Source organism: Nostoc sp., from assembly GCF_036916975.1.
Taxonomy (GTDB): Bacteria; Cyanobacteriota; Cyanobacteriia; order Cyanobacteriales; family Nostocaceae; genus Nostoc.
On record NZ_JBALFF010000080.1, the window covers coordinates 57,672 to 115,342 of the forward strand.

A 57,671-nucleotide genomic window follows, 5' to 3' on the forward strand; every position below is an offset into this window, starting at 1 on the left:
AAATGGCACTAGAAACTTTAGATTTTGATTTATCTACCTGTGTGGAAGAGGTGTTGGAATTATTGGCTCCCCCTGCCCATAATAAGAAATTAGAAATTGCCGCGTTAATTTATCCCAATGTCCCCACTTATCTACAAGGCGATGCTGGGCGATTGCGGCAAATTCTCATGAATCTGTTCAGCAATGCGATCAAGTTCACTAGTAATGGAGAGGTAGTATTAAGAGCAGAATTGCGATCGCAAAACTCGACTACAGCCAGCATTTATTTTGCCATCACAGATACTGGTCTTGGTATTAGCTCTGAAGATCAATGCAAATTGTTTACCCCATTTACCCAAGTAGATGCTTCCACCACCCGTAAATATGGCGGCACAGGTTTGGGATTAGCCATCTGCAAGCAACTGGTAAGCTTAATGGGAGGAGAAATTGGTGTGGAAAGCCAGTTGGGCAAAGGATCTAAGTTTTGGTTTGAAGTAACTTTTGCCAAACAACTTCACCCTATTTCCTCACAAAGCGAAGGCGGGCTTCCGACTAATCGGCGCTTGTTAGTAGTAGATGATAATACTACTAATCGCAAAATTATCTACCATCAAGCGACTCGTTGGGGAATGCAGGTAGATGAGGCTGCTTCGGCTGCTACTGCCCTCGAAGCTATTCAGGAGGCTGCCAAAGAGAAAAATTTATATGACGTTGCTGTAATTGATATGCAGATGCCAGAAATAGATGGCATGAGTTTGGGAGAACAAATTAAGGCAAATTCAGCGATCGCTAGTCTACCTTTGATTATGCTTACCTCTACTAATCAAAGGGATGAAATCCAACGAGCGCTAGAAATAGGATTTGCGGCTTATTTGGTTAAACCGATTAAAGCTTCCCGACTCCTCGATACCATCATGACTATTTTAGGAAGGCAGATGGAACAAGAGGAGTCAGAATTCAGCAGTCAGGAGTTAAAAGTCAAAAATTACGAAAATAACAGGAACTATCATTCTCGTGTCCCTGACTTTCCTAAACTTAGAATTCTCTTAGCTGAAGATAATTTGGTAAATCAGAAAGTTGCCCTCAAGCAACTCCAAAGCCTGGGTTATAGCGCTGATGTCGCTGGTAATGGCAAAGAAGCCTTGCAGCTATTAGAAAGAATTCCTTACGATTTAATTCTGATGGATTGCCAAATGCCAGTTCTCGACGGTTTAGAAGCCACAAAAGAAATTCATCGTTGGCAAGAAAGTAGCTTTGTCAGTGGTCGTCGTCCTGTAGTAATTGCGATGACCGCTAATGCCATGAAAGAAGATCAACAAATGTGCCTAGATGCCGGAATGGACGATTATCTCAGCAAGCCGGTAATCAAAGAAAAATTGGCTGCGGCGCTAGAGCGTTGGGGAGTTGTGATAGTCAAGGCAAAAGAAACAGATGTTTTGGAGCAGACGGGTTCTACAACAGATGTAGGTTTAGTTGACCTCCCAATTGATTGGAAACGTTTGCATCAACTCTCAGAAAACAATTCAGAATTTGAATTGGAACTATTACAAATATTTGTTGACGATATTCAACCTCGTTTAGAGGTAATTAAAATAGCGATCGCAACCTATGACTTTGAGCAACTAGCCCTCGAAGCCCATCAAATTAAAGGTACTAGTGCTAATATTGGAGCTACAACCATGCATCTAGCAGCAGAAAAACTAGAACAACTAGCAATCAATCAAGAGCGCCGAGGTAGTACTAACTTCATCTCAGAGTTAGAAGAGTTTGTTAAACTTATCCAAGAATTTTTAATCAAGACTCTTAATTCCTAACTCTTGGCTGCTGACTCTTGTTGTAACTTTAATAATATTTACTAATAAATAAACAGTAACGATGATCTACTGTCCGCTCATAACTCAACTTGTCGGCAATGGCGGACATGATTTTTAAACCACGACCGCGCTCTTGCTCATTCTTCTCAAATTCAGATGCATGTTGCAGTTGCTGCTCTAAGTTAAAGGGTTCACCTTGACACCAAATGCGAATTTCTATGTATTCATTTAATCGCACAGCTTCTATTTCAATAGGAGTTTCAATAGGTAAGTTTCTGTGAGCATGTTCTACAATATTAGTAAAGCCTTCCATCATCAAAGTTTGACATTCCCACCAAATTTTTTTATCGAGGATAGGTGGTTGATTAATCTGCTCGAACCAAGAAAAGACTTGAGGTGACGCTGTAAGGTCTGTGTTGACTTTTAGAGAAATTTTATTTTTCACTTGTTAACCAATAGAATATTTTGAGATGATCATATTCGGTAATTAATTTATTTAATTTGAGTAATTTCACTATACATTCTAAACTAAATTGCATATAACTTTAATTAAAGCAATTTCTGACTTTTCATCTTACTTAGCAAAATTTAATTTATGTTTAAAATTCTGGTGATTGATGATGACCCGATAGTGCGAACAGTACTCAAAAAAACACTCCAAAATCAGGGTTATGATATCAGTGTCGCCAAAAATGGCCAGGAAGGAATTACACAAGCACAATTACTATGTCCTGCTCTGATTATCTGTGACTGGATGATGTCTCAGCTAGATGGGTTAGAAGTGTGTCGTCGAATTAGGACAGATCCAGAATTAGCAACTACTTTTTTTATTCTATTGACTGCTAGAGGAGCCGCTCAAGGAGAGGTGGAAGATAGAGTTAAGGGACTTGACGCTGGAGCAGATGAGTTTATTTCTAAACCAATAGAGATGAATGAATTGAAAGCACGGGTAAGAGCAGGGTTAAGATTACACCAGCTAAATCAGGATTTACAAAGTCAAAAAAAAGCTTTGGAGACACTAAATCAAGATTTGCAAACCCAAAAGCAAATTTTAGAAGCAGAATTAGCTGAGGCCGCTGATTATGTGCGATCGCTTCTACCCTCACCACTTGTTGGAGCAGTAACTACAGAAAATCTGTTTATTCCCTCAGCACAGCTAGGGGGTGATTGCTTTGACCATCATTGGATCGACGAGGATAATTTGGCAATTTATTTGTTAGATGTATCAGGTCATGGGGTGGGTTCAGCCCTCCTATCTGTATCTGTGCTGAATGTTTTGCGATCGCAATCTCTTCCGAATACTAATTTTTGTCAACCCAGTGAAGTCTTAAAAGCCCTCAATCACGCCTTCCAAATGACGAAGCACGGTGATAAATACTTCACAATCTGGTATGGAGTTTATCACCGCCTTAAACGCCAACTCATTTATGCTAACGCCGGACATCCACCAGCTTTATTGTTATCTAATACCTCTACAACAAGTATCCAAGTTAAACAGCTAAGTTCTTTAGATTTACCAATTGGCTTTTTACCTGATGTCAAATTTGAGGATGCTGTTTTTGATATCGAAGAAAATAACACTTTATACATCTTTAGTGATGGTGTTTATGAAATTAATCAGTCAGACGGTAAAATTTGGGGTATTGATGCTTTTATTGACTTACTAACGAAATATAGCCAAAAAGATACCTGTAACCTAAATCAACTATTAGCAAATATTCTCACCTTAAACGATCACGATAATCTTGATGATGATTTATCTGTGGTAAAAGTTAACTTTGGCTAGGATAGTCAAATCTGCATCTTCAAATTTTGTCTTGTCTAGCTGATTACTGTGTTGCCAATACTTGACGATTGAATTCATCTTGGTCAGCAAAGGTTTGAAAAATTCTATCCATTTTAGTCAGTTCAAATAACATCCTGACTTGATCGCTTATAGAACAGACAAAAAGTTTTTTATTAGCAGTTCGCACCATTTGCATCGCTGATACTAAAGCACCTAAACCAGAACTATCGATAAACTTTACTTCTTTCATATCAATTAACAAAATATCGGCTCCATTTCCTAGAATACCGCTAATTTCCCGACGCAGTTCATTACCTCTAATCCCATCTAAAATTCCAGATAATTCTAGCACGCTTACACTCAAATTCATGGTTTTTTCCGATTATTTTGCTTGCGATTATGTATTTATATTTTGGCATCGACCTAAGCAAACTGCAATAGAGAAAGCAATACTTTTGTGCTTTATGTGCAATTAACCGTGTTTGATTGCTTGGTAGCTATTATTTGCTATTGCAGTAAAAAAGCTACCATCTACACATTGCCGCGAAACTTCAAAAGCTTCAAAATAACCATCTTTCTGTCCTAACTCTCTTGCCCAAAAACGAGATAAAACTAGTATGGCATCAAGTTGCATAAATGCCTTATTTAGCTCTGATTCATAACAATCGATAGCTGCAACTTTTTCTTCAATTACAGAGGTAATATCCACAAAAAAGTTAGGTTCAAAACCACGCAAAAAAACAGGTGGCGCTGAATACCATAGAGATATATTTTTTCGCGTAGCAACATTAGAAACTGCGATCGCACACACTTCATGATCTCTATGTCCATATTTTTCAGGTTGTGGTGCATGAGTAATAATCAGATCCGGTTGCCAACGCCTAATAGCTTCTTCAGTAACTTTAATTACTGCTTGTGTTGAGAAATTGCACTCCTCAAGTGCATAAAACTCGTAAGTTGCACCGATGATTTTACCAGCTGCATCTGCTTCTTGATGACGTGTACCCTTAATAGGTGAACTAGAATGATCGCCATCAGTCAAAATTAAGCAACGAACATTCCATCCTGCCTTGGACATCAGACTGAGAGTGCCAGCAGCAGGTAGAACTTCATCATCAGCATGAGCATAAATTGTTAAGACAGTCCGTTGAGCAAAATTATTTGAATCTAAATAAGTGTTCATCGCTGTTTTGTTTTTAAATTGAATTTACAACTCAGAAGTTATGGATTATTTATTATTTACCTCCTCTTATCCTGTTTTGTTTAGTAGTACAGATCGGCAGAAATAAACTTACCATTTCATTACAGCCAGAAAGCCCCAAATTAAAGTTTTTTACTTTTGACTTTTGCCCAGCGGCGCTAGCCTCTTAAACTTCTTTTGATGGTTGCCAAACAGATGCGCGGATGATAGCCCATAAAAGTAACAAGTTATAAATAGCCCATGCACCATTGAGTAGGTGAACCAAAGGATTATTTAAATGACCAATTGCAAAACGGTAAAGACTCCACAAGATTCCTAAAATAGTCAGGGCGAAGACAACCAACTGTGGCCAAACGAGCCGAAGATAAATCCCGGATTGACGTTGCTTAGGTGTCACTTGGAAATTGAGTTTTTGTCCTGTGAACACACTCCATACGGCTTGGATTAATAACGGGAATAAAGCGATCGCATATTGTTCTGAACGCCAAACTTCTCTAGCCTGAATGCCCCAAGTAGCTGCTATAAAAGTTAGACGGTTGATAATAAAAGCTGGAAAAAAGTGTATAGCAAAGTCTGCTCCGTAGGTTTTAACTGGAACTATGTCTGTAAAAAAATAGATAATTGGACAAGAAATAAAAACCAGAGTTGCAAAACCAGAGAAATAACTATACATCGTCTGAAAATATTGCAACCTCTGCCAAAACATTAGCCCTGATTTTGTCAGTGGATTTTCCCTGACTAGCACTTGAATAGTTCCTTGCGCCCAGCGTAGCCGTTGTTTAAGAGTAGAACTCAAGTCATCTGGTGCTAAACCTTCTGCCAAAAGTTCATTGTGATAAATTGATTTCCAGCCAGCACTATGCAGACGCATGGCTGTATTCATATCTTCGGTAATGCTATTACTCGATACCCCACCAACTAAATCAAATTCATCTAAACGTTTTTCATTTTTGGCAAATTCATCAGCAAAGTTTTGCAGTCCTACACTAACTAATACTTCACGCCTCAGTATCGCATTTGTACCTGTATAAAACGCAGCATTCATGCCATCTTTACCTTGTTGAAGTGGCCCATAAAATAAATTTGATCGATGTCCAAAAGGATCGCCTGGAGGAATATTGTAAAAATCCTGGCGAGTCTGTACAAAAGCAATTTGATTCTGGTCGTATTTTCCTGTTGAAAGATTATAGGTGTAGAAATAAGGCAGAACTCGCTTAAGAAAATTTGGCTTGGGAATGTGATCCGCATCTAGAGTAACAATAAAATCTCCTGCCGTTTCCCCAGAAAAAATTGCATAATTGATGTTGCCTGCTTTAGCATGATGCGCTACACCAGGCGTCTTGGGACGAGCAATGTAGCGAAACCGGGAGAGTTCCACCAGTTCTAGTTCTTTTTTGCGAATAGCTTCTTCTAAGGCTTTACGTTCGGTAGTTAAGCGATGGCTAATACTTTGATGCTCTGGAGGTAACCAAAGAATAAACTGTCGTAGACTTTGGACAAATTCGCTAGTAAACTGGTTCACCACCGATTCTGATGATTGCAACCATTGTTCAGCAGCTTGAGTATTAGGTGTCAGATTTTCTAGTTGCTTTAGGCGCTCCAACAAACTAGAGTGTTCTGCATCAATTTGATTCGCTTCTCGCTGTAGTTGCGCTGACTGCAAATCCTCGATACACAATCTTTCTGTCATCGCTCGCATATCAGCCGAGTTACCATCATCAAGGACATAAACCCGTAACTTTGTTGGCGGATAATCTATTGCTAGAGCAGCTTTGGCAGTTTCTTCTACAATTGTCGGCGGCTCGTTGTAGCAAGTGACAAACACATCCACTGTTGGCCAGTCGGATCTGGGTATAGGTGGGATCATCTGGTCGAGAGACTTAATCTGTCGCACCAAAGGACGCCACAACCCAATTACAAACATTACGCCACCAAAATAGCTATAAATCTCTGCTATCAGCAAAGGAATCGAGATCCACAGCGCATCAAAATTGATCGAATGGGTGATGCGCCATTGTAAATACCAGATGCCAAAAATTAAATTTATTTCTGCCAGGTAGCGAAACAACAGCGTTCTTTTTTTGAGTGATGAGCGACTGTTACCAGAAAAATTTGAGGAATTATCACTAATAGAAACTGAAGCCATGTTAGTACCAGTAATTAAATTAATTCGTAATTCGTAATTCGTAATTCTTAAATTTTGTTTTGTAATGAAGAGTGCTGTTGTGGGGACGGTTTCCGACTCGCATTACAACGTGCGGTTTAGCGCAAAGTGCGGTCTTGGGGTTTCCCCCGCCGCAGGATGCGCGGAGCGCACTACAGGAGCAACTTTGCATTCGCAGTCCCCAATCGCATTACTTGCTTTTTTATTGAATCGGGGGACTTAAACCCAGGTAACTCGTTAAAAAATTAAAAATTGATAATTAGAAATTAAAAATTATTTAAATTCTAATTTTTAATTTCCGAATGGTCAAGCACTAGTGGATATTTGCCTCTAGCTTGGTAAAGCAAACTTTCTAAAACGATCGCATTCGTATTAATGTCAACTGAAGCATTAACACCTAGTTTGGAATTTTCATATCGTCCTGAAAGATAGCCACGATTTTTATCGGCTAAATTTTGAGCAAAATCTCGCAGCTTTTTCGTGTAAGGCTGATCTGGCATGAGCGCAAACCAAGAGAATGCTGCTTTCGTACTGATAAACCGCAATTGGGGATAGGTTTTTCCCCCGGTGTTTACGGCTTGCCAAGGTTGACCATCGGCGTAGACACTGTAATACAGAAAGTAAGGAGGACGATCTAAGGAATCTTCATTTACAGCTGTTAAAATGCCAGTGCGTTTAAACCGTTGTTGTTGCACTTTAAAAAGATTTTGCACTTGAGTTTTAACAGCATCATTCCAACCCATTTCTAAACCCCAGAGTAAATAAGGGTCATTCGTCAGGTAGTTAGTAGCTCCAGAGTTTTTGAAATTACGCTCGTCGATTTGCAGTTTAATTCCATCTATTTCAACCGTTTTTACTGGTGGATTGGCAAGAGCATTTGAAGCTTGTATATTCCACAGCTTTAAACTCTGGGCAGCGTATTGCTCGTAGCCTAATCGCCCTTCCTGCACTTCGAGAAGTTTTCCTGCTCTGGGAATGGCACCATTTAACCAATCATCTTTGACAAGTTTTGATATATGCCAACGAGCGACAATGCGATTAATGCGGGAAGCGAAGGTGTCGGCTTTGGGCGAATCCCTATACTCTGGATAATGCGATCGCATAACATGCAATGCTAATAAAAATCGCGCCATATCCAAAGCTGACCAACCACTTGTACCCTTGGGATCGGGGGTATCATTGAGTTGGCGCATTTGGGCAGTACGCGTGCTATAAGCTTTGTTGGGTAAACCAGTTGCAGGTAGCGGTAGTTTTTCTAACGTCTGTAGCAATGTGTTCATCCGCTTTTGAAAAACATCTTGCGGCAATAACCCTAACTGGTAAGCCGCATGAATTGCTAGTAAGGCGCTACCTTGATCCCACCAAGTTGTCCACGGCAAGTTATCTGCCGAATTTACTAAACCTGTTTGAAGATTCCAGTTACGCTCAAAATACTTCCAAGCCCGCCCAGCAGCAATTTTATCCGCTTCTTGAGTCAAACGTGGAAAAGAAGTTGTTGGCGTTGGAGTAGCAGGTTTTGGTGGTAGTGGCGTGACTATAGGAGCAACCGGTTCTAAAACGGTTTGTGGCGTTGGTGTTTGGACATCAACATTAAAGTTATCAGGGGCAGCAATGAGCGTAGATGGAGTAGGAGAACATTGCCACATCACCGGACTCGGACAAATCAGAGGTTGTTGATTTGCCGTTGCGTACAAAACTGATTGCAAAATCATGATTTTGATGCCGCTTGTTGCCATTTATATCTTCTTTGCCAATTCAGCAGGTGATAAATATCCGAAAGCTGGATTATTTGTCGCGTCTTTATAACCAGCAGATTTACCGTTATTACTGTTAATTGCCCAATCACATTCCTTATTAATATTGAAATAAAGAATGGCTCTTACACCCATACCAGCTAACTGAGTGTAAGAGTCTCGTAACCATTGGTCTTTGCTACTCTTGGGCAAACCATTTTGCGTATTACTCGTACTAGCTGTTTGAGCAATAAAAATCGGCTTACTGCCAGCCATAACCTTCATCCGCTTGATATATGGTTCAAAAACTTCTTTTGGGCTACTCCAGTGTTTCCAAGAAGAATTACTACAATATCCCCAGTTGTATGAACTAAAGGCAACAACATCTACCGACTTGTCCCCAGGATAGTAGTTTTCAAAGCGATGTTCATTGTTTTCACTCCAACCATTAGGCGCAAATACCCAACGAATTGCCTGTGAAGATACACCAGCTTCTTTAAATATCTTTTGGATGCGTTGATAAGCTAACTTGAAGTTCTGTGGGTCTTGGCTGTATGCTTCTCCGGGAATGTTCATCTCTTGCAACGGAGCGATAAACGCAAAACGACCCTCGCCTTGTTTTGCCCAGTCAGAGTATGCTTTTGCGACTTTTTGCAGAGAACTATCTACGTCTCCCCTAGCAATCTGTGCGGCTGAACGAGTCGATTTGAGATTAAGAAAGCCTGTGTATCCGTTGTGCTTGAGTTGTTCTAAGGAAAATGGGATGTTGTAAGCAGGATTCGAGTCTTCGATATCAAAGAAAAATCCAGCAATAGAATGATGCTTACCAACCCATTGATCGATTTGACGCAATTGGCTGTCAATTGTACTTTGACTTCCGATGTAATCTGGGGTGTATAGTCCCAGTAGTACGGGAGGATTGGAAGTTGTTTGGTTTAATTTCTGGTTTTCGACTTGTTTTGAGGCATCAGCGATCGCCATTAAATTTTTACTCGCAAAGATGCTTCCTAGTAAAATTAGCATCATCAGCGCCAGTCGTACCTTGTTCATAGATTTGAAGGAATAACCAGGGATTTGGAATCGAGATGCAGTTACTAGTGCAAGCTAGTAACTGCATCATGTATAAGTATTCCCAAATACAACTGAATTAATAACAAACACAGCTTTGTAATTATGGAGGATAAACCCCTGCCCCCTGCATTCCAACTTATTCTGTGGTTTTCGTACCAGTTAATAACGGAGTATTTTTGCTACCTGAAACCCAGTAACTTCCAGAAGGATCAGAAATTAACCTGGTTTGTTGTGTGGCAGCAGTAGGTAAACCTCGCCCAGAATCTCCCTTCGTAACTTCTTGCCACCAAGGAGATTTCATGTTAATAGCCGGACGAATTAGGGGTTGGCGATTCATCAGGTCATACAGCAAGGATTGCAAAATCATACTGTTAGTGCTGCTGGTGAAACCGACTGCCGTTTTACCTGTGGCTTCATAGAAACCCTCATAAAATCCGGCTAATGGATTATATAAGTCAGTCGTTTTTTGCAGTAAGTCTTGACTGTACTTGTTTTGTGGAACCAGGGCATGATAGGCAAAAGCGACTGCTGTACTTACCACTCGTCCCTTTGGTACAATTTGCCCGTCATCTGCTAAAGCCACCCAAGATTCACCGCGCCCAGTAATTGTGCTGTGGACAGTGTAAGGTTTACGATCAATTAGAGTGGTGGCTGAGGCTGTGAGAGTTCCAGTCCGACGGTAACGTTCAGCTTGCGCCTGAAAAATTGGAACGAATAGCGATCGCATTTGTGGATCTAGTCCAAACTCCAGTGCATAGAGTAAGAATGGATTGCTAACTGTGTATTGGTTTTTAGAGTTAGTATCTCTTCGATGGCGTTGGATTGGGACTTTCACACCCTCTACTGAAGCTGTTTGATATTCACCCCCAACAGCAGAACCATCAACATTAAATCCCCATAATTGGAAAGCCCGAGCCGCATATTCTTCATAACCCAAGCGCGTTTCAGGGTTGACGCGGATAAGCGATCGCCCAACTTGTTCTTTAGCGGTTGTAGCACTGGAGAGAATACCCTCACGCACCACACGCAAGTATGACCAATCCAGCACAATTTTATCTACCGCAGCCGTGTATTGTGGATGACAAGTTTTTAAGTTGTAAAGCCCTGCCAGTATCCTGCCTAAATCTAAAGCTGACCAGCCGTTGCCTTCTGGAACTGGATTTCCACCATAATCTACTAATTGCAGCGATCGCGTATCATAACCCCGACCAGGCAATTCTTGCTCAAATAATGGTAACTTTGTGAAGGCTCCTAAAAGATGTCGGGTGCGCTGGTCAAATTTTTGAAGGGTAATTATATCGAGCGATCGCGCTGCATGGAGTGCTGCCAGATAATCTCCCAATCCCCAGAGGGTTGCACCTTTTAAATCACTGCGATCGTCTATTAGCCCACTGTTAGAGTGATAATTCAGTTGAAAGTATCGCCAGGCCGCTTCTGCATAATGCCGTTCAATTACTGACAGTGGTCGATCTAGTTTGAGATTAGATGATGAGTGGGGACTATCAACTGGTGGAATGGGTGCAACAGCCACTTCTGTAGGTTTAGTATCCCCAGGGGTTGCGGTAGGAGTCGTAACAGTAGAATTCGGTTGATTTGAAGGTGTTGCAGAAGAAGCATTTTCACTGGGCTTGCCAGTAGATACAGTTACAGAATCAGAAGTAATTAAAGGGTGATTTCCCTTAGCTTTGTAGTATAAAATCTCCAAAATCAGCCCATTAGTATTACCTGTCAAAGCTTTATTGGGTTGTTTTGATTCTTCATAGATACCAGCATAGTAACCATTATCATCAGGACTGCGGAGATCCTTGACAGCATCAAAAACTTTTTTAGCATAAGCATTATCTGGAAAAAGATAGCGCCAACCAAAAGCAGCTTTGGTGCTAATGCTACGAAACTGTGGATAAGGTTGATTAGTATCCGTGATTGTTGCCCAGTTTGCACCGTTGGCATAGACGGTGTTGTAGAGAAAATAAGGCGCTTGATCGATATTATCTTCTGTGACAGCAGTCAACTGACCTGTGGTATCATAACGCCGTTTTTGCACATCTAAAACTCTGGCAGCAAAATCAGCTAACTCACCTTGCAAGCCAAACTCAATCCCATCAAGAATATAAGACTCACTAACAACGTAATTATTAGCGTTGGTGCTTTTAAAGTCACGGGTATCAACGGGAATTTGCACACCATTAATTTCGACTAACTTAAATGGTTCTAAAGAAATAGCCTTGGGTGCAGAAAAACCCCAAAGTTGATAACCCCTAGCCCCGTATTCTTCATAGCCAAGTCGGCCTTCTTGCACCAGTAATGTTTTGTTGTCTGGAAGAACAGCAGCTCCATAAAGTTGTCCATCTTTGAGCGATCGCGCTACCTGCCACTTTGCTACAATTCCTTTGAGCCAATCATTATATTGTGGATGACAGGTACGGATAACATCAAACGCCGCAAGTATTCGCCCGACATCCAAAGCAGACCAACCAATACCCCGCTCTAATGGATTATTGCCATAATCAACAATTTGTGCATTGGCTGCGTTATAGACTTTATTGGGCAAGGTATCTTCAAATAACTTTAGGCTACTGAGAGTCGTTAAAAATTTGTTGAGGCGTGTATCAAAATCTGCTTGGTCAGTAAGATTCAACCAGCGTGCAGCATTCAACGCCATCAGATAATTCCCCATATCCCAGAGTGTACCAGAAGGATAACCCCCAGTAGAATTGGTAAATCCTGTTGCTGGCTGATAGTTTTTGACAAAATACTGCCAAGCAGCATGAGCATAAGTTTGTTCTTCAGGGGTGAGCGGGGCTGTAATATTGCTACAGCTACTGGAATTTTGGGATAACACAGGTGTCGGGATGTAAAACAACAATTGCAGAAATGTCCCAATTAGGAACAATGCAATCCATCTCAACAGCTTTTGTTGACGGGGTTTGTATATCATAATGCTAAGAAGGAGCTAGGAGCGTCATATTTAAACTAAAAGTGATGGGAACACAAAATTTTCCGGATCTAAAAAAATTGCAAATTCAGTCTAACCAAAGAAATGAAAAATTGACAAAAATACTTAGGTGTTATCTCTTTGCGATATTCAGATTCCAAAACCAAATGGCACGCTTGTAGGACTTACGCAAAAAAACTCTCTTTCCTCTTATTCCTCCGTGGCCTCTGCGTCCTCTGTGGTTCGATTTTCCGTTCCTTGTGCGTAAGTCCTGGCTTGTTAAGCCAGCAATTTTCATTATGAGAATAGACAAAAATTTACCGTGTAATACATGGAATTTCTACCTAATTCCATGTATTACACGGTATTGTGAATATTCTCAAAAAAATTTTGACCTCTGAAACGGGAGATAAAGCCTGTCGCCCAGATGTAACTAGCAGTAATAGAGGACGCAAGAAATCTACTACTGCGCTTTCTGTTGGACTGTTGCCTACACTGTACCGCAATGTCAGTGTAGGTAGTTCACTTTATTATCCGAGCCATTGCGGATTCTTAGCTGTACTATCAAAATGGCTACTCGTTTTAAACAATTCATACTGTCCTTGAGCAGCAGCTTGGGCAGTTCGTGCTAGGAGTGCCGCCATCTGTTGTTGACTCATCGGTTGAAAGGTCCGTACAGCTTCTAATGCTTGGTCGAGAATTGGTAGACTATCAATACCTGTAATTACCACTGAAGTGGGTAAGTTCATAGCATAGTGAAGACACTCGATTGGATTAACAGTGTTACTCTTAAGAATAAATTTCCCGCCCATTGGCTTCATGCTTAAAACACCAATTTTCTCCTTTAACGCTACAGGTAGAACTAAGTGTTGAAAACTCCGAAAATGCGCGTCCATAACGTTTAGTGGCATTAGCAGTGCATCGAAATGAAAGTTGTTTTGGGCTGCAATTTCCAACATCCGAAGATGAACTAAAGGATCTTTGTGTCCGGTAAAACCGATGTAACGAACTTTACCAGCTTTTTGTGCCGCTAGCATTGCTGACAATGCCCCACCAGGAGCAAAGATTCGATCTGGGTCTTCCATACGAATAACTTCATGGAATTGCATTAAATCTACATGATCTGTCTGTAAACGCTTCAGAGACTCGTCAATTTGTTTAGCCGCAGCTTCCTTAGTGCGACCATCAACTTTAGTCATCATAAACACCTTTTGACGATAACCGTTGCGGAGTGCCTTCCCCATACGGATTTCACTGACTCCGTTGTTATAATCCCAACTATTATCCATAAAAGTGATGCCGCGATCTATGGCACTGCGGATAATTTTGATACTCTCTTGCTCTTCTTTTTGTTGCCCAATGTGAGAACCACCTATCCCGATGATTGAGACTTTTTCTCCTGTGTGTCCTAGTGTTCGGTAAAGCATTTCACCGCTTTTAGTTGTCTCTGGGGTTGGTAAAGAAGTAGTTGTTGCTGGTGACTGCGCTTGAATGGATTCGTTTCCAGCTACAACAGGTTTGAGTAAAAGTTCGCTAGCCGCTAAACCTGCGCCTAAACCCGAAGCCGCTTTCAGAAAATTTCGTCTTTTGATATCCATCTATTTTTTTCCTTACTACCTAGTTCCAGCCACTTGTAAGTGTGCTAAATAATTCTTTCATTGACTCCACGCCCTACACAAAGCGTTCAATCGCTAACTGAGCGTCATATTTCCCTGGATTGGATTAATTGTTAGCCGATCCTGGCTCAGTCAGTTGGCGGTGCTGTTCTGCATTAACGGTATCCGGCAAAACCTTGCTGATATTGCCCTGAACTTTGGTTTTTAATGAGCCTGCAACGAGGTCATCTTTACCTGCCATCAGAGCCTCAAACGCTTGTTTGGCAACAATAGCTGGGTCATCCTTCTTATCCGCACCCACCTTAGTATCATCCATTCCAGCTCGGTGAAAGAAGTTTGTATCCGTTGGCCCAGGCATGAGGGCTGTGACTGTTACACCCGTGTCTTTTAATTCGTTGCGAAGTCCTTCTGAAAATGAGTGGATAAAGGCTTTCGAGGCTGAATACACCACCTCAAATGGGCCAGGCATGAGGGCAGCAATTGAGGATGTAAAAAGAATTTTGCCCTTACCGCGATCAACCATATCTTTGACTACTCGTTTGGCGAGATGAACCGATGACACCACATTCAGGTTGATCAGATTCAGTTCCTCCTGCAAGTCAGTCTCAGTGAACTTGCCACCAACGCCAACTCCGGCATTAATGGCGATCGCTTCCACCGGTCTTCCAATGGCTTGAATTTGGCTAATTAGGGTTTCGACTCCATTGTATGTGCTTAGATCCGCCTGCACGGTTTCAACAACAGCACCTAGTTCTTCAAAAGCACCAGCCGCTTCGTTGATGCTAGATCCGGTGGCTGTAATCAGCAGATCAAAGCCATTTTGAGCAAACTGTTTGGCGAGTTCATAGCCGATACCACTAGAGCCACCCGTTACAACGTCCAGGGGACGGGTTAATGTCTGATTCATAATCTTAACTCCTATACATCTAACTGCTTAATGCTTACTTGCGTAAGCGAAGCTCGTCGTAGACATCGCTGAGTGCAAACGCAAGCAATGCGATTACAAGCTTTCAACTTTTACCATCCTACGGAAGTAGTTGTGCGATCGCGTCTTCCTAGTGAAAGATAACAATTGTGTATTTTATAGTTATGAATATAGGGGTTCCCAGATGGGTAAGGTACAAAAAATAATTAACCACAGATGAGAGCATCCCAATGAGTGCTTAAATTTTTTCCCTCACCCCCAGCCCCTCTCCCGATTCCGGGAGAGGGGAGACATAATTCTAGTTCCCCCTCCCCCCTAACCCCCAACTCGTCGCTCTAAGGGGGAAAATTCAAAGTCTCTCTCCTTAAAGGATGAGAGAAATAGAAGTGAGGTTTTCCAAATGACCTGAATTGTCAGAGGTTTCTAACCTATGGCGGGTGATGGGTTCAAATGTAAGATTCTGTTAGGTATTTGCACCATTGTAGAATGTTGGCATTGCCCACACGTCCGCCTCAGAATAAATTCTGCGGCTCATAGCGAAAGTCATCTAAAGCTGACTGAAATTATAGCGGTTCGTGCTTGATCGCTCACTGTTGTTACTATTAAGACTTACGCAAAACTACATATTGTAGGGGCAATTCATGAATTGCCCCTACCTAAAAATAAGGGTTTCGGCTATTGTTTGCGTAAGTCCATATTGCACCCAACTGAGAACCGCTATAGAACATCAATCTACCTCTCAAGCTCAGAGTTTATCCAAAAAGCTTCAGGTTCAAATATTATTTGTTTAAGAAATTTTTCAATTTCTCAGCTAACACCTGTACGTGAGGTTCATCAAGCAGAGAAAGGTGAGAGCCGGGAATATAATGGATATCTACTCCTCCAGTCACTAAATCGCCCCAGCCAAATTGCGGATCGTATTGTATGCCTACAGCTTCGTCCCGATGCTGATCTTCAGTTCGCAAAAGTACTACTTTACCGGAATACGTTGGGAAGATGTATTGACTCCTAGCTTGGACATTAATACCGATAATTTCTAAATGCTTGTCATTTTCAGGAATAAGTGCTGCATCCAAGTAATGTTTATATCTATTTTGTAGACGAGACTTATTGCACTGGCTCCATTTGCCGAGCTTGTGCCAGAGGTAAGCAGTGCCTTGTTTGATCAGATTATTGAAATGCAAGTAAATTCGCGTTAGCAATGGCTCACGCCAGCTATAACCTTCACGACAAGTATCAAGCATAACTAAAATCCCCACTTGCTCACCTTGCTGGCAAAGTTGTTGCGCCATCTCGAAAGCGACTACACCACCAAAAGAATACCCACCAAGATAATAAGGCCCCTTGGGCTGAAGAGTCTGAATTTCTTGAATGTAGTATGCTGCCATATCTTCAACGCGAGTATGAATTGGCTTAGTTTTATCGAGTCCAAGTGGTTGCAATCCATAAAATGGTTGATCGGAACCTAGATATAATGACAATTGACGGAAACCTAAAACTTCTCCCCCAAGCCCGTGAACACAGAAAAAAGGCGGTTTGGAACCATGAGGTTGAATTTCTACCAAAGATGACCAATTGTGATCTTGTCTAGAGATATCTACTAAAGTTTTGTTTGTTGCTGCTTCTGGGGAGATGATTTTTGCTAGAGCCTCGACATTATTTGATTGAAAAAGAATTGCTAGGGGCAGACTCTTGCCAAACATCTGCTCGATTTGCCAAAACAGTTTAACTGCTAGCAGAGAATGTCCTCCCAGTTGAAAAAAGTTATCTCTGACACCAATAGGGTGAACACCTAAAACTTGTTCCCAAATCTCTGTTAACTGGCGTTCCACTTGATTGCGGGGAGCAACAAAGGTAGCTTCTAACTCTTGGTTCAAGTCTGGTAGAGGCAAAGCGCGGCGGTTGACTTTGCCATTTGGGGTTAGGGGTAGTTTGTCCAGCAACATAAAAGCTGAAGGCATCATATACTGTGGTAGCTTGCTAGAGAGGAAGCGCCGAATCTCACTAATGCTGGGTGCTGTTTGTTGATCGGGGACAATGTAAGCTAGTAAACGGACTTCGCCAAACTCATCTTCACGGGCAATTACTACAGTCTGCTGTATATCTGGGTGTTGGGCTAACACCGTCTCAATTTCTCCTGGCTCAATGCGGATGCCGCGAATCTTGACTTGATGATCGATGCGACCGAGAATTTCTAAAGAGCCATCAAGAAGATAGCGACCGCGATCGCCTGTATAGTAAAGTAAATCCTGTTCGTCATTCCTAAAAGGATTCTTGACAAACCGAGCCGAATTTTCTTGGCGAGTATTAATGTAGCCTAAGCTCCGAAATGGTGTCCTCAGAACAATTTCACCCGGTTCACCAATACCACATAGTTGCTGATTTGGCGTGAAAACAAGTGCTTGAGTTTCAGGAAGCGGTAATCCAATCGGCTGTACCCCTGCTTTAAGTGCAGCAGGCACTTGATAGTAACATTTAGCTAAAGTTGTTTCTGTCGGTCCATAGAGATTCACAATTTCACCAGATGCCGGAAAATTCTGCCGCCATCTCTTGACAAGTGTCTCTTTTAGTGGTTCACCCGCAAAAAATAACCAGCGTAAACTACGCAAAGATACTTCTGTCGGCACATTCACTAACCATGATTGAGCTAAAGACGGAACTGTGTGTAACACAGAAATCTTTTCGCTTTCTAAGTAACGCAAAACTTTTGTTGGCTCTAAATTATCTCCTGTTGGTGGCAAACATAAAGTTGCACCACTTGTTAAAGGTAAGAAAATATCTCTGAGGACAACATCAAAGGAAAGTCCTGTCAATTGAGCAACGCGGTCTTCGACTCCAATAGCAAATGTCTGTCGTTGCCAATTCAGAAAATGCGACAATCCTTTATGACACCCCAAGACACCTTTCGGTATACCAGTCGTACCAGAAGTAAAGAAAATATATGCAGCATCATCTCCAGCTATTTCTGGTAAGTGGATTTTGCTTTGGGCTACGCCGAAGCAGCCATCGTCCTGAGAATTTACAGCATATCCAGTATCTGCATCTACACAGATAATAGTTAAAGATTCCCATACTTCCCGATCTTTTAGGGGCTGATCGTCTATATAAAGTAGATATTTAGCTTTAGCCTCTTTGAGCATAATTTGCTGGCGTTGGCGTAGCCCACCGGAGGTATCGCTGGCCAGAAGTTGCGAATCTAGCGTTAGTAGCACGCCCCCACTCAAAAACACGCCCAACATACTAGCAATTAGCCCAAAACTCCTTGTACCGAACACGGCTACAACATCTCCCCTTTCGACTCCGTGAACCAGTAGCACCTTTGCTAAGGTTTGAGCAATTCTGCCCAATTCTCCATAGTTCCAAGTGCAAGCTTTTTGAGAAATTGCTGAATGTTCGGGAGTTCTGTTTACCCAAGAGGTAAACATTGTTGTCACTAATTCATACTCTGGTTGTGGCAATACTGCCCTAGATTCTGGCAGTAAAGGTAAGGATTCTGGTGTGACAAGAGAATAGAAACTAATCGACTTATCGGGATTTTCTACAATCTGATTAAGCAAATGATGGAACTGTTGCAGCATTTCTAGCATTCGTTCTGCGGCAAACAAATCAGCATTGTAAACTAGTTTTAATTCAATGCCCTGTGGTTGTTCGGCGATGTACAGAGTTAAGTCAAATTTAGAAGCAGCCTCCTCTAAGGCAATTGGTTCTACAACCAGTCCAGGCAATTTGGGCTGTAAGTCTTCCAAGTTGAGCATATTAAACCACACTTGAAACAGTGGATGCCGACTGGTATCTCGTTCTGGTTGTAGTTCTTCTACCAGTTTCTCAAAAGGCATATCTTGATGAGCGTAAGCATCTAATGCCATTTGGCGAACTTGACGAAGCAATGAACGAAAACTGGGCTTACCAGAAAAGTCAGTCCGCAAAACCACAGTATTAATAAAAAATCCAATCAAGCTTTCTATTTCAGAACGATTGCGTCCAGCAATGGGTGAACCGATAAGGATGTCTTCTTGCCCAGTGTAACGATACAGAATTGTGCCAAAAGCTGCCAGCAAAGTCATAAATAAGGTGACACTTTCTTGACGTGAAAGTGCTGTTAGCGATGCACTCAAATTCTGGGGTAGCATCAAAGATTTCGCCGCCCCCCGGTAGGTTTGGACTGGTGGACGCGGATAATCAGTGGGCAATTCCAGTACAGTGGTAGCGCCAGCTAACTGGGTTTTCCAGTAGTTGATTTGATTAGAGAGTACCTCACCAGATAACCATTGACGTTGCCAAATAGCAAAATCGGCATATTGAATGGGCAGTTTTGGTAAGGGGAAGGGGTTATTGTTTAAAAAGCTTTCATAGAGGGCTGCTAATTGCTGCCAGAGAATACCCATCGACCAGCCATCAGAGGCGATGTGATGCATAACTAACAGTAATATATGCTCTTGTTCATTTATCTGGAACAAAGTAGCACGCAGCATCAAGTCTGATTCTAGATTGAAGGCAGTAGAGACGTTATTAATTGCTTCTGTACAAGAAAGGGAAATTTTTGAGTCCTGATTAAAATTATTTTCCCCAGCCTTTAATTTAATTACTGTCAGTTCTACCGGGCGAGATGGGCTAATTATTTGTATGGGGCTACCATCTGATGATGAGATAAAATTAGTCCGCAGTGCTTCATGATGAGCAGCGATCGCATTTAATGATTTTTGCAATACACTAAAGTTCAACTCGCCTGTTAACCGTACTGCTTTGGTGATGATATAAGCGGCATTGCTTGGTTCCAACTGTTCCAGAAACCAGACTCGCTGTTGAGCAAAGGATAAAGGAACTGAGTTTTGGTTGGTTCGTTGGGGAATAATTTGGTTGGGGGAGTGGTCTGTTTGAGTTGGTGCGGAAATTTCTTGAGCTAAACTAGCGATCGTGGGATTTTCAAACAATAAGTGTAAGGGAATTTGTATGCTTAATGCTTGGCGTAGCCGTGATATCACTTGCGTAGCCAGCAGTGAATGACCTCCCAATTCAAAAAAATTGTCGTAGATGCCCACTTGTTTTAAATGCAGAACTTTTACCCAGATATCAGCTAAAATCTCTTCAGTGGAGTTTCGGGGGGCAACAAAGTTTGTTGACTGACAGGAACTAGAAATATCCGGTGCAGGTAGAACATGACGGTTTATTTTGCCGTTGGGGTTTAATGGCAGTGTCTCCAAGAATACAAAAGCCGCAGGAAGCATATATGCTGGTAATTTCTTTTGTAAAAAGCGGCGTAATTCTCTGGGAGTAGGAATTTGCTTGCAGTTTGCAACCAGATATGCTATCAGCCGTTTGTCACCAGGAATATCCTCTCTAGCTATTACTATCACTTCTTTCAATGTCGGATATTCACTTAGTGCCGCTTCAATTTCTCCCAACTCGATGCGAAAGCCGCGAATCTTAACTTGATGGTCAATACGACCCATAAATTCGATGTTGCCATCACTTAAATAACGTGCTAAATCTCCAGTCTTGTACAAGTACAGCCCAGATTCTGCGTTCCTTGGGTGAGGGATGAATTTTTCTCTAGTCAGTTCAGGACGGTTGAGATAGCCTCGCGCCAGCCCAATACCGCCAATATGTAATTCTCCCGATTCACCAACAGGCACTGGTTGCAAATTCTCATCTAGGATATAAATTTCAAAATTGGCAATGGGGCGACCAATGGGAGCCATTGCATAATTACTATGGCGCTGGCAAGTCCAGAAAATCGCATCTACAGATGTTTCTGTTGGCCCATAGCAATTGTGCAAAACATTGTCCAAATTCAATTTTGCAAAGAATCGCTCTATTAGTTCGATTGATAAAGCTTCACCACCACAGGTAACGTGCCTGAGATGTTTGCATTCCTCAATACCGTTTTCTTCTAGAAATACACGCAGCAAAGACGGTACTAAGGCAATGATCGTAATTTGCTGCTCGACAATCATCTTCACCAAGTAGGCAGTGTCCTGATGTCCACCAGGACGAGCCATAACTAACTGTCCGCCATAACATAAAGTCCAGAATATCTGACAGACTGAGGGATCAAAACTAAAGGGAATTGTCTGTAAAACTTTATCTGTTGAGGTTAATCCAAAGGTTTTTTGCTTCCAGTCAACTAGATTGCGGATGCCACGGTGTGGTATCATTACACCCTTGGGTTGACCTGTAGAACCAGATGTATAAATTACGTAGATGAGATTATCATCTATTATTTCATTTCTGGGATTTTCTTGACTTTGCCCTGCGATCGCTCCTTGCCAATCTGAATCCAGACAAATCACTTGCGCCCCATGACTAGGTAAACTAGTTACCAATTCTTTTGTAGTCAAAATCACAGGTGTCTGGGTGTCTGCCAAAATGAAAGCTAGGCGTTCTGAAGGATGCGCCGGATCTAAAGGTACATAAGCACCTCCAGCTTTCAAAATTCCTAGCATTCCTACTATCATTTCTATAGAACGTTCTAGACAAAGACCAACAAGTACGTCACCACCAATGCCCAAGCCTCGTAAGTGATGTGCTAATTGATTCGCCAGATTGTTTAGCTGCCGATAAGTTACTTGTGTATTTTCAAACACTAAAGCCACGGAATCAGGCGATTTCTCTACCTGCTGCTCAAACATTTGATGTATGCAAAGAATCCCAAGGGATTCTGTATTATCATGACACTGTGCTACTATCTGATTTATTTTGGTGTCACCTAAAAGACTTACCGAAATATTTTGCGTTCTGTATAAGCTATTCTTTGCTATCTGCATATTTTACTATTAATATAATTACTTTTTAATCTTCTGCGATCGGCAATCTTTCAATGAGGGTTTAGACTTGCCACTGATAGGTAGGGTAAAGCCATCTCTACGAAACGCTCTTGCTAGCAACATCCCCGAAGGTTACACAAACTCCCTCTAAACGTAGCAAGATGCCAAAACGGGTACGCGAACAGCGTCTCTAACATTTGGTATGCCGCAAGCTTTACGCTACGATATCTACCAGTCGTACAGAATTTATTCTTAATTCTGATGACTGACACCTTTTATCCTGTTTCGATAAACCAGCATAAAATTAATCCTCGCTAAACAAATAAAATCTTTCCAATATAGCCTTTTGTCTAATTGATGTTTAGTCAAAGGAAAAAAATACTTACGATTTTTAGGAGATATAAATATCTTACAGATAATTATTTAATCGCATTAATTCTAGTTCTACCTCAATAAAGGATTTTTCCAATTGCTTGGGAAACATCAGATTGGAAACCGAGCATTCGTTTCACTCTAAATAAGATAACTTTCTTGATTACACCCTTGTTTTGATTGCTGTATTTCCAATCTTTTATTATTTTTAGCAGACTAATTATAAATTTTATGTTTAGATACTTATTTAAATTATGAATTTTTGACATAGATTAAACATCATATCCACGCTTATAAATATAAATAAGTATAATTAAGGACAACATTTTTGGGAATACACTAAGGGTCAAAAAAGATGGGTTTGGATATTCCCTTAACAACTTTTGGGGGTTTCAATTGCATAACAACTGTCAAGCAGTGCGTTTGAGGTCTATTTCTAAACCCCGACACAAAACACGCTGCTTATAGAAACAGGAGACTTAAACCCCCAAAATTTGGTTAAAATATTTTAGCTTAACCCGCCGTTTTTTGTGAGAGCGAGAGCAGAAAATTCTGATATCAATAAAACAGGATAATTTTTCCCTTTGGCTGCAACCCTGACTAGCACTTCATGGGGGCGGGTATAGGTGCATCCACGGTACAAAAAAACAGATGGGTATTTTCTTATTTTTTACTGTTAATCAACTTTTGGTTTTTATCTTCCATTTCTAGGAGTTCAGGGATGGTGACAAAGCGATAGCCCTGCTTGCGAAAGTTGGCAATAATTTGTGGTAAAGCTTGTACAGTCTTAGAACGATTACCACCACCATCATGCATTAATACAATTCCACCAGGCTTTGCCTGTCTGAACACATTACCGATTAATTTGGATACAGGAGGACGCGAATAATCTACAGAGTCAGATGACCACAAAATAATAGTGTATTTGCTATTTCTAGCATAATCAACCACCCCATTATGCATAATTCCTCCAGGTGGTCGAAATAAATTTGTTTTTAACCCTGTAGTTTGATAAATAATATCTTCGGTATGGTCAATTTCATAAGCAGCAGCTTGTGGGTTCAAGAATTGATACCAATGATGCCAAGTATGGTTGCCAATCACATGACCTTCAGCAATCTCTTGCTTGAGTAAGTCTGGATAATTTTTTACGTTTTGCCCAATCACAAAAAATGTTCCTTTGATCTGATTTTTTTTCAGAATATCTAACACTTCTGCTGTACTCTCAGGCCACGGACCATCATCAAAGGTAAGAGCAATTACTTTCTGAGGTGGAGAGAGTTTTGCCGACTCAATTATTGAACTTTGAAAAATTGATGGTATAGAGTCAGAAAAACCATTTACTTGTGCTTGTTGTTGCCAACTTGTCAGCATTGCCGCCTTTAATTCTTCGACTCGCTGCTGGGTTTCTACATTTGCTATTAAATTATTTACAATCTTCTGTGGTTTTGCAGCTTTAAAAACATTTGTTTTTATAAATATTATTAAGCTTAGACTAAAACTACTAGATAAAATAAGCAACGTAACTAATTTTTTGGGAGTCCAAAGCCTCGGCTTATTATTGAACACGTCAATTTCCTTCAATGGTCAAACAATGAGTCACACTAATTATAGTAAATTAGACTATTATTAATTTACTTACTTTCAGACAAAATATAACTTGCATTGCGGTCTTGGGATCTTTGCAAGAGTCAATGTAGATCAACCAAAATTATCCCAGAAGTATTAATTTAATGTTACTTAGCGTTAATTGTGCTTAAAGCTACGCCCTGATAATAATGCCCTAAAATTTGCAGGTAGTTTACTCCTCTTTTGGCTAAATTATATGCGCCCCATTGACTCATGCCTAAAGCATGACCGTAACCGAGTCCTTGAAGTACAAAACTACCATCTGCTGCTTTGGTAAGATTGAAGTGGGTACTTTTAATCTTCAGGGCTGTACGCACTTCTTCGCCTTGGAGTACCTTCGTAGCTTTGTCACCAACAATTTTTAAGACTTTAACACTACCAAAAGGTGAGTAACTCTCTGCAATCATATCTTTAACATTGCCGACACCAGAAATTCTGGCGCTAATTTCTGTCGGAGAGAAAGTTTTCACCCATTTGCACTCGCTAACATTTTGGTCGTAATCTTCAACAGCACGCAGGTAAGGCTCGTGGCTTCCCCAAACATCTTCAACATTTTCAGTATGTCCTCCAGAGCAATCATGAAAAACTGAGAGAATAACACTGTCTTTATAAGTTAGTACTTGTTTATCAGTAGCATCAACGGCGGCATAAGTACTACGAGTTTCATTGATTACTCCTTTATAATTCTGCCAGTGATCTGGACTATCACCTAAATCGTAAACAGGATTATTGCGTTGTTTTTCTCGCTCATAGAGAGCAAAAGTTCGGGCAGCAACAGCTTGCGCTTTCAACGCTTCAGCAGGCCACTCAGTATCCATTTCGCCACCAACAACACTGTAGAGATATTCTTGATCATCAACCCAGTTAACAGCCGTTAATCCTTTCTCTGTGGGGACAACAAGAATTCTGCCTCGATACCAGCGTTGGCCAATGTAAACGAATCCCTTACCTGTGGGTTCAATCCAAAATAAACCAGACTGCCATTTATCTAAAGCCACCCCGCCTGGAACTGAAGAAGCATAAAATGAACTCATTGCTGGTAATTCTCCGAGAGTATGACCAGTGCTATCTTTAACTAATGCAGTCGTAGAACTGCCAACTGTTACCTGATTAACTCCTCTCTCGATTGCTATTCTTAGGATTACAGATGCTGCACTTGGGGTAGCCAAACTCATCCACAATAAGGCACTTAGCCACCAATGACTTACTTTCATATGTGTAAACAAAGTGTTTAATAACAATTGACATTTCATATCTAGCATTTAAAAAGAGTGTTCAATTTCCATATAATGTTATCGCTTATACCATAGGTTGCAACATAGAAGTTGAGTTTTAGGCTTAACTGAACTGTATTGCCTTTGCTTGCACCGATCAAAACTCCTTTATTTTTTGTCAAAACGTAGTATCCTACATTTTGGTATCTATAAAAGGACGGGGTTTTTACCCAAATTTTCGATGACTAAGCTGATTGAATACGAAGAAGCCAGCGACGAAGTACGTGCAGTATATGACGACATCCGCGCTACACGGCAGAATGACTATATCAATAACTTTTGGAAAGCTATAGCCAATCATCCCCCTACCTTGCAACGAACTTGGCAAGCGGTGAAGGAAGTGATGACTAGCCCCGGTGAGATTGATCCTCTGATGCGCGAACTAATTTACATCGCCGTGAGTGCGACGAATGGCTGTGAGTACTGCATTGCCTCGCACACAGCAGGGGCAAGGGCTAAGGGGATGAATGATATCATGTTCGGTGAACTAATGGCGATCGCAGCCACTGCCAACATGACCAATCGCCTGGCCAACGGCTATCAAATTCCGGTGGATGAGAGATTTAAAACGTAGGAGTGTAGCCTTGTCCATCCCTGCTTAAAATTAGGTTTAGCAGAATTATCGACTATGCCCAAAGTTCAGATTAACGGGATTGATTTGTTCTACGATATTAAGGGAACGGGTGAGCCTTTGCTATTAATAGCTGGCTTCCTTTGCGATCATGCTTATTGGTCGCTGATTATGCCATCGCTAGTTTCGCACTATCAAGTCATTCGCTTAGACAACCGAGGTATGGGGCGAAGTTCTGCTCCCGAAAACCCTTATAGTCTGAAGCTGATGGCTCATGACGTTGCAGTATTGCTCGATCGGATTGCGATCGATAAGGTGCATCTAGTCGGTCATTCAATGGGTGGCCAGATAGCCCAAGAGTTAGTGTTAGCACATCCTGAAAAGGTACAAAGTTTGATGCTACTTTCATCATTGGCTAAGGGTGATAGATTATTTAACAGCATTATCGAGACTTGGGGCGACCTCTGCAAAAATGTAGACTTGAAACTTTATCAAAAAGTCGTATTACCCTGGATATTTACAGATACGTTCTACTCGATTCCTGGGATGATCGAAGGTCTGATTGAATTTGCAATCAGATATCCTTTTCCACCTGCGGCTCATTCACTCAATTATCACAGCCGAGCCATGCTTGAGTTTGACACAACAGACCGCCTTCAACAAATTCATTGTCCTACTCTAGTTCTAGTTGGTAAACAAGATATTCTCACCCCACTAAAGTTTTCCCAGCAACTTGCTCAAGGCATTACCAACGCTGAACTTTTAGTCCTCAATGGTGGGGGTCATGGCTTCTTAATTGAGTCGCCGGATGCTGTGGTTTCAGCCATGCTTAACTTTCTGGGGAAGTTGAAGTCAGTTTATAACATTTCGTTGTGAGGCTGTGCCAACCCCCGATCGCACAATGTCAGTTTTAAGTTGGTGAATAAACCTATCTTGATTACCATGTAATCTTAAACTACGGTTAATTTATCAATTAAATGTACTTAATGCTTGGAAAAGAGGTACTATAAGACTTTAGACGTAATAAAGTCTTAATTCTTTTAGTTGGGTTGTAAATGCGTTTAGTCCCGTTAGATAGACTTTATGAAATCAGCGTAACTATTGATTCTAACTAAGACCGCTATGAACCCTAGTTTTTTAACTGCCCATACTCCAACCACGATCGCTATTGTTGGCGGAGGTTTTAGTGGTTCTCTAGTCGCTACCCACCTATTGAAAACTGCCAGTCAACCCCTCACGATTAAGCTGATTGAGCGCAGCGATCAAATTGGCAAGGGAATCGCCTACAGCACAGATACCAACTGTCATTTGCTGAATGTATCGGCAGGCAACATGAGTGCATTTGCCCACGATCCAGGGCATTTGTTACGTTGGCTTCAGCACAACCGCAATGAGTTCATAGCATTTTTTCCTAAAGAAGTCAATGCCAGTACCTTCATTCCTCGTAAGGTTTATGGTTTATACATTCAATCGATTTTAGCAGAAGCAGAAGCCACAGCACCTAGTGATGTGCGACTAGAACGCTTGACCGATGAAGTAGTAGGGGTACAGCCTGAAGAAAAAGGGGCAATGATTTCTCTGCGTAGTGGTCGCTGTTTTGCCGCAGACAGAGTTGTGTTGGCATTGGGCAACTCACCCTCTGCACCCCCTACCATTGAAAACCCAAACAGTAATGATGAAAGTTATTTGCGGAATGCTTGGTCAGCCGATGCCCTAGCAGACCTTGATGCTGATGCACCTGTATTGCTAATTGGTACGGGACTGACGATGGTGGATATGGTTTTATCTCTGAGCGATCGCCAACATCGCGGTAAAATTTATGCTGTGTCCCGACGAGGATTATTTCCCCTAAAACATCAAGCGGCTCAACCTTATCCGTGCTTCTTGACGCTAGAAAATTCCCCAGTAAGTGTGCGTGGCTGGTTACGTTGGCTACGTGCGGAGGTAGAAATTGCTGCTACCCAAGGCTACGACTGGCGAGCAGTAATTGATTCTCTGCGTCCCATGATTCAGAAAATCTGGCAAAAACTACCAATCGGGGAACAGCAGCGTTTTTTGCGTCATCTGACACCCTATTGGGATGTGCATCGTCACCGCATTGCCCCAAAAGTGGCGGATGTTGTCACCCAAATGCTAGATTCTGGTCAACTCACCATTGCCGCAGGGCGAATTCGGGAATATCAAGCTTTGCCGGACGGTGTAGCAGTGACCGTGTGCTGGCGCAAAACCCAAACTAATCATATTTTACACGTCCACCGCGTTGTGAATTGTACAGGGGTAGCAGCAGATTATCGCCGATCGCCTCATCCTCTGATTACTAATTTGCGATCGCAGAATTTAATTCGCCCCAATGCCATCGGTTTAGGATTAGATACAGATACCCACGGTGCTTTATATACAGCAGACGGTAAGGTTTCGACGCTGCTTTATACCTTGGGAACTCCGCGCAAGGGTGATTTGTGGGAAACTATCGCTGTTCCAGAATTACGGGGACAAGCGCAGGAATTATCTAAGGCGTTGTTGCAGTCGCTACCAGTGCGGGTGCGGACTATTGCGACGATGCCTTTGTTAAGCAATGGCAGTGCAGAGATACCGCAGTCAACTTTCCTATTTCGGCAATTTTTGGACCCTACAACTAGTAGTTACACTTACTTAATTGGCGATCGGCAGACAGGAGATGCTGTTTTAGTTGATCCTGTATTAGAGCAAGTTGACCGCGATTTGCAATCATTAGATGAACTGGGATTAAAGCTACGCTACTGTCTAGAAACTCACCTTCATGCCGATCACATTACAGGGGCAGGTAAACTCAGGCAACAAACAGGTTGTGAGGTAATTGTTCCCCAAAATACTGCTGTGACAAAAGCCGATCGCTCCCTTGTCGGTGGCGAAATCTTAGAGGTGGGATCGGTAATCATCGAAACGATTTTCACACCAGGTCACACCCCCAGTCACATAGCATATTTGGTGAATAAAACCCATCTGTTAACTGGTGATGCCTTATTTATTCGTGGTTGTGGACGCACAGATTTTCAGGGAGGCGATGCTGGAACTTTATACGATGTGGTGACACAACGCTTATTTACCTTGCCAGATGATACCTTGGTATATCCTGCCCATGACTATAAAGGGCGCACTGTTTCTACTATTGGCGAAGAAAAGCGGCTTAATCCCAGATTTAGCGCTCGCAGCCGTAGTCAATTTATTACTATCATGAATAATCTCAAATTGAGTTATCCCCAAAAGATGAATGCAGCTGTACCTGCGAATGAATACTGTGGTGATTTTATTCCTCAAGAAAGCTTAGACTCGGCTACAAGTTCGGCAACAGATGAAGAACAGAAACAAATAGAACTCACAGTTATGACTAATACAGAAATCTACAATGATTACTTTGCTATGTATATCTAGTGGTCTGTCCCAAAAGTTTTCAGAGGTTTGTGGTGTTCAGATCCCCGACTTCGTAGAAGTTGTCGGGGATCTCGCAGCCCCGCAAAATTTGATAACAATAACCCCTAATTTGTCAAGCATATCTGAAAATTTAACGAACTTTGGGGGTTTAAGTCCTAGCCTTTGAAGGACAGCACGAATTGAATGCCTAAATCTAAATCCCCGTCACAAAACGTAATTGCGAATTGCGAATTGCGAATTGCCAATTGGTTTAATGCCTTTCAAAATTGTTAACAGCTGTCCGTGGGTTGAAGTCCCCCGGTTCAATAAAAAAGCAAGTAATGCGATTGGGGACTGCGAATGCAAAGTTGCTCCTGTAGTGCGCTCCGCGCATCCTGCGGCGGGGGAAACCCCAAGACCGCACTTTGCGCTAAATCCCCATTACAAAACTTAATTACGAATTACGAATTACGAATTACGAATTACGAATTATTTAACAAAGATGTGGTGAGGGAAAAACTATGAATAAAAGTTGGGTTTTGGCAGTTGATCATTTAACGCCCAGTTTCCTATCTCTTGAATTTTATAATCTACTGGATCGTGAAGAGTGAACGTGCGGAGATTACGCCAATAACGGTCAAAACCATATTTTGTATTAGTAGCGCGTGCGCCCATAACTTCAAAGATCCGGTTGGTAATGTCTAAACCAACTCTACTAGCGAAGACTTTGGCAGTAGCGACACTAAGCGCACATTCTCCCCGTTGTTCGGCGGTAAGTGACCATTCCGACTCCCAAGCTGCTTGGACTAATTTTTCCGCCTGCTCAGTTAGATACACGGCTGCTTGGAGATCAACGCATATTTTGCCATAGTGCTGAAGGATATAAGGATCTTTGGTTGCACTTTCTACACCTGATGTCAGCCAAGGTTTTGTATTAGTACAAGTATATGTTTTAGCAGCTTCAAATGCTCCTTGGGCAATTCCCAAGTAGATATTAGCAAGATTCAATTGAGTTAAACAGGCACGAATAGTGTTGAAGGGTTGACTCGGTTTGTCTTTACTACTAAGAATTTCGTCAGGATACACCAACACATTTTCAAAAGTAACACTACCACTATCTGTTTGACGTTGCCCTATATTATCCCAATCATGATGAACAGTAACGCCTTGCCGTTGGGTGGGAATTACCAAAATATTCAATTCACCACTTTCTTGATGAGTCGCAGCGATCGGCAATATATCGGAGTCTTGAGAGCCAGAGCAAAAGCTTTTAATCCCGTTGAGACGGAAATAATCATTTTCTAGTGTCAGAGTAGTTCTTTTATCTAAAGGGTTAAGGGCATTGCACCAAAACCAATTATTCTGAATAGTTTCTGAATAATATCGCTGTTTTTGCTCTGCCGAACCAAAGATATGCGGAATTACTACACCTAGATGGTGGTAAGAAAAGACGTGAGCAATGGAACTATCAACCTTGGCAAACTCGCGGGTAATTTGCATAACGGTAATCCAGCTTTGCCCTAAACCCCCGTACTCTGTGGGTATTATCAGTTTCAGCAAGTTACTTTCACGCAAGCGATCGCGTTCATGTTTTGGTGTTCCTCCCTTAACATCCCGCGCTACAGCCGTCTGGGCAAATTCCTTTGCTAAAGACTTCGCTAAATCGAGATAATTTTGAATTTCTTTAGTTTTGATTAATTGCATTCCTTGCAACTTCTCCTGTTAACCTTATTGTGAGGAGCAACTATAAATTTGGATAAAGAAAGCTGAAACTACAGTATTTTGATAAAGTTACCATACTATAGATATATCATTGCATAGTTTAACTAATAAAGCAAGTTCCAATTAAATTAATTTTGTTAAAGCTATAGGTTGTTAGTACAATCTCAAAAATAGTTGATTGAGAGTCAAGCAAAAAATAATTAGATGAGAAAATTTATTTTCATCTACTTGTTTTTCACGAGTATATATGCAATATTATTAACTTAAATACAATAATCTACTTTGACTTGATAAGTATACAGTAGTTTATAAATAATTTGCGAGGGAGCACGCCAATGAGTGCTTAAATCTTTTCCCTCACCCCCAGCCCCTCTCCCAAATATGGGAGAGGGGAGACATGATTCTAGTTCCCCGAATCCCATATGAAGGGAGAAGGGGTTAGGGGATGAGGGCAAACACAAAGTTTTTGCACCTGACGGGATGCTCCCATTTGCGAGAGATTCAGATTATGTGGTCAACTTAATATGTTTTTTTCACAAATAGATAGACATTGTTTTACCAAATAGTCCAGCTTATGCAGGGATTGTATTTGTGTGAAGGCAAGTCTTTTCTCCACTGAAATATATAGATGAAAACGCCAGAAATTCACTTATATCTCAAAGTGGATTTTTAAAATTCTTAATTATTAGATTAAATCAGCATTTTTTAGGGGGAGTCATTAATTTATCGCTTGACAAGTCCCTGAAACATCTAAGGCTTTAACTAAAGTTTTCAAATCAAAAATGTGAGGAGTGATAGAAATGTTCAATCGTTCATTTCATAATTTATTCATGGAATCAATGATTTTGGGGGTTACTTTGCTAGCCAGCACATCAGCCCATGCAGAAAACAAGAATTTAGTAACTGTAACTGCGACTCAAACAAATATACCAAGTGCGTTGGCGCAGCCCGCCGCAGGTATCGCCAATTTCGGGAAGAATTCTTCAAAAACAACCATCGCACAAACGCCTAAAATTCCTGCAATCAATAGTGATGCAAGCGGACAACAGACAAATAGTATGTCTCAGGTAACTTCTGTATCTCAGTTTTCAGATGTACAGCCAACTGATTGGGCATTTGGCGCACTCCAGTCTTTAGTTGAGCGTTATGGATGTATTGCGGGCTATCCAAATAGTACTTATCGCGGAAACCGCGCAATTACTCGCTATGAATTTGCAGCAGGTTTAAATGCTTGTTTATCTCGGATAAACGAGCTAATTGCAACAGCTACATCTGACTTAGTTACCAAACAAGACTTAACTACCGTACAAAGATTGCAAGAAGAATTTACTGTTGAACTAACAACTTTACGAGGTCGCGTTGATAATTTAGAAACTAGGACTGCGGAACTAGAAGCAAATCAGTTTTCAACAACTACCAAACTTTCTGCGGAAGCCATCTTTGTAATTACGAATGCCTTCCAAGGCACAGTTAATGGTGATAACACAGTTTTTCAAGATAGAGTCCGCCTCGTTTTCAAAACTAGTTTTACAGGTAAAGACACTCTAAATACTCGTTTAAGTACTGGAAACGCTACTACTTTGCAGCTTCCTGGCGGTTCAGCCGAAGGTTTGCAAACCTTCAATCTTGCTCCTAGTAACAACAACCTATCCGTAGATTGGCTCTCTTACTATTTCCCAGTTGGTAGCAAAATCGATGCTTATATAGGAGCCGTGAACGGAGTATTTTTTGATTTTATTCCGACTCTGAGTCCTTATCTAGATAGTGCCACAGGAGGCGATCGCGCTTTAACAGAATTTGCTTCCTCTAGTCCTATCTACCGTATTGGTGGTGGTGCCGGTGGGGGATTCAATTATCGATTAAGTGACCAATTGGTATTGAGTTTGGCTTACTTAGCAGGAGATCATGCCAGTCCTCAGCCAGATAGTGGTTTTTTTAATGGTCAATATAGCGCATTTGGACAAATAGCATGGAACCCCAACAATAACTCTGGCATAGGTTTGACTTATGTAAATGCCTACCAAAATCGCGGAGGAATATTTGATTTTGGTAGTGGTTTTACACTTGTCGGAACAGAACAAGCTAATACTCCATTTGAGCGGACGATTACCAACTCCTACGGAGTAGAAGCTTTCTATAAATTTAGTTCTCGATTTGCATTAAATGGCTTCTTTGGCTACACAAACGCCAAAAATTTGGCAGGTAGTGGTAGTGCGGATATTTGGTACTATGCTCTGGGATTGGCATTCCCAGATTTAGGGAAACAAGGCAACCTTGGCGGTATTCTTGTGGGTGCAGAACCTTATCGGGGTGGTAATCCTGCACCTGCAAACGATTTATCTTTACATATTGAAGGCTTTTACAAGTATCGGCTTACAGATAACATTGCCATCACCCCTGGCGTAATTTGGATCACCGCTCCTGCTCAAAACAATGACAATCAGGATGCGGTAATTGGCACTGTCAGAACAACCTTCACGTTTTAAATCATCTCAGCAACGTTATAAATTTTGGCGTTGCTGATTGAAAACTAAATTTTTTTTCACCCACAGATGCTCCAGACGCAGAGAGTAAGAGTTGAGAATGTTTTCATTTAAGTAAGTGGGCGCAAATAATTATCACTGGTTCGTAGTTGCGCTTTAGCGCTAAAGCGCAACTACGAACCAAATACACAGATTTTACTTTTCATTACATAGTTTGGTTTTATCTTGCCTACCTACTTATTTAGTTCACACTCTTACATCCTTTACAACTATTAACTAGTGCATAATTCGTAATTAAATTACGAATTACGAATTACGAATTACTCTAGCGTCTTTCACGATTTAAGCTTAGGGGTTGTTCTTCAACTAGTGGCAGCACATCCTGCCAAAGACTAATTCCGTCGTATAATCCTGGAGCCATTAAGAATACTTGCACCCAGAGAATATTGAACCACCAGTAAAGCCCTTGGATAATATTTTCCTGACCTATCAGAGATACTGTCACCAGGTACAATAAGACCGAAATTATTAAACTAGCAACAGATGCAACTATGCCTTTTATAGGCTGTGACAACTGTGTGAAAGGCCACATATTGAATTGCCAAACAAATCCTAAACCAACAGTTGTCCAAATAGCTGCAAAGGTTGGGCCTGTCGTTGTTGTAAATAAATCCAATCCTAGCTGTTTGAGGAATAATTCTGTAATCAGAGTGAGTAACAAAATAATACCTGTATGCAGTAACCCCAAACGTGGCATTCCTAGTTCCAATTTGTTCAAAGGCCAACGTTCAAAAAAACTGCCAAATACTGTCGAACAAGGAAACCAATACCAAGGAATGTAAAAAGGTTGAAGCCCCCACATTTGTGGCAAAAAGGTAAGTGCAGGGGCAATAAAGAAGACGGCAAAAAAGATATTGAGAAAGCCGCTAATCGGATGCCAGTTGCGTACTCCCTCAGTGGTGACAATTGTGTTGTCAAAGAAGAACAAACTGGCGGCGGCTGCAATGATTGCTGTTTGTCCCCACAAGCCAACAGATGTATCAGTGAGAATTGCTTTTGCAGAAATAAACTTCCAAGCTTCTCCAGTAATATAAACTAGCGTTAATAGCACTACTAAATTCACTGTTCCTCGGACAAATCGGGTAGAAGAAAAACGAGAACCTGGATAGCCATTGAGGGAAAAACCTAAATGCCACCACCAGGCGAAGCATATAGTGATGTAAGTCAACTTTGTTCCCACATTCAGTTGAATAATTTGACCAAAAATGAGTTCAAAAATATAGCTAATGACAGCAATTACAGCAATAAAAAACAGCCCTTTAAATGGCTGACTTTTCCAAACGCTCCGCCTCTGGGTTGGGTTTGCAACGCTCATAGTATCAACTTTAATAATGTTGGATTTATCAAGAGCAAAGCATTTAGCTAAATATTACTAGGACTTACGCTTTCAAGGCAGTGAAAGCCCTGATTGCCCCTACATTTCGTACCTAATGCGTAAGTCCTAATTACCTCTGAATGCTTCACCCTAAGAGAAAATACGGCAATTAAGGAACATGGATTAAATAAGATGCAAAACTTTATCCTGTCTCTAGCTTCCCTCTCCAATATATCGGAGAGGGATTGAGGGTGAGGTAAACCAGGGATATAAATTGTATGTTATTTAATTCTCATTCCTAAGTAGGTAGGCAAGATAAAATCAAACTATGTAACGAAAAGTAAAATCTCTGTATTTGGCTCGTAGTTGCGCTGTCTTGCGCTTTAGCGCAACTACGAGCTAGTGATGATTATTTGCGCCCACTTACTTACAGCCAAGGATGGCGGGGAGGGTAGACACCATTGAGGAAGTAGTTGCCAACAGCGTAGTATTTCCAACGGACGGGATCGTGGAGTGTGTGAGCGCGGGCATTTCGCCAGTGGCGATTGTAATTGAATTGCTCCAATGTAGACTTAGTACCTGCTAGTTCAAACAACTTGTTGGTAGCTAGTAATGCTGCTTCGGTGGCTAAGGCTTTGGCTTCCGCAACTGCGATCGATGCTTCAACTACCTTGGGTTCTTCTAAACCTGACTCGTTGGCGATGTCGATAAACTCACCCGCACGTCGCAGCAATGCTTCAGCAGCGTGAACTTGAATTTGGATATTGCCTAAGTTGTACAGTGTTAGCGGGTCTTCGTATCCTTTTTCTAAATTGCTGTCAACCCAAGGGCGGGTATGGTTGCGGACAAAGTAAATGGTGTCACGAACTGCGGCTTTAGCTATTCCCACGTCTACGGCGGCTTGGATGATTTGCGCGATCGCACCCATTGGTGTTGCCCTCTCAAAGGCTAGGTAGTGCGGGATTACGTGTTCTGCCTTAACTTTCACATTTTCAATAATGGTAGTGCCGCTAGCAGTGGTACGCTGTCCGAAGCTCGTCCAATCATCAAGTAGGGTCAATCCTGGGGCATCTCTTTCGACAAATGCCACCACTGTTTTACCATCTGGATTGCTGGCAATCACGGGAACCCAATGTGCTAATAATGCCCCAGCAGAGTAGTATTTACGTCCGTTGAGTACGTAGTCAGAACCATCTGGTTCTAACTTTGTCTGCACATCAGTAACAGACTTAGTGCCAATTTCGGAGAAGGCGTTACCGAACCGTTTACCTTCTAGAGCCAAATCAAAGAAGAACTTCTTCTGCTCATTTGTACCATCCAAGCGAACTGCTTCCACCATATAGAGGTGGTTTTGGGGAATTTGACCAAGGCTAGAGTCGGCTTCGGAGATGATTTTAACTACTTCTGCGAGGGTGGCATTCGATACAAAAGCACCGCCATACTCTTTCGGGACTGTAATCCCCCACAATCCACTTTGAGAAAACTTTTCTACTTCTTCAGCAGGTAAACGTCGATTTTGATCGCGTTCTGAGTCTCCCTTGGAAAACTCAGCTGCTAGTTCGTGAGCGATAGCGATCGCTTCTTGATCATCCTGAATAATATGCGCCTTTTGTTCAGTATTAATTACTGATGTCATAAAACTCCTTCTTGATTGTGATTAAATCAGGACTTACGCAAAAACTCTCTCAAACTCTTATTCCTCTGTGTTCTCTGCGTCCTCTGCGGTTCGTTTTTTGGTCATTTTGCGTAAGTCCTATAAATAACTGACAACGGAAAAACGAACCATTCCAAGCACAGAGCAGGACACTTGTGGTATTAACTCTCGATAATCAGCTACACCGCAACCAATTCATCGGCTGTCCGACGATTAGCTTTCAGTTCACGCACAATCGGAATTACTGTCCTACCAAATGCTGGCAAATCATCCGAGTAGTGTAAGAAGCCGCTAAGAATTAAATCAACTCCCGCTTCATGGAACTGGCGAATCTTTTCAGCTACTTGTTCAGCCGTACCAATCAAGCCTGACCGGAATCCATCGTTATACTGCACTAAGTCTTCAAAATTGGAATTCGCCCACATTCCCTGACGTTCACGAGTAGAAGATCCCGCCTGTTTCACCGCTTCACCAAATCCTTTCACCGCCTCTACATCAGCTTGGGCAATAATATCGCGCAATACTTCATGGGCTTCTGCTTCGGTATCTCGCACGATGATAAAGCAATTCAGACCAAACTTAATTTTGCGTCCTTCAAGACTCGCTAATTCAGAGACTTCTGCAATCTGCTCTTTCACACCTTCTATGGTATTACCATTCATGAAATACCAATCAGACACCCGGCCAGCCATCCGCCGCGCTGCTTTGGAGTTACCACCTTGGAATATCTCCGGGTGTGGATTGTGATTAATTGGTTTAGGCTTCACCCAACCGCCGTTAATCCGGTAAAAGTCGCCCTTAAAGTGAAACTCATCCTCAGTCCACAAACCTTTGAGAACGCGGATAAATTCTTCTGACCGACGATAGCGTTCATCATGGTCTAACCAATGTTCACCATATATAGTGAATTCATCTTTGAACCAGCCGCTAACTACATTCAGAGCAAACCGACCGTTAGAGATAAAATCAATACTGGCACCGATTTTCGCAACGACTCCCGGATGCCACAATCCAGGGTGAACTGCTGCAATTAGCTTTATTTTTTTGGTGACTGGAGCTAGGGCGGACACGGTTGTTAATGCTTCTAGCTGGTACTCAGCCCCATAGCTGGCGATAAATCTGGCTTGTGCTAGAGCATATTCAAACCCAACTTATTCAGCTGTTTGAGCCAGTTGAGCATTATATTCGTAAGTCCAATCTGTTCGTTGGGGAATTTTACTAACAACTAACCCACCGCTAACGTTGGGAATCCAGTATGCGAACTTAATATCTACCATAATTGTGTGTTTGTAATTGAAACTGCTTGGTTATTTGTCTTAGTTTGCAAGTGAAGCAACAAAGCCGAATTTGTCATCAGTAACAAATCAGCTAAAACTTCATAAGTAAGTCGGTCAAATTAAATATAAAACATTACCCTCTATCCGCCTTCCCTCTCCTTAATAAGGAGAGGGATTGAGGGTGAGGTTTTTCTTATATTTAATTACGTCTACCTACTTAGAGCAAAATTTTTGTCAAAATCGAAAGCTTGACAGCGGCTGTAGACTACTCTGAGTTTAGAAGTAGACAATCTCAGGATCTGATTGTGGTAATATACCATAACCCGATCGCACTGCCGTAGTTTTTTTAATGAATCAGAATTTATCACAACAATTTTTCCGATGTCGTGATTCGATATACTTAAATTCCATTTCACTATTCCATTTTGGAATACAGCCCAATTTTTGGTGTTTAATTATTATTTTATACTTGGTGGTTATCACCTTGATGCAGTCAGAGTAAGCAGAAATACGGGACTCGACAAAGTATCGCAACTATACAGCAGAACAGCTTAATTGCGTTGTAATTAACTAGTTCCGTGGGTTTAAGTCCCCCGGTTCTAAAATCGGTAAGTAATGCGATTGGGGTTAAATCCCCCGAAGTTTTGTGGACGGAAACCGTCCCCACAAACTTCTCTTCATTACAAAACTTAATTACGAATTACGAATTACGAATTACGAATTATTTTAAAAATCTTGCCTTACTTAGCATGAACAAGATTAAACTCGAAGATATTACCCTAAATCACATCAAAATTTTAAAAGCAGTAGATGACTGTGGTAGCTTCTCTAAAGCAGCAGAAAAACTAGGGTATAGCCAATCATTAATTAGTAAAAAAGTCAAGCAAATAGAGGATTATTTTGGAGTAATTTTGCTAAATCGTTCTTCTGGCTCTATATGCTTGACTGATAAAGGCAAGAAATTGATTTCTCAGACAATTAATTTAGTAGAAACTGTAGAAAATCTGCAAGAAGAATTTCAAGCAACATTTAGCCCTGAAGGCGAAGATTTAATATTGGGGGCTACTAATTTAATCTTAGAAGTCTGGCTCAAACAATATTCACAGCGATTTCAGCTTTGTTTTACAGGGAGAAATATCAAAGAGATAACGGTTAAAAATAGCATATTTTTCTCAAATTCTCAAGTTATAGAGATGGATCTCTTACTCAACAGTTGCTCTGGATATAAGGAAGAACACCATTGTACTAGATTAACAACTCATAAAATGCTGCTTGTCTCTTTTGGGGCAACTAAATATCTTAATGAGCATAGCTTAGTTAAAATAAATGATATTGATATAGCTGATATTGTACTTTTAGATGAGGTTTATCAGGAACTATCTAAAAATAGTTTTTTGATGAATAAATTAAGTGGTGTGAAAGTACTATATAATTATCAAGATGTCCTAAAATATGCTTCAAAAAATCAAAAACTAACGATTCTACCGGATTTTTGTAAAGCTAACATCATCTCTCAATACAAAGTATTAATTCTGACTATTCAAGATATTAATGAATATGGTATTTATCTTCATGTTCCTCGCTTTAGTGAGTTGTTAATATCCGCAGAGAGTTTGGTGAGAAGTTTTAGACTCGATCAAAATAATTTAGAAAGTTTACCTAATGTAAATCTAATTTTAGGTAGCTATTCTTCTAATGAAAAAAATATTCTTAGGATAGGGATTCAGAGTGATTCTGTAGGGCAGTTTGTTGCCGGATATGGGACTAAGCATATTTCTGATTTACAGAGAGCATCTTCATCACTTGAACAGCCTATTTTCAAAAATATTGAAATTAACCGAGATTTTGATTTACAAATTATACCGTTTACTTCTGGGGAAGAAATGAACCAAAAAATGAAACGGGGAGAATTAGATATTTGTATTTTAGATGATATTTCTTTATTGAATAATGGTAGCCAGTTCTTCGATGATGTAAGTTTTGGTTCTAAATTGATTGGGATTGCTTCGTACAATCTTTTAGGTCAAGATATAAATATTGTTGTGCATAAAGATTCTTCTATAAATACTGTTCAGGATTTGAAAGGTAAACGAATTTCTACCTTATTTGGTTCAAATGCTCATAGATTCATCATTACTCTTTTTGACCTCTATGATATGGATGTCAGTAAGGATTGCAGATTAGTGAATCAAAATCCTCGTCAAGCAAGTAAGAGTTTGGCAAATAAAACTATCGATGCTTATGTGTGTTGTCACACTTTTGCCTCAATTTTAGAAGGATATGCTTTTGTCAGAAAGCTGCTCCTTTCTCAGACGGTTAGTTTAAGAATTCCATCAATCAGAGGAATTGTCTGTCGTTCGCAGTTCATTAAAGAAAATCCAAAAATTGTCATTGCTTATTTACATAATTTAGTAGTTGCTAACTATTGGTTTAATTCATCTCCACTTCAGGCAGGAGATATATTAGCTAAAGTGATTGATATGAGAACAACTCAAGTAAATCAGTTTTTTAATCCTGTATTTGGGAACCGCATCGACCCAACCCTCAAACCTCAATGGTCTTGGTTACTTAAAACTTTAAATCGCAGGTTAGAAGGAAAATATGGCATTTCACTATTTGATGTAGATTTTTGGATAGATGATTATTTTTTAAGACTTGTCTACAATTTACTGAATCTAGATTATCACTTTCATCAGGTTTCTTTTGCAAGTGAATTTTCCAGCAGCTATTTTGTAGAGGAACAGTTTAGCCGACATATAAAAGTTATTTATAATAAATACGATCTACCCATATAAGATGAAGATAAGTAAGTGGGTCAAATTAAATATAAAACCTCGCCCTGCCTCCGGCTTCCCTCTCCTTACTAAGGAGAGGGATTGAGGGTGAGGTTTTTCTTATGTTTAATTACGTCTACCTACTTAGCAGTCATACAGCAATAACAATTCAAAGTTCTTCTAATTTAGAAACTCGCGCCTCTAATTTATTGACTTGTTGCTTCAATTCAATCACCAAAGTTGCAAGCCGATCAAACATCGGATCTTGTTGTGATAAGTTCCTTCTGGAACCAGTTGACTGGCGTGGGGTAAGTGTTGTTCTTGAGGATGAAGACTGGCGACTTGAACCGAGTTGAGATTCTATCTGGTTCAATCGTGACTCGACACGATTTAAGTCCGCTTCTAGATTGTAGATGCGGGATTCAACTTGCTGAGATGAAGCAGTGTTTCCAAATAATCCACCCCAGAGAATTGTTGCTAAAATTCCGGCAAATATTAGCACTTGGATTTTTTTCATAACAGTCTATTTAGACAGGATATGTTGGGATGGCTAGAGAGTATATAGCGGTTTCTTAATATGAGTGAGGTACAGCTTAACCTCACCCCGATAAAGCTGTGCTTTATCTCCCCTCTCCTTATTAAGGAGAGGGGTTGGGGGTGAGGTTTATCTCCCCTCTCCTTATTAAGGAGAGGGGTTGGGGGTGAGGTTTTGATTTTGATATGTATATGTTCTTCATAGACCTGGGAAGCGCTATAAGTCTGTAGTCACTTCACTTATTTATCCTTTATTAAATTAGAAAATAACTTCTGCCAATCGATAGAGTTAACAGTATTATCTCCCTGTTTTACTTCAAACGTGACATTAGAAGCTTTTCCTAATTTTAAAGCTTGCACGCAAAGTTCTGCCACATCCTCACGGCTGATTTTGCCCTTAATATTATCGCCTTGCTCGAATATTAATTCCTTACCTCCTGGTTCTTCAGTTAAAGCACAAGGTCTAACAATCGTATAAGGAATTCCGCTTTCTCTTAAACTATCTTCTCCCTTCAACTTCCAAGTTAAAATTCCTCCCAATTGGTCATTTAATTTTACTGCTGGCGGTTCTTCATCTAAATTAATGCCGGGGCGACCGGGACGAGTCACGCCTGCTGAACTGACGAGGATAAATTGTGGTAAACTTGTCCCGCCATAAGCTTTAATTGATTCCAACTGCAAAGCAAAACCACCGGCAGAAAATTTGGGATTCAAACCGCCATCATATTCAAATTTGCTCAACATCAGTTGGAATGAACAAACTCTATTCTGCTCAATTGGCGGCGCATCTTTAACAACTTTTGCCCGAAAGACGGGAATCAAATCTGCAAAGGGAATGTGAATATCTATCCAGGTATTAGCTACGGTATCGAAAGAATAGCTGTACCCAATACCATCCCATTTTGTATCTGTCCGTAGGAATATTTTATAACGTTGACCGTCACCTTTGACGCGCAATTTTACACCTTCGCAATTAGATAAGTTGAAGGGTGGATCAAAATTCTTGGTTCTGATAGAAGCGAATCCGCCAGAGTTAGCTGTGGAGACATTACCAGCAAACAAAGCTGCATTTTCTACTAATTGAATATTACTGGCACTCACGCCACCCATGACGACATCATCCAACGCCCCCCAGTAATCTTTTAATTCTGCTGATGGCTTGGTGAAATCAAATATCGGTTTTTCGTTTGCTTGGGGTAGATATTTTGCCGCAGCTTGGACTAAGTTTTTAACACCTTGATATTCTACATTTTCTGGGGTGTCGCCAACAATTTCTGGTTGGTAAAATTTCACACCTTGATAATATTTGGCTCTATCTGCTGTGTCTCCTTCAACTGGTTGCACGCGCACTGCTGTACAACAAATTACAGCTTGGATATCAGCCATAACTAAAGAAGTTAAAGTTTCTGGTTGGGTGATATCCGCAACTACTAAGTCTATATCATTACCAAGAATTGACCGCGCTTTGTCGATATCTCGAACTAGGGCGCGAACTTTATAACCTTGTTGGAGCGATCGCTGCACTACTCGTTTACCTACACCACCTGTTGCACCTGCTACTAATATTACACCCACGTTTCTTCCTCCATTGGGTCTATTTTGATTATCCTTAGGACGACCTTGGATTAACTGCTGTACCCAGTTAAGGAAAGGAATTACCTCAAAGTAAGTCAGGGTTTCGATAAACCTGCCTAAGTCCCATTGAGAACGATTTTTATCAGTCATATTTGCGTCCTCATAACTTTCTTAAGTTTAGCCCAATGACCTAGTTATGTTGTCTTTAAGCCAGTCCCCAGACTTTAATAGAACCGTCCCAACTACCACTGACAAGAGTTTTTTTATCGCCAGTGAGGGCAACCGAGGGAACTGTTTGTGAATGCCCCCTCAAAATATAGATTAGCTTTGCTCTCGGCAAATCCCATAAGGATTGTACTCGTGTAACGCCTGTTTTATACGAGGTTCTTGTCTTTGCCCTAACAGCGAGTAAGCAGCCCACCTAACTTGTGTGACTTCATTTTGCAAAGCTTGAATGACTAAATCTAAGCCTGCATTCCCGTATTGGAGGGCTTCTTTTAACGCTGCAATCCGATTTTGTGGGGCAGTACTAGCTAACCGTTGTTTGACTCCTGGCAGTCCTCCTAAAACTGCTGCATCGCTTGGGGTAGGTATTTGGCTACCTAAAACAACATCAAAAGGTCTTGGCTGGTTGGGATTTTGTGACATGATACTTTCAACTTGCACTACTGTCTATCATTCCCCTAGATTGAGAAAATGCGATCGCTCGGCATGTAAGTAGCCGTCTAAGCTTGGCTCGGTTTGTTTCCTGATTGTGCATAAATTCTGTTAAATCTTATTGACTCAAACTAGTACATTTGTTTTAACATGTTAGCAAAACCTCTCACGTATTTATTTGTACTAATGCCAGTGTTAATTGCCGTTGGCTAGAATTTGGTACAACATGATTAAAACCCTAAAAAATCAAAAGACTCTATTTATGGCTGAGTATCAAAAAATTGAGTATCGCATTGGGAAAGATGGGAAAATTACTGAAACAGTCATCGATGCTTCTGGTTCGAGTTGCACAAGTACAACATCGGGAATTGAAAAGGCTTTAGGAGAAGTTGAAAATCAAGAATTATTGCCTGAGTATTACGAAGGCGGTGAGGGTGAGACAGTGGAACAAAACCAGTCTCTCAAACAAATTTAAGAGGGATGCAGATAGGAATATTTTCTCTTTTAAGCCTTTTGACAATGGGAATAGGGATTTGCACTCTGTTGTTGATTATTCCAGCAATTAGAGGTGCGATCGCTCCCAAAGCAGACTTGAAAACTAACAAGTTAGAATTGGCGCTATCGCAAATTGAATTGCTAGAAAATGAACTACAAGCAACCCGTCAAAATTATTTAGAGTTAGAGCAAAAGTTACACCAGCTTGTTTTAGAAAAAGCAGCATTGCATCAGGAAGGCTTGCGACTGCATGAGGAATTGCAGCAGCAACGTCTTGAACTGACAGACGAAATACGTTTTTCGACATTTGAGCAATTGCAGACATTGTTAACAAACTATCCCAGCATCCATCAGATGGTGCGCGTTAAACCAGAATTGCCTGCGAAAAATCTGCTTTCGATGTTTACGTCTTTAGATAACCTCCTCTATAAATGGGGTTACGAACAGATAGGTAAACCTTGGGAACAAGTACCTTACAATCCTCAAATTCATCAACCAGACGCTGCCGATATTGCTTTATATGAGTTAGTTTACATCCGATTCGTTGGTTATCAGCATCAAGGACGAATTCTTGTCCCTGCGAAAGTTAGTCGCACCTTACCGGGAGGGGGGGGATAAGGGGGATGAGGGAGCAGGGGAAGCAGGGGAAGAAGAACTATTGATTATTACCCAATGACAAATGACAAATGACTACAGTAATAATTGATTTTGGTACGAGCAATACTGTTGTTTGTATTACTGATTTGATTACGCAAAAACCACGGACATTGAGATTTGATTCGATGTCGCGCCGCTTTGAAGTAGGGACAGAACAGGTAAGCGTTGTACCCAGTTTAGTATTTGTGGAAGGGCGCGATCGCATCTGGTTTGGTGAATCTGTACGCGCCAAACGCTTGGGGTTTGCCCAGCCGGAACGCTGTTTTAGAGCTTTCAAACGCGATTTGGCAGCAGATTTTGTCCCACCTCCCCGACAGTTGGATGGTAATAGTTACAGCGCTGAGGTGGTTTCGGAACTGTTTCTTAGAGAAATTTGGCAACAGGTTGAACAGCAATTACAACCTAGTAGCGTTATTTTCACTGTTCCCGTTGGTGCATTTGAGCGATATCTTGACTGGTTCCGCAACTTGGGCGACAAGTTAAATATTCCCGCAGTGCAAATTGTCGATGAATCTACCGCTGCATCTCTTGGTTATGCTGTCAAGCATCCTGGTGCTGTGGTTTTGGTGGTTGATTTTGGCGGCGGTACTCTAGATTTAATAGGACTTACGCAAAATGACCAAAAAACGAACCGCAGAGGACGCAGAGAACACAGAGGAATAAGAGTTTGAGAGAGTTTTTGCGTAAGTCCTGTTTAAGTTTAGTACGGACTGTCAGCGCTGAATCTGAACAGCAAATAGTGCGTGCCGAAGTTATCGCCAAATCCGATGCTTTTATTGGCGGCGTAGATATTGATACATGGATTGTCGAAGATTACTTGCAAAAAATCGGTTCCTCCCGTGCTGAAGTTGGAGAAATCGGCTTTATGAATTTGCTGGAAGTAGCAGAAAGGGTAAAAATTCAAATTTCGACAACAGATGAGGCGAAAGAAAGTTGGTTTGATGATGAAAATTTTATGTCCCATGAATTGCAATTGCATCGGGACGAATTAGGCGATATTTTAGAAAATCAACAATTATTAGAACAGCTAAGAGAGGCGATAGATGAAGTATTAGCGATCGCACTTACTAAAGGGATCAGCAAATCTACAATTGAACAGGTTTTCTTAGTGGGTGGTACTTGTCAAATTCCTGCCGTGCAACAACTGCTAATTTCCTATTTTGACCGACAAAAGGTAAAGTTAGATAAACCCTTTGAAGCAGTGGCACATGGCGCATTAGCTTTAAGTGAAATGGCAGCAGTTGATGATTACCTACGCCACAGTTATGCTATTCGTCTTTGGGAACCCCACAGCAAAAGTTATTCTTATTTAACTTTGATTGAAAAAGGGGCAAAGTATCCTGGGGTGCGATCGCTAAACTAAAATAATCTTCTCTTTGCGCTCTTTGCGTCTTTGCGGTTCGTTTAAAAAAGAACTGTCATAAAAAATGGGAATACTACTAATAATAGATTGGTGAAAATACAATGGCAGAGAATCAGAGTCAACCTAAAGAATATGATGCTGTACTTGGTGGACAAGCGCATCCACCTATTGATGGTTTAGTTTTGGGTGGAATAGAAGGTGTTAACAGAAGGTTGACAAGTGCAACCATTGAGCAAAAAGTTATTGCACTCCAAGACGCACTTAAATATGGAGAAGCAGGCTTAGACTTAGTGATTCAAGCTTTGCAGGATCAATCAGAGCAGGTAAAGAAAGCAGCATTTGAGCTATTGCTAGAAAGGGCAGAACCAAGAGTAAAACAAATATTACAAAATTACAATTTGTATGTATTTTTTGAGTGTTTTTTTACCTTTAAGCAGCATTCTATAGTATTTATAAAATTAAGTGATTATGGCGATCGCACTCAATAATACTATCATATAACTAAGATATAAAATATCACAAAAGCTGCCATTTCACTAATATAATAATCAAATGATTGACCATGATCGCCTATTTAAAGAACTTATTTCCAACTTTTTCCCAGAGTTTATCGAGCTATTTTTTCCAGATATAAGCGCTTATTGGGAGAGAGATTCAATAGAGTTTTTGCCACAAGAGATATTTACAGATGTGACTGAGGGAGAACGGAAAATACTCGATATAGTTCTGCAAGTCTCAGTGAGAAACCAAGATACTTTATTTATCATCCACACTGAACATCAATCTTATTCCCAAACTAATTTTAATCAGCGAATGTTTACATATTTCGCTCGACTGCACGAAAAATATGCCCTCCCAGTGTACCCAATAGTCATTTATTCTCATGACTCTCCGCAAACACTAGAACCGAACTCTTATCGCATCGATTTTCAGGGTAAGCGGGTGCTGGAATTTAATTATGAAGTTGTCCAGCTAAATCAATTAAAATGGCAGGATTTCGTAAATCAGAGAAATCCTGTAGCTAGCGCTTTGATGGCGAAAATGCGGATTGATGTTCAAGAACGCCCCACAGTAAAGCTAATGTCGCTACAATTGCTAGCGAATTTGGGACTCAACCCCGCACAAATCCAGTTAATTTCTGGGTTTATTGATACATATCTCGATTTGAATGCTCAAGAAGAAAGAATGTTTCAAGAACAACTTGCTAGTATTGAACCAAAGCAGGAGGAAAGAGTTATGCAAATCGTCACCAGTTGGATGAGACAAGGTATACAGCAAGGCGAATTGAAGATGATTTTACGCCAACTAAAGCGCCGTATAGGTGAAGTGAACCCGCAATTACAAGAACGGATTCAAACCTTGTCAACAGATGAGTTAGAAACCTTGGGAGAGGCTTTACTAGATTTTACAACTGCTGCTGATTTAGAAGCTTGGTTTGAGGGTAGATAGTTAGGGTTTTTCGCTCTTTTCCAGATGAAGGGGTTAAGAGCGATCGCTCAAAATTTATCAAGCCAATAGTAGCGATCGCACACTTAAATAAGCTAGTTTCAAAAGTAAAAGCACGATGTCAAAAAATTACAATCGGCAATGTCAGAAAATGCCAATCAACCAAGAGAATATGATGCAGGTTCAGATCCCCGACTTCTTCAAGAAGTCGGGGATCTTGTTTATCACTATATAATTACACCCAACGCCCTACAACTACTCGCACAGTTCCATCTTCTAACACTTCTTCGTCCTCCACATTAAAGCCTTGTTCTTGTACCGTTGCCATCAAGGTTTTATGAGCATATTTTTGGCTGATGGAGTTAACAAACTGCTGTTGATTAATTTTTGCTCCCCAAAAGTCGGCAACTATTTCGTAATTTTCACCACTGCGGCGAAAACCTAAATCATAACCATTGTTCTGGCGAATTACATACTCGGCTTGAGTCGTATTACCTCGATATCCTCGGACATTCGTGTTGCATTCAACTTGATAGTTTAATTCTTGCAACACTTGATGCAGAATTTCACCGTGTTTGATTTGGACTTTTATAGTTGTGAAATGAGACATAATACCAATTTTGGATTTTAGATTTGGGATTTTGGATTAAAAAACGAGGCATAGTAAACACATATTTTTTCTATTTTAACTAGTTCCGTGGGTTTAAATCCCCCGGTTCTAAAATCGGCAAGTAATGCGATTGGGGTTAAATCCCCCGAAGCAATGCGAGTCGGAAACCGTCCCCACAACAGCACTCTTCATTACAAAACAAAATTGACGAATTACGAATTACGAATTACGAATTATTTAATCGACTTCTAAAGGGCCTATTCCTTGTTCGCTTCAGTATTGTTTTAATTCTTCTACCAACAGCACATCATTGGAGGCGGTTCTTGCACCGGCTTGTGCTGCCCATTGCTTTAATGCTTCAATTTGTTCATGTGCGATCGCAGCTAATGGCACTGTCTGTGCTACAGCCTGTAAAATATCCTCTGTATTAAAGTCTCGGCGCTGTCCCTCCACTCTTGTGGAAAATGCTTGGTGCATAGCATCAACGATTACCTGCTCAATTTCCGCACCACTAAAATTGAGACTTTGTTTGGCTAACAAAGCTAAGTTAAATTCTCGCAGCCGATTCGGGCGTAACCGTTGCAAATGCACTTTAAAAATCTCTTGGCGTTCGGCTTCTGTAGGTAGATTCAAAAAGAAAATTTCATCAAATCTTCCTTTTCGCAATAACTCGGCTGGTAATATTTTGACATTATTTGCCGTGGCAACAATAAACACACTCGCGGTTTTCTCCTGCATCCAGGTAATCAAACTGCCAAACACCCGGCGCGATGTCCCCGAATCTCCATCAATGTTACTGGTAATATTACCAAAGGCTTTGTCAATTTCATCAATCCACAAAACGCACGGTGCCATTGCTTCTGTTAACTGAATCATTTGGCGCACGCGGCTTTCGCTTTCGCCGACAATCCCACCAAATAAACGCCCAGAATCTAATCTTAATAAAGGTAAGCGCCATTCATGGGCAATTGTCTTGGCCGAAAGAGATTTACCTGTTCCCTGAATGCCCACAAGTAACATCCCTTTAGGATTAGGAATACCGTAGCGTCTGGCTTCTTCGGTAAAAGCATCTTGGCGCATTAGTACCCATTGTTTGAGTGTATCTAATCCACCAACTCGTTTGAGTGATTCTTGTGGTGTGAAAAATTCTAAAATTCCAGTTTGTCGGATTGCTTGCTTTTTCTCTTCTAACACGCCGTCAATATCAGACTCATTTACCTGCTGTTTAGCTGCTAAAGCTTTTGCCAATACTCTAGAAATCCGGGTGCGACTTAAACCTTGACAGGCTTTAACTAACTGTTCTCGCTGCTATTAGTTGCATCTGCTTTTGCATGTTGATGAAAATTGCTCATAAATAGACTATTAAAAACTAGTAATAAGTTAGTCGTAATTAATACTATATTTCTTTCGGAAATGTACTAGTAGAAATTCATCAAAAAAATATAAAAATTAAATCTCGCACTGCGTTTCTATCCCGCCTCGGAATGAATTCCGAGTCTCATAGCTGAAGTCCACTCAAGTGGACTGAATAATCAATTTAGTCCACTTGAGTGGACTTCAGCTAAAAGCCAAAGAACTTTAGTTCTGGGCGGGATGTCGGTGAGTGTGACAATTTTCATTAACCCAATTATCAGGAATTCTTTCTAAAATACCAGAACCAAACACCTTATTCATTTCTAAATATTCTAGATGAACGTAACCAATATGACAGTGACAAGTTTGGTTGCTACAAGGTTGTTCAAACAAAGCTGCTTCCCAGTCAGAATCATAAATATTACCAATTGCTGCTTTAATAAAATGACATCGATACATTCTACCGTCACCATCAACAGAAATAACTGATTTTCCAGCCCGACAAGAATGCCCAAAGCTAGGATAATGTTGAGTATTTAAGTGATATAATGGATCAATAGATTGAAAGAATTCTCGATTTTCGGGTGATAAATTAGGAAGTTCAGCCTTGACAGCATTAATCCATAAATAAACGTGGTTTGGTAACTCCTGACGTAAAGCTGCTATTTCCGCTTGAAACTTGGGAAAACCGACAACTCCAACGCTAAATTTGACATTTTTGTTGTCTAGATTGAGGCATTTTTGTAAGAAGCGATCGCGTGACACCCATTCGGAATGAAAAGTTGCCCAAAGCGCCAATTTATCTTTGTTACATTCCTCTACCCAATCTAAATTACAAGATAGATTAGTTTGAATTGCTGCTTTATTAACATTAGGCAATTGCGTTAATTTTATCAATGCTTGCTGATAGTAAGAATGAATTAGAGCTTCTCCCCAAGGGGTAAAAAGAATTGAAAATTGATGTTGGGGATGTTGGGAAATCCAATTGACAAACCGTTCTAAAGATTGCTTATCGATTGCTAATTCTGCGGCTGTTTGTTGACGTTTAGCAAAAGGGCAATATTCACAACCGTAGTTGCAACTGATTAAAGAGCCGCGATAGAGGATGGTGAGGTACATATTATTTGAAAGATGAAAAATACCCGTTTTGAATAATTTAAAAATAAATTATTCGGCTACTGCACAGTAGCGATCGCCTTCATATTCATAAACTCGACTACCTTCTGCAATGACACGAACATCCATTTCCCAAAGCAATTCAAGGATTTCATCAGTTACATAAGTTTCTGATATATTGAGCATATCCAATTGATTGATTACAGATGAATTGAGTAAAATTTCTGCTCCTTCATCGGTTAAATTCCCAAGAGAAATATCTAATACTTTAATTTTTTGCAACACTGGTGCGTTAACTATTTCATGAACTATCTCATTACTATATTCACTATTGCTAGGAACGTGCGCCACAACCTAAACCAATCATACCGTCGGCTTGACAGCAGTAGACGGGAGAGGGGGGGGATGAGGGGGATGAGGGGGAAAGATTGCTAGATTGTCCTTCTTCCAAGCGTCGAAACATCCGCATGGAAACTTGCGTATATCCTTCTGACAATAATAGCGATCGCCCTTGCCGATAACAAGCTAAACGAATATCGTCCCATTCTTGATCTGTGCGTCCCAAACCTGTGAGCGATCGCACGTACAATGGATATAGATAAATTTCTTCTGGTTGAAAACGCAAGGTAGCTTGTATTGATTGCAACCAAGTATTTACTGTTTGTCCGGGTAAACCGTAAATCAAATCAATATTAAGCGTGGGAAATTCCATCTCTTTTATCCTTGTCAGGGTTGCTTCTACCTGGGTGGTAGATTGACGGCGCTGGGTGGCTAAGACTTCCGAATCGATGAAGCTTTGGACACCAATACTAACACGATCGACGGCGTGCGATCGCAACAGCTTTAACTTATCCTCAGTTGCGGTTTCTGGCGAAACTTCCACAGAAATAGGAATTTTTTGTAACTTTGCACCCATCGTATTTTCAGCAATATTGAGAATAGTTTCGAGATGCTGAATCGGTAATTGGGTGGGAGTTCCGCCACCAATAGCGAACCTAGCAAATGACGCATCACCCAACACCGCTTTCATCCGTTGCGCCTGTCGCTGTAACGTGCTGACATATTGACTCATAAAATCTTCATTGTGGCTGACTGTGGTAAACAGGTTGCAGAACCCACAACGCATTTCACAAAACGGTATGTGTATGTAGAGAAATAGCGCTTGTCTATCTTGCTGCGCCCAAAGTTCTGGGAGATACACAGGTGGGGTGAGGGGACGGTAGGCTGTTTTGTGGGGGTAAGAATAGACGTATGCTTGATAAGGAGACTGGGCAATTTTGGATTTGAGATTTTGGATTGTCAGCATAAGATTTAAAAGAATTTAGAACTCTGCGCCTTTGCGTGAGTTTTCATAAAATAAACTCTGCGTAGGGAACAGTCCAAACCACAGGATGGCTAAGTCGATGTCCAGTGTAACCATTTTCACCATAAGTTGTCCCGTGGTCAGAACAGAGAATGCAAAAAGTAGAATGCCTTTGTCGTATAATATTCCAGAGTTTAGCTAATTGGCGATCGACGTATTCCAAAGCTGCGGCGTGAGATTCAATCGTATCGATTTTATCTTCTGCATCAGGAAGATAGAAATAATTTGGTTGATGCAAGGCAGAAATATTTATAAATAAAAATATGCGTTGATTATTTGGCGTTTTTTCTAAAATTTTTCGCACAAGATTTACCTGATTTTCTGTAGATTCGGGGTTAGTAACTCCTAATTCTGGACTCCAATAACTTTCAGCAAACATTGAGGGAATTACATTACCTAAAGGGTTGCGTTTGTTGAAAAAACCAACTCCACCAATGCAAACTGTATGATATCCCTTTGCAGCTAATCCAGTAACAATATTTGAGCTATCTAACACACAAGTGTTATCAGTTGTAGTGGTACTTCCTTCAAATCCCAAAGCAAAAAGACGGGGGTGAATTCCAGGCGTTACAGGTGTGGGTAAAAACCCTGCAAAAAATGCATGATGAGAAGCATAAGTAAAATTTCCGGGTGAATGTCGTTCTTCCCAGCCTGTTTTAGGGAGTACTTTTGCTAAGTTTGGAGTGCGTTTTTCTGCAAGTAGGTTTTTAGCTATGTCGTAACGTAATGTGTCTACAGTTATAAATAAGATATCGTGGGTTCCGACTATTTGATTTATATTGAACATGGGGAGTAAAAATAATAAATTTTAGCGATCGCCTACATATTTTTAGGTTTATACCAATTCACGAGAATCCTGATACATATTTTCGTAGGGGCATGGCATTGCCATGCCCGTACCAGCGTATTTGTATCATTATTAAAGTCAAATGGTATCACGCAGAGGCGCATAGAGTAACGAGTATTTGATTCATGCAACAAGTCTATTGATAAAAATTTCTCTGTGTTCTCTGTGTCTCTGTGGTTCATTCCAAAACTGCCTTAACTTCACTCGTGTAAGTATCCATCCCATCCCATAAAATACCCGGTAATAAATCACCAAAAGCATTAATTTCTAAAATCGCATGAGTTTTCCAATCGGGTAAAATTAGTAAATCAACTCCACAATATAAACTATTAGGAAATAACGCTGCTGCTTGTTCACAAGTTCGCTTCATGATCTCCCAATTTTCTACACCAACTTTTGCTAAAAATTCCTCAGCATTTCCCCGTTCATTCCCCAAATGTAAATTTGTCATCGGACTTTTACCAAGGCGAACAACGATATGCTGTGCTTCGCCATTAATAACCACCACACGCACATCAAAACCGCATTCTTGCAAATGTGCTTTAGGTAGCCATTCTTCAACTTGTACGCCTTCTGCTGTCAAGATTTTGATGATATCGGCGATTTCTTCATGATGAGTATAGTGCCTAATTTTCCGGGAGTTGTAAAGCAGAGTTTGCCCATTTTGTCGCACTCGTTCGACGGTGGTAATGGCTGATTCAAAACGCGAATTTGCGCGGTAAGCAACAACTCCAGAAGCGGCGGAACCGTGGGAAAGTTTGACGAATACTCGTTCTATTCCCTGCATTTGCATTTGTTCGCGTAAATGTTCGTAGTTGTGGATTTTTCCTAATGAACGGGGAACGGGGATATTATGACGGCTGAATCTTTCGTGACAAGCTGGTTTGTCAAACATCACTGCGATATCTTGGGGATGGTTCATGAAGTACCCCACCCCCAACCCCTCCCCGCAAGCGAGGAGGGGAGAAAGTAATGTTTCCCATTTTTGTAATAGATACCGCCAGCCTAAATACCACTGTCGTGGATAGAGGATGAGTCCTTTGTCAAATTCTAATTTTGTCGCGGCTTCTGCACTGATATGTTGATGATTGGAAGTAGAAAAAATCTCCTTACTCCCTTCTGCAATGATGGCTTTATCAACATCAAAGTTTTTTTCTGGAGAGTCAAAGCGGATAATAGTATTGGGTGTATTGAATTGTTCGAGAGTTTGTTTTTCTGCTATTAAGTCGGCGTAATCTACTACGGTGGCTGGTGGTAAGTTGAAATGGGCGATCGCTTGTTGGAGGAAACCGACACGGCGGTTTTCGGGGTTGGCGATGAGGATGAAATTAAGCATTATCTAATATATTCTTTATTCGTGGAGGGCAGAATAGCGATCGCTACCGCAAATATGACTTCATCATCTTCGCTATTTAAACGATTTTTAACTCCTTCAAGTCCTCCTAAAACTACACCGTAGTTTGGATTTTGCTGTTCTCCACCAAGTACTGCGTCAAATTCTCCGGGTTGATTAGAATTATTATTCATAGTTAAAATTGAACTAATTAAGAGAAAGTTTTTTAACCCGCACAGGCGGGTTTTGTCTGTGTAGCCGCGACAGTCGCCCAGTACTGTAAATTTCACTCAGAAACAGAACAATAGCGACTATGAATATAGCTATCGTCATCTTGTTCTTTCTGATTATTTGCCAAAACACGCACATCCAACTCAGAGAATTTTTCAATCATTTCCTGAGATAAAAAGCTTTCTGAAATATTGAGAATATCAAGATTATTTATCGCCGAACAATTCAGCAATTCTTCTGCACCAGCATCACTCAGCGTTCCCATTGAAAGGTCAAGTACGCAGATATAATCAATAACTGGAGAACCTACAATAACGCTGACTATTTCATCGGTAAATTGGCTATTGCGTAATCCTAAATAATTTAAGTTGGGAAAATTTTCTTCAAACAGAATTTGATTTAAATCTTCAACCCAACAGTTTCCACCGTAATTTTCACTACCAAACCATAATTCTAAATGTTCCAATTCTGGCAGATTCATTTGACAAATTTGGATAACAGTATCTCGACTTAAGCCCCCAGTTTCAACAATCAATCCTTTGAGGTGATTGTGTCGTATCGGCGGACTAAATTGTAAACCATCCCCTCCACGAACTTGCAAAATTTCCAGTTTAGGATAAGCTTGTAAAATTGGACTAATATCACTTTGTTGAATCCAAGATATTTCGGAATCATCAGAAGTAATATCACCGATCAAAACAGCTTTGAGATTAGTTAAATGTTGTTTAGCATCAACTAAAGCTTGGACAATACTACTTGAATCTGTTTGGCTTCCTTCGCTCCACAAACCAAACACTAAAGCTTCTAATTTATCGGCGTTGGGTTCTTGCAGAAATCTACTAAGTTTACTGGGTAAATTATCATAACTATCATCCTCAAACCTGAGAGCATAAGCATTGTTAACAGGTTCAACAATACCTATATTTGCATCGAATTCTACAACTTGCCGATTAGCAAATTGAGTAACATGATAACCTTGATAACCTTGATATTCGTTAAATCTCTCTTCCAAGTACCAAGGTTTATATGCTTGCAAGGCTTGTTTAACTTGCGGTTCTGCTTTTTGCTTCAATAGCCGATAAGCAAAACGCTGCACCAATCTCGATTTATCTTGCAATCCTTGAATTAATACATTCAACCCTGCATCGCCATATTTCAAGGCTTCGCTAAGTGCAGCAAGCCGCACTTGAGTCACAGGATTTGATAAACAACGTTTAACTCCCTCAATTCCTCCTAAAACTACTCCATCCACAGGAGGCGGAGATTGTCCTCCCAACACTGCATCATAATCTCTGGGTTGATTTTGGTTGTCTGTCATGGTGCTTTACCTTATGATTCTTTATTAGAATTCCCAAAAAAAATGCGGAATACGCATACTACCGCAAGGCGGAAGTCAAAAGTCACGCATAATTGTATTCCAAGCTTTTGCGCCCATGCGACACCAAACAGACCGTCGTAGACATCGCTCAATCACGTTACAATAATTAATTGTTACTCATTAAACGGCAATTTACTTATGAGTCAACTTGAAAACATTCAAGCTGAGTACGAAAAGTTTCCAGAAGAAGTTGAGAGTGTAATCATTAGCACCGTGAACGCCCAAGCAATACCCAATGCTAGTTATGCTCCCTTTGTAATAGATGATTCCAAAAACATCTATATTTACGTCAGTGGTCTTTCAACTCATACCAAAAATCTCTATGCCAATCCTCAGATTAGTGTCTTATTTATCGAGGATGAAGCTAAGAGTAATCTAATTTTTGCCCGTCGTCGTTTGAGTTTTGATTGTACAGCAAATTTGATAGAGCGTGAAACTGACAAGTGGAATCAAATTGTTGAGCAATTTCAAGGGCGGTTTGGTGAAATTATCGAGGTTCTGCGCGGCTTGTCTGACTTTCGGATTTTCCAGCTAACTCCGAGTGAAGGGCGTTTTGTAGTTGGTTTTGGGGCAGCTTATCATATTAGTGGCGATAACCTCAATCAACTTGTTCAAATTACAGGAGATAGTAATCAAAAGCAAGGATGAATTGGATGCGAATTAAATATGAAATAGCTTAGAAGACAAAAATACTTACTCTGATATTTCTCAGTAAGCTTGACTTTATACCTCGTAATTTTGCCTTCGGGTAAAGTGCTATTAAACTATACTTTTTAATTTTATGCTTCAGTTTCAACCTCCTGGCTTTGGACATAAACTTATCCATACATCCTTGGGGGCAATGGTTTATTATACCCAAACGAATGCACCTTGGGCGTTCGCTGATACTGAAGATTTACCTCCACTACTGTTTCTGCATAACTTTGGTGGTGGGGCATCTGCGTATGAATGGTCTAAAGTTTACCCGGCTTTTGCCTCTAATTACCACATTTTAGCTCCCGATCTAATCGGCTGGGGAGAATCGGCTCATCCAGTCCGGGATTATAAAATTAGGGATTATCTCAGCACGATCGCAGAGTTTATCATTGAAACTTGTCGTCAACCTGTGACGGTGGTAGCCTCGTCTCTAACAGCCGCTTTTGCTATCCGTCTAGCTATTGTTCAACCCAATTTATTCAAAGCACTGTTTTTGGTGTCCCCCTCTGGATTTGATGATTTTGGACAGGGGGCTGGACGCAGACTTCCGCTTTCGGTAATCAATGCGCCTCTGTTCGACAATTTTATTTATATGCTTGGTGCTGAAAATGAAATTGCAGTCCGAAATTTTTTACAAAGTTTTCTATTTGCCAAGTCACAACGAGTATCTCAAGAAATGGTGGAGGCTTATTTAACTTCTGCACAACAGCCTAATGCCAAGTTTGCCGCTTTGTCATTTTTGCGCGGCGATCTTTACTTTGATTTGAGTTTATATATTAAACAACTGACAATTCCCACCGTCATTTTTTGGGGAGAAAAGGCACAATTTACCAGCGTCAAATTAGGACGACGATTAGCAAATTTAAATCCAAGTGCAATTCGAGATTTCTATGCGATCGCAGATGCAGGAGTATTACCTCATTTGGAAATACCAGAAGTTGTCATTGGTTTATTGCAAAAGTATCTTGGGGAGTTGGGAGTTAGGAGTTAGGAGTTAGGAGTTAGGAGTTAGGAGTTTGGAGTTTGGAGGTTGGAGTTTGGAGGTTGGAGTTTGGAGTTTGGAGTTTGGAGTTAGGAGTTAGGAGTTAGGAGTTTGGAGTTTGGAAATCTCAATTGTCCAATTTTTAGATGAAGGAATTGCTGGTTTTTAGAGAGCATCCCGTCAGGTGCAAAAACCTTGATAGCCCTCATCCCCTAACCCCGAATCCCATATTTGGGATTCGGGGAACTAGAATTATGTCTCCCCTCTCCCATATTATGGGAGAGGGGCTGGGGGGTGAGGGAAAAGATTTAAGCCAAAATTGGGATGCTCCCGGTTTTTATCCAGAAATAGCTATTACAAATAACATTAATCAACTAAAAATTGGATGTTTTTTAAACATGAATTTCCATCAAATCTGATAATTCAAATAGGATTGCTATAGCGGTTAGGAGTTTATGTGAGGTACATCCGTAGGGGCATGGCACTGCCATGCCCTTACAACTGGCGATATAATGTTGTACCGCAT

44 protein-coding genes and 2 pseudogenes (2 of these 46 cut by a window edge) are annotated in these 57,671 nt (G+C 40.8%); 16 read left to right on the forward strand and 30 right to left on the reverse strand.

The genetic code is table 11. The features are described from left to right. On the forward strand, positions 1-1,793 hold the 3' portion of the coding sequence (locus tag V7K73_RS19860) for a response regulator (protein WP_334882288.1). It extends 2,881 nt beyond the left edge of the window; 1,793 of the gene's 4,674 nt are visible here — the last part of the coding sequence; its start codon lies beyond the left edge, outside the window; its stop codon occupies positions 1,791-1,793. A 28-nt stretch (positions 1,794-1,821) separates the two neighbouring features. On the opposite strand, the gene V7K73_RS19865 is transcribed toward V7K73_RS19860, so the two are convergent. Next, positions 1,822-2,238, reverse strand: coding sequence for an ATP-binding protein (locus V7K73_RS19865; protein WP_334882289.1), 417 nt, complete (start codon positions 2,236-2,238; stop codon positions 1,822-1,824). A gap of 150 nt (positions 2,239-2,388) precedes the next feature. Between V7K73_RS19865 and V7K73_RS19870 the strand changes: the two genes are divergently transcribed. Next, on the forward strand, positions 2,389-3,579 hold the full coding sequence (locus V7K73_RS19870; protein WP_334882291.1) for a SpoIIE family protein phosphatase: 1,191 nt from the start codon (positions 2,389-2,391) through the stop codon (positions 3,577-3,579). Between the two features lie 43 nt (positions 3,580-3,622). Here the strand turns inward: V7K73_RS19870 and V7K73_RS19875 are convergent, their stop codons facing one another. From V7K73_RS19875 to V7K73_RS19925, 11 genes are all read right to left on the reverse strand, one after another. Next, positions 3,623-3,949 (reverse strand): STAS domain-containing protein, encoded by a 327-nt coding sequence (locus V7K73_RS19875; protein ID WP_334882293.1) that lies wholly within the window; start codon positions 3,947-3,949, stop codon positions 3,623-3,625. A 102-nt stretch (positions 3,950-4,051) separates the two neighbouring features. Then, positions 4,052-4,762 carry a PIG-L deacetylase family protein gene (locus V7K73_RS19880; RefSeq protein WP_334882294.1) on the reverse strand — a complete coding sequence of 237 codons (711 nt, stop codon included), beginning with the start codon at positions 4,760-4,762 and terminating at the stop codon, positions 4,052-4,054. Positions 4,763-4,946: 184 nt separating this feature from the next. Further along, positions 4,947-6,926, reverse strand: a complete 1,980-nt coding sequence (locus V7K73_RS19885) for a glycosyltransferase (protein WP_334882296.1) — start codon at positions 6,924-6,926, stop codon at positions 4,947-4,949. A gap of 302 nt (positions 6,927-7,228) precedes the next feature. Next, positions 7,229-8,680, reverse strand: a complete 1,452-nt coding sequence (locus tag V7K73_RS19890; protein WP_334882298.1) for a DUF3131 domain-containing protein — start codon at positions 8,678-8,680, stop codon at positions 7,229-7,231. After that, entirely contained in the window at positions 8,681-9,727 is a 1,047-nt protein-coding gene (locus V7K73_RS19895; protein ID WP_334882300.1) for a hypothetical protein, read from the reverse strand. A 157-nt stretch (positions 9,728-9,884) separates the two neighbouring features. Next, positions 9,885-12,686, reverse strand: coding sequence for a DUF3131 domain-containing protein (locus tag V7K73_RS19900; protein WP_334882302.1), 2,802 nt, complete (start codon positions 12,684-12,686; stop codon positions 9,885-9,887). A gap of 527 nt (positions 12,687-13,213) precedes the next feature. Beyond that, positions 13,214-14,281 carry an aldo/keto reductase gene (locus V7K73_RS19905; protein WP_334882304.1) on the reverse strand — a complete coding sequence of 356 codons (1,068 nt, stop codon included), beginning with the start codon at positions 14,279-14,281 and terminating at the stop codon, positions 13,214-13,216. A gap of 124 nt (positions 14,282-14,405) precedes the next feature. After that, on the reverse strand, positions 14,406-15,206 hold the full coding sequence (locus tag V7K73_RS19910; protein ID WP_334882306.1) for an SDR family NAD(P)-dependent oxidoreductase: 801 nt from the start codon (positions 15,204-15,206) through the stop codon (positions 14,406-14,408). A 797-nt stretch (positions 15,207-16,003) separates the two neighbouring features. Further along, positions 16,004-21,988, reverse strand: a complete 5,985-nt coding sequence (locus V7K73_RS19915; protein WP_334882307.1) for an amino acid adenylation domain-containing protein — start codon at positions 21,986-21,988, stop codon at positions 16,004-16,006. Positions 21,989-23,023: 1,035 nt separating this feature from the next. Next, entirely contained in the window at positions 23,024-23,929 is a 906-nt protein-coding gene (locus tag V7K73_RS19920; RefSeq protein WP_334882309.1) for a polysaccharide deacetylase family protein, read from the reverse strand. A gap of 167 nt (positions 23,930-24,096) precedes the next feature. Next, positions 24,097-25,242, reverse strand: a complete 1,146-nt coding sequence (locus tag V7K73_RS19925; RefSeq protein ID WP_442936781.1) for a SpoIID/LytB domain-containing protein — start codon at positions 25,240-25,242, stop codon at positions 24,097-24,099. 202 nt (positions 25,243-25,444) lie between these two features. On the opposite strand from V7K73_RS19925, the gene V7K73_RS19930 reads away from it, so the two are divergent. The 3 genes from V7K73_RS19930 to V7K73_RS19940 all read left to right on the forward strand — a co-directional run bounded on the left by V7K73_RS19930 (position 25,445) and on the right by V7K73_RS19940 (position 29,245). After that, positions 25,445-25,837, forward strand: coding sequence for a carboxymuconolactone decarboxylase family protein (locus tag V7K73_RS19930; RefSeq protein WP_334882313.1), 393 nt, complete (start codon positions 25,445-25,447; stop codon positions 25,835-25,837). Positions 25,838-25,891: 54 nt separating this feature from the next. Then, on the forward strand, positions 25,892-26,710 hold the full coding sequence (locus V7K73_RS19935; protein ID WP_334882315.1) for an alpha/beta fold hydrolase: 819 nt from the start codon (positions 25,892-25,894) through the stop codon (positions 26,708-26,710). Between the two features lie 246 nt (positions 26,711-26,956). Beyond that, entirely contained in the window at positions 26,957-29,245 is a 2,289-nt protein-coding gene (locus tag V7K73_RS19940; protein WP_334882316.1) for an FAD/NAD(P)-binding protein, read from the forward strand. A 498-nt stretch (positions 29,246-29,743) separates the two neighbouring features. On the opposite strand, the gene V7K73_RS19945 is transcribed toward V7K73_RS19940, so the two are convergent. After that, positions 29,744-30,928, reverse strand: a complete 1,185-nt coding sequence (locus V7K73_RS19945) for an acyl-CoA dehydrogenase family protein (protein ID WP_334882318.1) — start codon at positions 30,926-30,928, stop codon at positions 29,744-29,746. 818 nt (positions 30,929-31,746) lie between these two features. On the opposite strand from V7K73_RS19945, the gene V7K73_RS19950 reads away from it, so the two are divergent. Then, the gene (locus V7K73_RS19950; RefSeq protein ID WP_334882320.1) at positions 31,747-33,432 is read left to right on the forward strand and encodes an iron uptake porin; all 1,686 of its coding nucleotides are present in this window, start codon (positions 31,747-31,749) and stop codon (positions 33,430-33,432) included. A 322-nt stretch (positions 33,433-33,754) separates the two neighbouring features. Here the strand turns inward: V7K73_RS19950 and V7K73_RS19955 are convergent, their stop codons facing one another. The 4 genes and pseudogenes from V7K73_RS19955 to V7K73_RS19970 all read right to left on the reverse strand — a co-directional run bounded on the left by V7K73_RS19955 (position 33,755) and on the right by V7K73_RS19970 (position 37,735). Then, positions 33,755-34,804, reverse strand: coding sequence for a hypothetical protein (locus tag V7K73_RS19955; protein ID WP_334882322.1), 1,050 nt, complete (start codon positions 34,802-34,804; stop codon positions 33,755-33,757). Positions 34,805-35,231: 427 nt separating this feature from the next. Then, a complete protein-coding gene (locus V7K73_RS19960) occupies positions 35,232-36,440 on the reverse strand; it encodes an SfnB family sulfur acquisition oxidoreductase (protein WP_334882323.1) in 1,209 nt (402 codons plus the stop codon). A gap of 197 nt (positions 36,441-36,637) precedes the next feature. Beyond that, a pseudogene (gene sfnG, locus V7K73_RS19965) lies at positions 36,638-37,597 on the reverse strand (dimethylsulfone monooxygenase SfnG); the annotation flags it as partial. 12 nt (positions 37,598-37,609) lie between these two features. Beyond that, the gene (locus V7K73_RS19970; protein WP_334882325.1) at positions 37,610-37,735 is read right to left on the reverse strand and encodes a hypothetical protein; all 126 of its coding nucleotides are present in this window, start codon (positions 37,733-37,735) and stop codon (positions 37,610-37,612) included. 578 nt (positions 37,736-38,313) lie between these two features. On the opposite strand from V7K73_RS19970, the gene V7K73_RS19975 reads away from it, so the two are divergent. Then, the gene (locus V7K73_RS19975; RefSeq protein WP_334882327.1) at positions 38,314-40,530 is read left to right on the forward strand and encodes a LysR family transcriptional regulator; all 2,217 of its coding nucleotides are present in this window, start codon (positions 38,314-38,316) and stop codon (positions 40,528-40,530) included. Between the two features lie 148 nt (positions 40,531-40,678). Here V7K73_RS19975 and V7K73_RS19980 read toward each other — a convergent pair whose 3' ends face one another. The 4 genes from V7K73_RS19980 to V7K73_RS19990 form a co-directional block, all read right to left on the reverse strand. Continuing rightward, entirely contained in the window at positions 40,679-41,026 is a 348-nt protein-coding gene (locus V7K73_RS19980) for a hypothetical protein (RefSeq protein WP_334882329.1), read from the reverse strand. Between the two features lie 257 nt (positions 41,027-41,283). After that, the gene (locus tag V7K73_RS19985; RefSeq protein ID WP_334882331.1) at positions 41,284-42,768 is read right to left on the reverse strand and encodes a CIA30 family protein; all 1,485 of its coding nucleotides are present in this window, start codon (positions 42,766-42,768) and stop codon (positions 41,284-41,286) included. A gap of 55 nt (positions 42,769-42,823) precedes the next feature. Then, positions 42,824-43,039: a WD40 repeat domain-containing protein gene (locus V7K73_RS29920; protein WP_442936782.1), complete on the reverse strand. Its 216-nt coding sequence runs from the start codon at positions 43,037-43,039 to the stop codon at positions 42,824-42,826. Further along, on the reverse strand, positions 42,940-43,266 hold the full coding sequence (locus V7K73_RS19990; RefSeq protein ID WP_334882333.1) for a HEAT repeat domain-containing protein: 327 nt from the start codon (positions 43,264-43,266) through the stop codon (positions 42,940-42,942). The genes V7K73_RS29920 and V7K73_RS19990 overlap by 100 nt, the downstream gene beginning before the upstream one ends. A 235-nt stretch (positions 43,267-43,501) precedes the next feature. Between V7K73_RS19990 and V7K73_RS19995 the strand changes: the two genes are divergently transcribed. The 6 genes from V7K73_RS19995 (at position 43,502) to V7K73_RS20020 (ending at position 47,239) form a co-directional block, all read left to right on the forward strand. Beyond that, the gene (locus tag V7K73_RS19995; RefSeq protein ID WP_334882335.1) at positions 43,502-43,750 is read left to right on the forward strand and encodes a DUF2997 domain-containing protein; all 249 of its coding nucleotides are present in this window, start codon (positions 43,502-43,504) and stop codon (positions 43,748-43,750) included. 44 nt (positions 43,751-43,794) lie between these two features. Next, the gene (locus tag V7K73_RS20000; protein WP_334882337.1) at positions 43,795-44,388 is read left to right on the forward strand and encodes a hypothetical protein; all 594 of its coding nucleotides are present in this window, start codon (positions 43,795-43,797) and stop codon (positions 44,386-44,388) included. 68 nt (positions 44,389-44,456) lie between these two features. Beyond that, positions 44,457-45,098: an Hsp70 family protein gene (locus tag V7K73_RS20005; RefSeq protein ID WP_334882339.1), complete on the forward strand. Its 642-nt coding sequence runs from the start codon at positions 44,457-44,459 to the stop codon at positions 45,096-45,098. After that, positions 45,095-45,790, forward strand: coding sequence for an Hsp70 family protein (locus V7K73_RS20010; protein WP_334882341.1), 696 nt, complete (start codon positions 45,095-45,097; stop codon positions 45,788-45,790). Before V7K73_RS20005 ends, V7K73_RS20010 begins: the two co-directional genes overlap by 4 nt. A gap of 101 nt (positions 45,791-45,891) precedes the next feature. Continuing rightward, positions 45,892-46,278, forward strand: coding sequence for a hypothetical protein (locus tag V7K73_RS20015; protein WP_334882343.1), 387 nt, complete (start codon positions 45,892-45,894; stop codon positions 46,276-46,278). A gap of 64 nt (positions 46,279-46,342) precedes the next feature. Beyond that, positions 46,343-47,239, forward strand: a complete 897-nt coding sequence (locus V7K73_RS20020; RefSeq protein WP_334882345.1) for a DUF4351 domain-containing protein — start codon at positions 46,343-46,345, stop codon at positions 47,237-47,239. Between the two features lie 232 nt (positions 47,240-47,471). Here the strand turns inward: V7K73_RS20020 and V7K73_RS20025 are convergent, their stop codons facing one another. The 9 genes and pseudogenes from V7K73_RS20025 to V7K73_RS20065 all read right to left on the reverse strand — a co-directional run bounded on the left by V7K73_RS20025 (position 47,472) and on the right by V7K73_RS20065 (position 55,407). Beyond that, entirely contained in the window at positions 47,472-47,846 is a 375-nt protein-coding gene (locus V7K73_RS20025) for a DUF1257 domain-containing protein (protein ID WP_334882347.1), read from the reverse strand. A 273-nt stretch (positions 47,847-48,119) separates the two neighbouring features. After that, a pseudogene (locus tag V7K73_RS20030) lies at positions 48,120-49,148 on the reverse strand (AAA family ATPase); the annotation flags it as partial. A 276-nt stretch (positions 49,149-49,424) separates the two neighbouring features. After that, positions 49,425-50,318, reverse strand: coding sequence for an STM4011 family radical SAM protein (locus V7K73_RS20035; protein WP_334882349.1), 894 nt, complete (start codon positions 50,316-50,318; stop codon positions 49,425-49,427). Positions 50,319-50,366: 48 nt separating this feature from the next. Beyond that, entirely contained in the window at positions 50,367-50,666 is a 300-nt protein-coding gene (locus V7K73_RS20040; protein ID WP_334882351.1) for a hypothetical protein, read from the reverse strand. Further along, entirely contained in the window at positions 50,650-51,621 is a 972-nt protein-coding gene (locus tag V7K73_RS20045) for an STM4012 family radical SAM protein (RefSeq protein WP_334882353.1), read from the reverse strand. The genes V7K73_RS20040 and V7K73_RS20045 overlap by 17 nt, the downstream gene beginning before the upstream one ends. A gap of 43 nt (positions 51,622-51,664) precedes the next feature. Beyond that, entirely contained in the window at positions 51,665-52,465 is an 801-nt protein-coding gene (locus tag V7K73_RS20050) for an STM4013/SEN3800 family hydrolase (protein WP_334882355.1), read from the reverse strand. Between the two features lie 238 nt (positions 52,466-52,703). Further along, positions 52,704-53,861 carry an STM4014 family protein gene (locus V7K73_RS20055; protein WP_334882357.1) on the reverse strand — a complete coding sequence of 386 codons (1,158 nt, stop codon included), beginning with the start codon at positions 53,859-53,861 and terminating at the stop codon, positions 52,704-52,706. Beyond that, positions 53,861-54,052, reverse strand: a complete 192-nt coding sequence (locus tag V7K73_RS20060) for a hypothetical protein (protein WP_334882358.1) — start codon at positions 54,050-54,052, stop codon at positions 53,861-53,863. Before V7K73_RS20060 ends, V7K73_RS20055 begins: the two co-directional genes overlap by 1 nt. A gap of 92 nt (positions 54,053-54,144) precedes the next feature. After that, complete coding sequence (locus V7K73_RS20065; RefSeq protein ID WP_334882359.1) at positions 54,145-55,407, reverse strand: STM4015 family protein; 1,263 nt, start codon at positions 55,405-55,407, stop codon at positions 54,145-54,147. Positions 55,408-55,605: 198 nt separating this feature from the next. Here V7K73_RS20065 and V7K73_RS20070 point away from each other — a divergent pair, with 198 nt between their 5' ends. The 3 genes from V7K73_RS20070 to V7K73_RS20080 all read left to right on the forward strand — a co-directional run. Next, the gene (locus V7K73_RS20070) at positions 55,606-56,115 is read left to right on the forward strand and encodes a HugZ family pyridoxamine 5'-phosphate oxidase (RefSeq protein ID WP_334882361.1); all 510 of its coding nucleotides are present in this window, start codon (positions 55,606-55,608) and stop codon (positions 56,113-56,115) included. Between the two features lie 133 nt (positions 56,116-56,248). Further along, positions 56,249-57,154, forward strand: coding sequence for an alpha/beta fold hydrolase (locus V7K73_RS20075; protein WP_334882363.1), 906 nt, complete (start codon positions 56,249-56,251; stop codon positions 57,152-57,154). A 469-nt stretch (positions 57,155-57,623) separates the two neighbouring features. Further along, on the forward strand, positions 57,624-57,671 hold the start of the coding sequence (locus tag V7K73_RS20080) for a hypothetical protein (protein ID WP_334882364.1). The gene runs 180 nt beyond the window's last position; the window shows 48 of its 228 coding nt (coding positions 1-48); it begins with the start codon at positions 57,624-57,626; its stop codon lies beyond the right edge, outside the window.

Coding starts and splice junctions, on each gene's coding strand:
- V7K73_RS19870 (WP_334882291.1), top strand. CDS start 2,389: ATGTTTAAAATTCTGGTGATTGATGATGACCCGATAGTGCGAACAGTA.
- V7K73_RS19875 (WP_334882293.1), bottom strand. CDS start 3,949: ATGAATTTGAGTGTAAGCGTGCTAGAATTATCTGGAATTTTAGATGGG.
- V7K73_RS19880 (WP_334882294.1), bottom strand. CDS start 4,762: ATGAACACTTATTTAGATTCAAATAATTTTGCTCAACGGACTGTCTTA.
- V7K73_RS19885 (WP_334882296.1), bottom strand. CDS start 6,926: ATGGCTTCAGTTTCTATTAGTGATAATTCCTCAAATTTTTCTGGTAAC.
- V7K73_RS19890 (WP_334882298.1), bottom strand. CDS start 8,680: ATGGCAACAAGCGGCATCAAAATCATGATTTTGCAATCAGTTTTGTAC.
- V7K73_RS19895 (WP_334882300.1), bottom strand. CDS start 9,727: ATGAACAAGGTACGACTGGCGCTGATGATGCTAATTTTACTAGGAAGC.
- V7K73_RS19900 (WP_334882302.1), bottom strand. CDS start 12,686: ATGATATACAAACCCCGTCAACAAAAGCTGTTGAGATGGATTGCATTG.
- V7K73_RS19905 (WP_334882304.1), bottom strand. CDS start 14,281: ATGGATATCAAAAGACGAAATTTTCTGAAAGCGGCTTCGGGTTTAGGC.
- V7K73_RS19910 (WP_334882306.1), bottom strand. CDS start 15,206: ATGAATCAGACATTAACCCGTCCCCTGGACGTTGTAACGGGTGGCTCT.
- V7K73_RS19915 (WP_334882307.1), bottom strand. CDS start 21,988: ATGCAGATAGCAAAGAATAGCTTATACAGAACGCAAAATATTTCGGTA.
- V7K73_RS19925 (WP_442936781.1), bottom strand. CDS start 25,242: ATGAAATGTCAATTGTTATTAAACACTTTGTTTACACATATGAAAGTA.
- V7K73_RS19930 (WP_334882313.1), top strand. CDS start 25,445: ATGACTAAGCTGATTGAATACGAAGAAGCCAGCGACGAAGTACGTGCA.
- V7K73_RS19935 (WP_334882315.1), top strand. CDS start 25,892: ATGCCCAAAGTTCAGATTAACGGGATTGATTTGTTCTACGATATTAAG.
- V7K73_RS19940 (WP_334882316.1), top strand. CDS start 26,957: ATGAACCCTAGTTTTTTAACTGCCCATACTCCAACCACGATCGCTATT.
- V7K73_RS19945 (WP_334882318.1), bottom strand. CDS start 30,928: ATGCAATTAATCAAAACTAAAGAAATTCAAAATTATCTCGATTTAGCG.
- V7K73_RS19950 (WP_334882320.1), top strand. CDS start 31,747: ATGTTCAATCGTTCATTTCATAATTTATTCATGGAATCAATGATTTTG.
- V7K73_RS19955 (WP_334882322.1), bottom strand. CDS start 34,804: ATGAGCGTTGCAAACCCAACCCAGAGGCGGAGCGTTTGGAAAAGTCAG.
- V7K73_RS19960 (WP_334882323.1), bottom strand. CDS start 36,440: ATGACATCAGTAATTAATACTGAACAAAAGGCGCATATTATTCAGGAT.
- V7K73_RS19970 (WP_334882325.1), bottom strand. CDS start 37,735: ATGGTAGATATTAAGTTCGCATACTGGATTCCCAACGTTAGCGGTGGG.
- V7K73_RS19980 (WP_334882329.1), bottom strand. CDS start 41,026: ATGAAAAAAATCCAAGTGCTAATATTTGCCGGAATTTTAGCAACAATT.
- V7K73_RS19985 (WP_334882331.1), bottom strand. CDS start 42,768: ATGACTGATAAAAATCGTTCTCAATGGGACTTAGGCAGGTTTATCGAA.
- V7K73_RS19990 (WP_334882333.1), bottom strand. CDS start 43,266: ATGTCACAAAATCCCAACCAGCCAAGACCTTTTGATGTTGTTTTAGGT.
- V7K73_RS19995 (WP_334882335.1), top strand. CDS start 43,502: ATGATTAAAACCCTAAAAAATCAAAAGACTCTATTTATGGCTGAGTAT.
- V7K73_RS20000 (WP_334882337.1), top strand. CDS start 43,795: ATGGGAATAGGGATTTGCACTCTGTTGTTGATTATTCCAGCAATTAGA.
- V7K73_RS20005 (WP_334882339.1), top strand. CDS start 44,457: ATGACTACAGTAATAATTGATTTTGGTACGAGCAATACTGTTGTTTGT.
- V7K73_RS20015 (WP_334882343.1), top strand. CDS start 45,892: ATGGCAGAGAATCAGAGTCAACCTAAAGAATATGATGCTGTACTTGGT.
- V7K73_RS20020 (WP_334882345.1), top strand. CDS start 46,343: ATGATTGACCATGATCGCCTATTTAAAGAACTTATTTCCAACTTTTTC.
- V7K73_RS20025 (WP_334882347.1), bottom strand. CDS start 47,846: ATGTCTCATTTCACAACTATAAAAGTCCAAATCAAACACGGTGAAATT.
- V7K73_RS20035 (WP_334882349.1), bottom strand. CDS start 50,318: ATGTACCTCACCATCCTCTATCGCGGCTCTTTAATCAGTTGCAACTAC.
- V7K73_RS20045 (WP_334882353.1), bottom strand. CDS start 51,621: ATGCTGACAATCCAAAATCTCAAATCCAAAATTGCCCAGTCTCCTTAT.
- V7K73_RS20050 (WP_334882355.1), bottom strand. CDS start 52,465: ATGTTCAATATAAATCAAATAGTCGGAACCCACGATATCTTATTTATA.
- V7K73_RS20055 (WP_334882357.1), bottom strand. CDS start 53,861: ATGCTTAATTTCATCCTCATCGCCAACCCCGAAAACCGCCGTGTCGGT.
- V7K73_RS20060 (WP_334882358.1), bottom strand. CDS start 54,052: ATGAATAATAATTCTAATCAACCCGGAGAATTTGACGCAGTACTTGGT.
- V7K73_RS20065 (WP_334882359.1), bottom strand. CDS start 55,407: ATGACAGACAACCAAAATCAACCCAGAGATTATGATGCAGTGTTGGGA.
- V7K73_RS20070 (WP_334882361.1), top strand. CDS start 55,606: ATGAGTCAACTTGAAAACATTCAAGCTGAGTACGAAAAGTTTCCAGAA.
- V7K73_RS20075 (WP_334882363.1), top strand. CDS start 56,249: ATGCTTCAGTTTCAACCTCCTGGCTTTGGACATAAACTTATCCATACA.